Consider the following 57,671-nt stretch of genomic DNA (forward strand, 5'->3'; position numbering starts at 1 on the left):
CAATCAGCAAATGCCAATCTTTAGTGGTTTTCTTTAGAACGAGAAGCTTCGTCGCTAGCAGCGCCGCCGCCCTCGTCAGTGAGCGGGTTATAGTCGGAACACCTTTTTCAAGTCAACACGCCCAGTCGCAAAAACTTCAAAAAAATTACAAGATATTGATTTTAAATAGATTTATGCATTTTTGCGAGATCCTCCGGGATTCACCAGCCTTTAACCAGGAGGAATTCGACGATGGATCTCCCCGGGGCGGCAGCTGGACCATAAGGCCGCAATATCCTTGTGCCGAAAAGGCGAAACATGCGATAGCGAAAGCACCCTTTATAGAGACCCTGGCCCTCTTGGCCGTTTTCGGAGCGATCATCGTGCGCGTCTTGGAAGAAGCTTTTATTGCCGAATTGCCCAAATATTATCGCGGCAAGGTGCGGGAAAATTACGACCTGCCGAGCGGGGAACGTATCATCATTGCCACGGATCGCCTGAGCGCCTTCGATCGCATCATTACCTGCATTCCGGATAAGGGCCATGTCCTGACCCAGACCGCCCGCTACTGGTTCGAGGTGACCAAGGACATCTGCCCCAATCATGTTATCGCCTACCCGGATCCCAATGTCGTAGTCGGCAAGCGTCTCGATATTCTGCCGGTCGAGATCGTCGTGCGTGGTTATCTGGCCGGCACGACAGGCACCTCGCTTCTCACCCTTTATAAGAAAGGTGAGCGCAACATCTATGGACTGAACCTGCCCGATGGCCTGAAGGATAATCAGGTGCTTCCCGAACCGGTGATCACTCCGACCAGCAAGGCCTTCGATGGCGGCCATGACGAGCCGCTCTCACCCCGAGACATTATCGATCAGGGCCTGCTGACAGCAGAGCAATGGCAGACACTTTCGACCTATGCGCTCGCTCTTTTCGCGCGTGGCCAGGAGATTGCAGCAAAACGCGGCCTTATCCTCGTCGACACGAAATATGAATTCGGCACCGATGCCAACGGCACCATCATTCTGGCTGACGAAATCCATACGCCCGATAGCAGCCGTTACTGGATCGCCGACAGTTATGATGAGGCTTTTCGCACCGGCGGACGTCCGAAAAGCTTCGACAAGGACTTTGTTCGGGCCTGGGTCGTGGAGCGCTGTGACCCCTATAAGGATGAACTCCCACCCATTCCCTCGGACCTCATCGAGGAAACGTCGTCCGTCTACCGGCACGCCTTCGAAATGATCACCGGCACGCCCTTCGTTCCTGACCGGAATGGCGAAACGGTATTACAGCGTATCCGCACCAATCTTGCGCCCTATTTCGTGAAATAGGGCTCCGCCCGTTTATCGAGGTAAAACAACGAGGACTTAAGCGTGCGAAAACCGCGCCGCAAAGCTGAAGAAACACGCGAGGATATTTTGCGGACTGCCGATGCCCTTTTCCGCGAACGGGGCATCGGCAAGTCGTCCATCGCCGACATTGCCCATGAACTAGGCATGTCGCCGGCCAACGTGTTCAAGCACTTCAGTTCGAAGACGGCGCTGATAGACGCCATTTGTGATCGTCACATCACTCACATGATCGGCCGTTTCAACACGGTCGACACACCTGCTCCGCCGCCTGAAAAGCTCGGGCTCGTAGTCCGCCGGTTGATGCAGGCCCATATGGAAGATATTCGCGAGAACGCATTCTTCCTTGAAATGATCTTTCTCGTGACGCAGACCGAGCTGGAGAGCGGCTTTCATTACAAGCAGCTCATCGAGGATCTTTTCTTCAATCTTATTCAGGATGGCGTCAATGCCGGCGTTTATCATTGCGCCGATAGCCGCAAAACGAGCCGCTACGTCGCTGCGTCTTTTGCCAGTGTTCTTCATCCTATATTTCTTATTCACGAAACGCAGGCTGAGCTGGACGAGCGGCTGAGTGGTCTCGTTGACCTTGCCAATGCAGCCCTTCGAAACCCGCTTGCAAAGTGATGGAAATTAAATTACGTCACTTTTCGAGCGAGCGGACGTGACTCCTCATGTCTGCGCCCTAGTTCTGCCGGTATCCTGCCGGCTAATTGCCGCCTTCGTCCCCAAAGACGGCAATCGAGATATCCTTCACGCCTCAGCGTCTGGAAAAGAATCATGAACCTTCGCAAACTGGTGCTTCCACTCTTCCTTGCAACTGCGCTTTCTGCCTGCAGTGATCAGGGACAGCAATCAGCAGGCCAAAGCCCGCAGAAGCCGGCGTCACCCGTCAGCGTCGTCGTGATGAAGAAGACCGACCGTCCGATCACCAACGTGCTTCCGGGCCGGGCCGTCGCATTCCAGACCACGGAGATCCGTCCGCGCGTCACCGGCGCCATTAGCGAGATCACCTTCAAGGAAGGAAGCGAGGTCAAGGCCGGCGAGGTTCTTTATCAGATCGACGACGACACCTATGCCGCAGCAGTCGCCCAGGCGCAGGCTGCGCTGCAGAAGGCTCAGGTCAGCATTCCTGCAGCCCAGGCAAACATGACCCGTTACGAACGCCTGGTGAACAGCGGCGCGACCCAGATCGAGTATGAAAATGCCAAGGTGACGCTGCTGCAGGCCGAAGCCGATGTTGAATCTGCCAAGGCGGCCTTGAACTCGGCCCAGATCGATCTCGACTTCACCAAGATCCGTGCGCCGTTCGATGGCCTGACGACGATCTCGACCGTCAGCATCGGCAATATCGTCACGGCCAACCAGACCACCGCGCTGACCACTTTGCGCAATATCGACCCGATCTATATCGACCTTATCGATTCCAGCACCAATCTCCTGGAACTGCGCGCGGCTGTTGCTTCGGGCCGTCTTCACGGCGATCCTCGCACGGCAGATATCAGCCTGATGCTCGAAGATGGGACGAAATACGACCATAACGGCAAGCTGAACATGGCGGAACTTGCCGTCAGCGAGACCACAGGAACCTACCAGATCCGTGCCATATTCGACAATCCCGATCACATTATCCTGCCGGGCATGTATGTTCGTGCGACCGTTACCGTCGGCACCGAGAACGGGTATCTCATTCCACAGAGAGCCGCGACGCGTAATGCCCGTGGCGAACTTTCGGCAAAGTTCGTCACGGCTGACAACAAGGTCGAGACCCGCACCTTCACCACCAGCAAATCCTCTGGCAACAACTGGCTTGTGACCGACGGCATCGCCGATGGTGACCGCCTCATCGTCGACGGCTTCCAGTGGATCGCCGATGGCGCACCGGTTCAAGCAGTCGAGGCAACGGTCAACGACCAGGGTTTCGTGGTCGAAGAGCCGAAAGTCGATGAAGCAAAGCCCCAGAAGTAGGAACGGCTGACGCTCGCCCGTAAACGCGGCCCCAAAACGCGGCAAGGAATTTCGAAATGGCGCATTACTTCATTCGGCGGCCTGTCTTCGCCTGGGTCATCGCAATCGTCATCATGCTGGGTGGCGCACTTGCCATCACCACGCTGTCGATCTCGCAATATCCCGATATCGCCCCGACGACCGTGCGCATCAGCGCAACATATAATGGCGCTAGTGCCGAAACGGTCGAAAAGTCGGTGACCAGCATCATCGAGGACGGCATGACCGGCCTTGATGACCTGACCTACATGACCTCGTCATCCTCGACGGGCAGCGCCAGTGTCACGCTGACCTTCGGCAACAGCATCATGCCAGACATCGCCCAGGTCCAGGTACAGAACAAGCTTCAGCTGGTACAGTCGCAATTGCCGGATGTCGTCCAGAGCCAGGGCATCTCGGTCACCCGCTCGACATCGAGCATTCTCATGGTCGGCGCACTCGTTTCAGAAGACGGCAAGCGCAGCTCTGTCGATCTCGGCGATATTTTCGCGACCTCGATCGAAGATCAGGTCCAGCGGCTCGAAGGTGTCGGCAGCATCAATGTCTTCGGCTCCGGTTATGCCATGCGCGTCTGGCTCGATCCGTTCAAGCTGCAGAAATACCAGTTGACCGCGGCCGACGTGACCTCCGCCATCGAGGCACAGAACACCCAGGTTTCTGTTGGTTCGCTTGGCGCCCAGCCGGTGACGGAAGGCCAGCAGCTGACGGTCACCATGACAGCGCAGAGCCAGCTGACCACCGTCGACGAATTCGAACGCATCATTCTGAAAGTCGAGCAGGACGGCGCAACGGTTCGTCTAAGTGATGTGGCCCGCGTCGAGATCGGCCAGGAGTCCTATGGCGGCAGTTCGCGTTCCAACACCAAGCCGGCAGCCGGTTTTGCCGTTAACCTTGCAACCGGCGCCAATGCGCTCGATACGGCAGCCCGCGTGAAGGCCGAACTGGATCGAGTCGCAGGATCGCTGCCGGATGGCGTCGAGATCACCTACCCCTACGACACGACCCCCTTCGTCAAACTGTCGATCGAAAAGGTCGTTCACACGCTGATCGAAGCGATCGTTCTCGTCTTCGTCGTTCTTCTCGTCTTCCTTCAGAACCTGCGCGCCACCTTCATTCCGATGATTGCGGTACCCGTCGTGCTTCTCGGGACGTTCGGCATCCTTGCCCTGACGGGATATTCGATCAACACACTGACGATGTTCGCCATGGTTCTGGCGATCGGGCTTCTGGTCGACGACGCGATTGTTGTCGTCGAGAATGTCGAACGCATCATGGACGAGGAAGGTCTTTCGCCGCTCGAGGCGACCGAGAAGTCGATGCATGAAATCACCGGGGCGATCATCGGTATCGCACTGGTTCTGACCGCCGTGTTTATTCCCATGGCCTTCTTCGGTGGCTCGACGGGCATTATCTACCGACAGTTCTCGGTCACGATCGTTTCGGCCATGCTTCTGTCTGCTGTCGTCGCCATCGTGCTGACGCCAGCACTTTGCGCCACGATGCTGAAGCCGATCGACCACGCCAAAAAGAAAAGCGGCATCGGCGCGAAGTTCAACAATGGCTTCGACAAGACGACGAACGGTTATGTCGGTACGATCGGTTATCTTCTGAAGCGTCCGTTGCGCGTCATGCTGCTATTTGCGCTGATCGTCGGCGGCTGCGCCTTGCTGTTCACCAGACTGCCGAGCTCCTTCCTTCCCCAGGAAGACCAGGGTGTTCTGATGACGATCATCCAGACGCCGGTCGGCTCCACGACGGCGCGCACGGAAGAAGTCGTCAAGCAGGTGGAATCCTACTTCCTCGAAAAGGAGAAGGATAATGTCGATGCGGTCTTCGGCGCACTCGGTTTCAGCTTCAGCGGCACGGGCCAGAACAACGCCATCGTCTTCACCAAGCTTCGCGACTTCTCGGCGCGTGAAGGTGTGGGCCAGTCTGCGGCGGAAGTTCTGCAGCGCGCGCAGGGACATTTCTTCACCCTTCGCGATGCACAGGTATTTGCCCTGCTTCCTCCCGCAATCCAGGGGCTGGGCAATTCCAGCGGCTTCTCCGCCTATCTGGTAGACAGCGGCAATAACGGCAATGACGCGCTGACCCAGGTCTCGCAGCAATTGATCGGCGAAAGTGCGACAAACCCGATCATCAGTTCGCTCCGCAGCAACAACCAGCGCAGCGAGACCCAGCTGAAGATCCTGCTCGATCAGGAAAAGCTCGGCGCCATGGGCGTCGATCTCGCGGCTGTCAACTCGATGCTCGCGACGATCTTTGCCGGACGTGACGTCAATGACTTCACCCTCGATAACGAGCTGAAGCCGGTTTATGTTCAGGGTGATGCGCCTTACCGCATGCAGCCCGACGACCTCAAATACTGGTATGCCCGCAATACCGATGGCGAAATGGTGCCTTTCTCTTCGTTTAGCAAGCTGGACTGGGTTAACGGAACGCCGCAGCTTGCTCGTTACAACGGCACCAGCGCGATGTCGCTGGAAGGTTCGACCAAACCCGGCGTGAGCACCGGCGAGGCTATGAATGAGCTGGAACGCTTGGTAACCGAGTTGCCGGGTGGCTACACCGTCGCATGGCAGGGGATTTCCTACCAGGAACGTCTGTCTGGTTCACAGGCACCGATGCTCTACGCATTGTCGGTCCTGATCGTATTCCTCTGCCTCGCAGCGCTTTATGAAAGCTGGTCGATCCCGTTCTCGGTCATCCTTGCGGTACCGATCGGCGTGCTTGGTGCTCTCGCCGCAGCCTATCTGGCAAGCCAGTCGAACGACGTCTATTTCAAGGTCGGCCTGCTGACGACCATAGGTCTGGCGGCGAAGAACGCGATCCTGATCGTCGAATTCGCCAAGGACCGGCAGGCGACCGGCATGGGCCTGATCGAAGCGACGCTGGAAGCCGCAAGACTTCGGCTTCGCCCGATCATCATGACCTCGCTTGCCTTCATCCTGGGTGTCGTACCACTGGCGATTGCGACGGGTGCAGGCTCTGCCGCGCAGAATGCAATCGGTATTGGCGTGCTGGGTGGTATGCTTTCTGCAACACTCCTCGGAATTTTCTTCGTTCCGACGTTTTTTGTTGTCGTCAGGCAGTTATCAAAACGTGAAAAACAGGAGACAACTATCTAAATCCGTTTACCAGTTGGTGGCATTCTGTCACCGATTCGGATTACGGTCGCCAATTCAATGATGTCGGCCCCGACACACGCGGGCTTGTAAGTAAGGGCTTTGGGACAAAAATATGATTTCCACTCGCGCAGCCGCCCCCCTCGTATTGCTACTGCTGTCCAGCTGCACACTTGGTCCTGACCATACTGCACCGCAGATTTCGCTTCCGGCAAAGTTCGCCGAAGGATCTGCGACGAGCAATGGTGACGTTGCCAAGAATGCCTGGTGGACAGCATTCTCCGACACACGCCTGAATGGTTACGTCAACCAGGGTCTCTCGCAGAACCTCGACGTGCTCCAGGCTCTGGAACGTATCAATCAGGCACAGGCAGCCGTCATCAGCGCCGGCGCCGGCGGACTTCCGTCGCTCGACCTGAGCGCACAGGCCGGACGCAGCGGTGCCAGCAGGCTCGGCGGTAACCCAGGCGCCACCTCGCTCGCCGAGCAGAATTCTGCTTCCGGTGGCCCGACCGCCTCCTGGTTCCTCGATCTCTTCGGCCTCTACGCCCGCTCCAGGGAAGCAGCACTTGCGGATCTCGACGCCAGCTATGCAAGCGTCGACGTCGCGCGTTTGACGCTGCTTTCTGCTGTTGCAGGCGCTTATATCGACGTTCGTTATTATCAGGAACGCATCGCGCTGACCCGCGCAAACCTTGATTCACGCCGCGAGACGTTGAACCTCACCAAGCTTCAGCTCGAAGCCGGCGCTGCATCGCGATTGGATGTCGTTCAGGCCGAAGGTCTGGTCAACTCCACCCTGTCGACCTTGCCGGGTCTCGAGACCCAGTTCCGTCAGGCAGCACATCGCATTGCGACCCTGCTCGGCCTGCCGGCATCCTCGCTGATCGCAGACCTGCAGCGTGGCGCACGCCAGCCGGTTGCGCGCTTCAGCCCGAAGTCGGGTGTGCCGGCAGACCTGATCCGCAACCGTCCGGACGTTCGCGCCGCCGAACGCCAACTGGCAGCCGCAACCGCCCGCATCGGCGTTGCAGAAACCCAGCTTTACCCCTCGATCTCGCTTGGCGGTTCGATCACACCTTCCTATTCCAAGGTGTTGGGTAACGACTCGGGCATTCTGTCTTGGTCCTTCGGTCCTTCGCTTTCGCTGCCGATTTTCGATGGCGGTGCTTTGAAGGCAAACGTCAAGTCGAACGAATCGGCTGCACGCGAAGCCTATCTCTCCTGGAAGCAGACGGTTCTGGGCGCAGTTGAGGAAGTTGAAAACGCTCTGGCTGCGGTTTCCCGCGATGGCCGCACCGTTGCTGCCCTGCGCGCAACCGTGAAGTCCTATCAGGAAGCCCTTGAGCTTGCGACCGCCAGCTACCGCGACGGCGCCTCTTCACTGCTCGACGTTCTCGATGCGCAGCGCCAGGTCTCCGACTCGCAGGCAAACCTTGCTCAGGCCGTGCAGCAGATGGCGCAGAACTACGTCTCGCTCAACGTCGCGATCGGTGGCGGTTATGCAGTCGGCTCAACGGCCAAGACGGAAGTTGCTTCTGCCAAGGTCGTCAAGGACTGACGCCGGGATCGAGGTCGGTTCGCCGGCCTTGCTTCTTCTCTTTATCGGACACAACAAAAAACCTCCGGAGCACAAGCTTCGGAGGTTTTTTAATGCCGTTATGAAGGCCGGGGACGATGCCCCGGCAAATTTCTTAGTTCTTGGCGCGCTCGACGTAGGAATTGTCTTCCGTGGCGATAACGACGCGGGTGCCGGCATCGATATGCGGCGGAACAGCGGTGCGGATGCCGTTGGACAGCATGGCCGGCTTGTAGGACGACGAAGCCGTCTGGCCCTTGACGACCGGTTCGGTCTCGGTGATTTCGAGAATGACGTGACGCGGCAGCTGCAGGGCAAGCGCGACACCTTCGTGCATGGACAGGATGCAGACCATGCCTTCCTGCAGATAGGCCTTCTGATCGCCCATCGTGTCGGCGTCGACGACGATCTGGTCGTAGTTTTCCGGGTTCATGAAGTGGAAGCCTTCGCCATCTTCATAAAGGAACTGATGGTTGACGTCTTCGACAAAGGCGCGCTCGACCTGTTCCGTCGTACGCCAGCGCTCCGACACCTTCACGCCATCGACGATGCGGCGCATGTTGACCTGGGTAACAGGCGTGCCCTTGCCGGGATGGAAGTTTTCAGCGGTGAGAACGACATAGAGCTTGCCGTCGACATCGATGACGTTGCCCTTGCGGACGGAAGAGGCGATGACCTTGACCATAAGAGTTCCTTGTAACTCGACCGGCCACGTCGTAGATGACTGGCGAAACGGCCGTAGAGATGCTTTTCAGGTTTCCTTGCCGGCGCAACTAACGCAAAATCCGCCAAATAGCCAGCCCCGGCATTGGCTGACATTGCCCGACAAGGCGAGAAAGCTTCGTCCATGAACCATCCCGGCGTCTCCACATTCCCCTGGTGGACCAAGAACAGCCATGCCGACCGCCGGCCCTTCCTGATTGGCCGCAACCGGGTGCTGACGGCGCTGAGAGCTTTCTTCTCCTCGCGTGATTTCATCGAGGTCGATACGGCGACGCTGCAGGTATCGCCCGGCAACGAGACGCATCTCCATGCTTTTGCAACCGAAGCCCTGACAATCGACGGCGAGGCGGCCCCGCTTTACCTGCACACGTCGCCGGAATTTGCCGCCAAGAAGCTGCTCTCAGCCGGCGAGACCCATATCTTCACCTTCGCGCATGTCTATCGCAACCGTGAACGCGGACCGCTGCACCATCCCGAATTCACCATGCTCGAATGGTATCGCGTCGACGAGGCCTACGAGCAGCTGATGGCGGATTGCGCTGACATGCTGAAACTTGCCGCAGAAACGACCGGCACGAAGCGCTTCTCCTTCCGCGGCATGGAGATCGATCCGTTTGCCGAGCCGGAGCGACTGACGCTTGCCGAAGCTTTCGACCGCTTTGCCGGCATCGATCTCCTGGCCTCGGTTGCCGCATCCGGCGAGACAGATCGCGATCTGCTTGCCGCGCTCGTGCGCAACGCCGGAATGCGCGTTGCCGAAGACGACAGCTGGGCCGACCTTTTCAGCAAGGTTCTGGTCGACAAGATCGAGCCGCATCTGGGACAGGATCGTGCGACGATCCTCTGCGAATACCCGATCTGCGAGGCGGCGCTGGCCCGCCCGTCTGCCCGTGACCCACGCGTGGCGGAACGGTTCGAGCTTTATGCCTGCGGCGTAGAGCTGGCCAATGCCTTCGGCGAGCTGACCGATGCCGGCGAGCAGCGCCGCCGTTTCGAGCATGAGATGGCTGAGAAAGCCCGCATCTACGGCGAAGCCTATCCGATCGACGAGGATTTTCTGGCGGCTTTGGCTGTGATGCCCGAAGCGAGCGGTGCTGCTTTGGGCTTCGACCGGCTGGCCATGCTGGCGACGGGTGCGACGCGGATAGACCAGGTCATGTGGGCGCCGGTGGCGGAGGTGCATTCTTGAGCGCTGCCCGTTCATTAAAGACGCCGGACGAGCTGCAGGCTGCCGGGCTTGTTGCGCCCGAAGGGCTCGACGCGATCCGCTCTGTTGCCGAACATTATGCGATCGCGCTCACGCCGTCCGTGGTGTCGCTGATCGACCGCACGGACGCTACCGATCCGATCGCGCGGCAATTCGTGCCTGATGCGGCCGAACTGGTGACGACACCGGAAGAGCGCGAAGATCCGATCGGCGATGCCGCGCACAGCCCGGTCAAGGGCATCGTGCATCGTTATCCCGACCGCGTTCTGTTGAAGGCCGTGCATATCTGCCCGGTCTATTGCCGTTTCTGTTTTCGCCGCGAGATGGTGGGGCCGCAGGGAGACGGCACGCTGGCACCCGAGGAGCTGGCGGCAGCCCTTGCCTATATCGGCGATCATCCGGAAATCTGGGAGGTCATCCTGACCGGCGGTGACCCGCTGGTCCTGTCTCCGCGCCGGCTGGCCGAAATCATGCGCGGGCTTGCCGCCATCGAGCATGTGAAGATCGTCCGATTTCATACGCGCGTGCCCGTCGTCGAGCCTGACCGGATCAACGAGGCGCTGATTGCGGCGCTGAAGGAGAGCGGCAAGACCGTCTATGTGGCGCTTCACGCCAACCATCCGCGCGAGATGACGGTCGAAGCGCGTGCCGCCTCCGCAAGGCTTGTCGATGCCGGTTTTGCGATGGTGAGCCAGACCGTGCTTCTGAAGGGTATTAACGACGATCCGGCCGTGCTGGGAGACCTGATGAAGGCCTTTGTCGAGACGCGGATCAAGCCCTATTACCTGCATCACCCCGACCTTGCGCCCGGCACCGGCCATTTCCGTCTGGATATCGCGGAAGGCCAGAAGATCGTTTCCGCCCTGCGCGGCAACATTTCCGGCCTCTGCCAACCGACCTATGTGCTGGATATTCCAGGCGGCCACGGCAAGGCGATGATTGGGGAAAATGCCGTGCGTGGCGAGGGCGGCTGTTATTCGGTGAGCGATTTCCGCGGCGCAGAACATCGGTATCCGCCGCAATAGGATCAGGACGCAGTAAGCCCTTAGCGATTTCAGGAATTCGCAAATTCGGACGGGGCGCTGAAAGCTGCCTCGTAAGTTTAGTTTATAGGTGACACCTCTCAGCGCCCCGTTCGGCAGTTTTTATCCGCGACTCCGGTCTCTCTGCCGTCACTTTTCGGGATGATCCTTTTGCACCGGGTTTTCCGCTTTCGCGGACGGACTTGAGCGCCCTGCTAGACCATTCCTGAAGCCACCATGTGTGCCGCACAGGCACATCCGACGCGCCATTCGGGCATCAGAAGCGGCAGGTCTGTCCGAAACCTTACCGCTTCCCCCGTGTCGCCGGAGGGAGACCATTTTCCGCGGACCCCGGTGGTGGAGATTTACGTCCTCTCTCCACCACCAGTGCCGGTCCCGTCTCGCCGGCACGACTGCCGGTGTATCCGTGACGGAACGCGGTGATTGTAGGCACAGGTTGGGAGGGCGGGGATGAAGTTTTGTGCAAGGGATTGGTTTTGTTGAGGAGGAGGGCTGAAACGTCCCCCGGATGAAGCGAAACCCGCACCCAACCTTTCGCTGCGCTCACCCGCCACAAATCTTTCGATCAGCAAAATAGCCTTGCAGCGTCTGCATCTGCGGGCGGTCGCCGGTGTCGGTCGGCTGGATGTTGAGCGGTTCGGATGGTTTCCACCAGTCGCCGGCCGCCCAATAGGACCAGCCGAGCCAGACATCCGGCCGGCTTTCGACCACTGCCACCATATCCTTGAGCGACTGCTGGCAGGCCGGCATGGTCGGGACGGCGAATTCTCCGAGAAACCCGCGGCGACCCTGGGCGGCGAGCCAGTCGCCCATATCGGTGATGGCCTTCACGGCATCGGCCGCACGGCTGCATTCATCGTTCTTGCCGGAAAAGTCGACATCCAGATATTGGTGAACTTCGAAGGCATAGTTATTGGCAGGATCGGTCACGCCCGTCATCACGTTGGCATTCGGCGTGCCGTAATCGCCACCTGACCAGCTATGTGCACCGGTCCATGCGGTGCCGGGCACCAGGATCAGGTTATCGGCACCGGTCTGCCGGATAGCGGATATCGCGCTGTTGGCGGCCGAAAGCCAATCCTCTGCGGATATGCCGTAAGGCTCGTTCATCAAGCCGAACAGGACGCCGTCCTGGCTTGCAAATGTCGCGGCCAGCCGTCGCCAGAAATCCGCAAACGCGCTTTGCGGCACCCCGTCCGAGCCGATCAGCTGGTCTTCATAGCGTCCATAGTTATGCGGATCGAGAACCACCTGCATGCCGGCGGAGCGGATGGCCTTCACAGTCGCACGCAGCCGCTTCAATTCGGCGGTGTTGAATTTGTCGTAGAGCTTGGGCTGCAGGCGTTCCCAGAGAAAGGGCAATCGAACGCCGGTAAAGCCTTTGTTCTTGAAATAGGCGATCGTCTTGTCGGAAGGATAGATGTAGCCCGTGCCGTATTCCTGACCGAGACTGCCGAATTCGGCGCCTGCGAGATTGATGCCTCTCATGCACTCAGCCGATTGTGCCGAGCCGGCCGCAACAGCGACACAGGAAAGGGCAACCGCAAGCCGCCGCGCAAAAGCTCTGTATCCTACGCGTCTGTTCACACTTCATCTCCGGTATCGCGCGGTACCCTCGCACCTGCACATTATGAAATCGCTAATAGGCGGGCGAGAGCATTCACATGGTTTGACGGCGGTCCTGCGCCCGCGAAAGACGCAATAGGAACGGAATTTTGCACCGCCGCGCCTAATGTGACGCGATGAAGGACGATGGCAAGCGTCACAGGCGCAAGAAAAACGGCACCCGGACAACCCGCGCAGTTTCCATCGGCTGTCATCACGTATAGGGCATTTGCTGAAAGCGCAGTGCAGGGGAGACGACGAATGAAAAACTATGTCCTGACGGTATCGTGCCGATCCACACGCGGCATCGTTGCCGCGATATCCGGTTTCCTTGCCGAAAAGGGCTGCAACATCATCGATAGTTCGCAGTTCGACGATCTCGATACCGGCAAATTCTTCATGCGCGTGAGCTTCATTTCCGAACAGGGCGCCGAGCGCGACGCGCTGCTTTCCAGCTTCGCCCCTGTCGCCGAGAAATTCGGCATGGACTGGGACGTCTTCGACCAGGCAGACCGGATGAAGGTTCTGCTGATGGTATCCCGTTTCGGCCATTGCCTGAATGATCTCCTCTACCGCTGGAAGATCGGCGCGCTTCCGATCGATATCGTCGGCGTCGTTTCCAACCATTTCGACTACCAGAAACTGGTGGTGAACAACGACATTCCCTTCCACCACATCAAGGTGACGAAGGACAACAAGCCGCAGGCCGAAGCGCAACTGATGGAAGTTGTCGAGACGAGCGGCACCGAACTTGTCGTGCTGGCGCGTTACATGCAGGTTCTTTCCGACCAGCTCTGCAGCAAAATGTCCGGCAGGATCATCAACATCCACCACTCTTTCCTGCCCAGCTTCAAGGGCGCCAACCCTTATAAACAGGCCTATCAGCGCGGTGTGAAGCTGATCGGTGCCACGGCGCATTACGTCACCGCCGACCTCGACGAAGGCCCGATCATCGAGCAGGACACGGTGCGCGTTACCCACGCACAGTCGCCGGACGACTATGTTTCGCTTGGCCGCGACGTCGAGAGCCAGGTGCTGGCGCGCGCCATCCACGCGCATATCCACCACCGGACTTTCATCAACGGAAACCGCACCGTCGTCTTCCCGCCAAGCCCGGGTTCCTACGCATCCGAACGCATGGGATAAATCGCACAAGCAAAGGCTGAAAGTCCCTATGGACGCAGCGTTTACCTGCGCTATCCTCACGTCAAGGTTTTACCGGAGAGTGAGAATGCCAGGCGACGAAGCGTCCGAAGTACTCGATACCCCCGCCATTGACGACGACCGTGCCGATGACGTGTCCCTGGATACGATCGAGGCGCTGTTGCGCGACCATTGGGGTCTCTCCGGTCAGATCTTTCCGGTAGAGGAAAAATACGGGCTCGGATATCTCGTCGATAACGGCAACCTGCGTTATTTCCTCGAGATAAGGGATTTGGCGGACGAGCAGGCTTTGCGCGTCGAACACGAGGTGATGCGCCATATCACTCGCAGTCCGGATGGGCCGCAGGTGCCTGAACCGGTCGCCACCAAGGCCGGGGCGGAAGTGCTGACGGCCGAGATCGGCGGCATGACCCGTGTCTTACGCTTGCTGACGGCTCTTGATGGCGATCCGCCGCCAGAAGATCGCGATGTGACCGAGGAAACCGCAGCCGAGATCGGCGCATTGCTGGCAAGCCTGGTGAAAAGCCTCGAGGATTTCGATCCGCTGATCTGGAACGGCGAGCATGAGGACGACTTGCGCAAGGCAGGCCCGCGCACTGTCTCGCTTCTTTCCAAGGTAGCCGACCAGGAGGCGCGCGACATGATTGCCCGCGCCATGGTGTCCGCGCTGCGCCGCATTCATCCGCTGGCGGCGGAATTTCGCATCGGTCTGGTGATCCCGGATCTTGGCCCCGGCGATCTCACCGGCGAGACGGATGACGTCGACTGGCATCCAACAGGAATTACCAATCTTGGTGGCCTCTCACGAAGCTGGTACGTCTCGGCGTTGGCCAAGACCTGTGCCCGCATCCTCGCCAGCCAAGGGGGAGAACCGGCATCGATCCTGCCGGCCGTGACCGGTTATCATGCGATCGATCCGCTGAATGCAGCCGAACTGGAAGCGCTCTGGCCACTCGTTATCGCCGATATCGCGTTTTCGGCAGCACTTGCTGAAAACACCCACGCCGAGGCCCCGGATGACGAGTCGGCCGCCGAGGAAGCCAGGGGACGTCGCCAGATCCTCGCCAATGCTTCGACGGTTCCCGCCGAATATATGCATGCCTGCATCCTGGAGGCATGCAGGATCGAACCGGAACCTCTCGATCTGAACCTGCTTATGCCGGAACTGGAAGCGGAGAAGATAAGGCTCGTTGACCTGAGCTCGAAAAGCCCGCTGTTTCAGGGTGGTAACTGGACTGATCCCGATTGCGACTGGCGGCTTCTGGCCCGCACTGCCTGGGAGACGGGCATGGGCAGTACCCGTTACGGCGAATATCGACTGTCGAGAAGCAAGCCTGACGCGGCCGCGACCGAACCGCGGAATGTTGCCCTGCATGTCGACATCTGCCTGCCGACGGGAACGGCACTCATCGCCCCGTTCAAGGGCATTGTGGTGCAGGTGTCTCCGCAACTGTCGCTTCGCGGCGAAAGCGTGACGCTGCTTGTCGAAGGCATGGAAACTGCCTTGACAGAAGGAACCGAAATTGGCCCGGGAGATCAGCTCGGCACGGTGGCGGGTGCTTCCGGGGCAGTCGGCGGGCTGCGCCTGAGGCTTTCGCGGGATCACGAAAACCATCCACCCTTGTTCTGCCGGCCGTCCGAGGTCGCAGTGTGGCGGCGTCTCGCCCCATCGCCTTCGGCGCTTCTCGGGATCGATTGCGATGCACCGGCAGCAATATCCGGCCGGGAGGTGCGGGCATGGCATGAATTCATCTATGATGAGATCGGCCACACCGTTCTCGATTTCAGCGGCAAGGCACCTCTGATCGGCCACGGGCACCCATCGATCGCCGCTGCCAGCTATCAGCAGCATCTGCGCCTTACCGCATCCTTCGACGGAAGCGCCGAGGCGGAAGCGCTGAGGCAGACGCTGGCGGATATTGCGCCGCCAGGCTTTACAGATGTCGTGCTGTTTCAGGACCGGCATGCAGCGAGGGAAGCGATCACTGAGCTTGCCCGAACAAGGGAGACGACGGAGGAAAGGGCCGCGGTCGCGGCCTATCAGGAGAACAGCGCAGAGGACGAAATCGACGGATCATCGGAAGACGAGGCGGAGGTTTCCTATGCCGTGGCAAGCGAGCAAGCAGAACGGGAAGAGTATGCCACGCCTCTGATCATCGAACCGCACCCTGGCCTTGTCTATGCAGCAGAGCAGATAACATCAGCGCGGGAAAACGGCCGGCTGATCATTGTCGATGAAACGCGCACCGGCTACGCCCGCCTGGGCGAAAACCTCTGGAACACCCAGCAGGAAGACATGAAAGCGGATTTTCTGCTGGCCGGCAGCTGCGATGGAGGCAGGCTGTCTGTCGTGTTCTGCAATGAGGAACTTTCCGAAGCACTTGCGCCGCTCGCAGATCCGGTCTCTCCGGTCGATGCCGCCACCGCATTGGCGGCGCTGACAGTGTTGCGTGAGGAGAACCTGACGGCAAATGCGTCGGCCATGGGCCAGCTTCTGGAAAAGGGCCTGCGACAACTTGCCGAAGAAAGTGATCGCGTCGAAGCGGTCAAGGGCCGCGGATTATGGTGGTCAATACAACCCGTGAGCGAAGACATCGAAATCTGGGATGCTCTCGACGGACATCTCCTGCACGAGCTCGACCATTCCGGCAGGCTGATCCTCGCACCTCCGCTGTGCGTCAGCGAGGCCAGCATCAACCTGTGCCTCGATCATCTTCGCAATGTCCTGCGCCTTCCGCCGAAATAGAATTTAACTTGGGCCTGCCCTTGTCTGGACGTCATCGATACCTACCTTATGCTCGCTGGAGCACCCGGCGGCATTGCGAACGTAATTTCACAATATCGCCTTTCTCCTGTCATCATGCAGAAAAATATTCTGTTTAAATTGGATTTCGTTGATCATCCGGCGCGTTTCAGCTAGGGTGATTGGTGGTCAGAAAATCGATTCTGACGTTATCGCGCAACGCTTGAGAAAGGGAGTGACATGTCTGAGATTACACGCGTCATCGCCTTCGATCGGCATGCGCTCGATGTGAATAGCACGGATCGCTGCTCCCTTCCGTGCTGTCGAATGTAACGCTTCCGGTTCAATTCGTTCCTGAAATTATCATTCGTTTTGCGCTGCATGCTCTGCAGCCAATACGGGAGTCTACCCATGCAGAAGCAAGTCATCAAATTCGCCGGCGAGCCCGTCGGCATCGTGATCCCGGATGAAGACCGTTTGAAATTCATCGCGGTGAAGTTCCACGTCATCGACCTCGACGAACAGCGTTTCGATTCGGCTGACGACGTGCGCTTGGCGATCAGCAAACTGGTCGCATCGAGAAATTCGGCGCCGGTCGCACACGTATAAACCGTGCCCGGTCCTCAGATGCAGAAAAGCCGCCCTCGAGGCGGCTTTTGTTTTGGCGGTCTATCGATGAATTCCGGCTCAAAAGGCCGTAAACGTGATCGTCGTCAGCGACCGCTCGATGCCCGGAATGCAGGCGATCTTTTCGTTGACGAAACGGCCGATCTCGGCTTCGTCGCTGATATAGACTTTCAAGAGCAGATCCCACTCGCCGCTGGTGGAATAAAGCTCGGAGACGAGTTCCGTCTTGTAAATGGCGTCGGCAACCTCATAGGTCTTGCCGGGCTTGCAACGGAGCTGCACGAAGATTGGTTTCATGGGATCGCTTAGCCTTTATGGACTGACTGATGAAGCGGCTATCGACGCCGCGAAAATGCTGACCGACTATTGGCCGATGCTTGCCGCCGGTGCAAGCATATCAGAGCGGATCTCCCGAGCGATCCAGTCACGAAAAGCGGCGAGCGGCGGATAGCTCGCCCGATCCGGCATATAGGCGAGATAATATTGTCCCGTCGGCATCGGCTCCCCATCGGCGGCAAAAACCAGCTGCCCTTCCTGCAGCTCCCGCTCGATCAGGAAACGCGGCAAAAGCGCCGCCCCCAGCCCCGATCGTGCTGCCTCGACCATGGTGGTGAACTGGTCGAACAGCATGCCATGCACCGTATCGAACGGGACATTGTTTCGACCCAGCCACAGCTCCCAGGCATCCGGCCGCGTGCTTAGATGCAAAAGCGGTGCATGAAGCAGGTCTGCAGGCTCTGCCAACAGATATCGGTTTTTGAACTCGGGACTGCAGGCCGGCACCGTCTGTTCGTCCATCAGGAAACTCAGTGCTGCACCGGGCCAGCGCGCCTGCCCGAAATGGATCGCGGCATCGAGCGTGTCGAAGCGGAAATCGAACGGTTCCAGCCGAGTGATCAGGTTGACCACCATCCCGGGATGCTGGTCGAGGAATTTTCCGATCCGCGGGGTCAGCCATCGCGTGCCGAAAAACGGCAGGATGGCAAGGTTGAGCGTGCCGCCTGCCGGATTGGCCCTCAGATTGAGCGAGGCGTTAGAGATACGCCTGAGTGCTTCGCGAACTTCGCGCGCATAGGCATCTCCGGCAAGCGTCAGCCGGATCGTCTGCCTTTCACGCAGGAAAAGCGCGACGCCGAGCTGCTTTTCGAGCGCCGAGATCTGCCGGCTGACGGCGCTTTGCGTGAGGCCGAGTTCGTTGGCGGCGGCGGTGACGCTGCCGGTACGGGCGGCGGCTTCGAAGGCGGAAAGAAGCGAAAAGGACGGAAGGAAGCGTCTGGGCGGCAGCATGTCATTCCTCCAGTGAATGACCTGATGAATTTATGTCGATATTCACCGCGAAATCGCCTCTGTAAAGTCGTGCAAAACAAATAAAATTTGGGAACTTCTTGATGCTGAATGATCCGCGTTCGCACGGCCTCTGGGAGAGGACCGCGCCGCCTGCACCTGTGACGACACCCTTGAAGGAAAATATCACCGCCGACGTCGTGATTGTCGGCGGCGGCTATACCGGCCTGTCCGCAGCCCTTCATCTGGCCGAGCGCGGCACCAATGTCGTGCTTCTGGAGGCCGCCGAAATCGGCTTTGGCGGTGCCGGTCGCAATGTCGGCCTGATCAATGCCGGCATGTGGGTGATGCCTGACGATTTTCCGAAGGAACTCGGCGAGCATTATGGCGAGCGCGCACTCGAGCTTCTCGGTAATGGCCCTTACCTTGTTCGAGAGCTGATCGAAAAGCACGATATCGCCTGCGAACTCGAGACGAACGGCACGCTGCATTGCGCAGTCGGCGCGGAAGGCATGAAGGAACTGGAAGAGCGTGCTCGCCAATGGCAGAAACGCGGCGCGCCGCTGACCGTTCTTGACGCCGCAGAGACCGAACGCCGGATCGGCACCAAGGCCTATGCCGGATCGCTGCTCGATATGCGCGCCGGCACGCTGCAGCCGCTTGCCTATGCGCGCGGGCTGGCGCATGCCGCTATCAAGGCCGGCGCAAAGCTGCATACCGGCAGCCCGGTGATCTCGACCGGCGAGGTAGGCGGAAAACGGATCGTCAGCACAGCGCAGGGCGAGGTTTCTGCCGATTGGGTTATCGTTGCGACGGATGCCTATTCGACGGGGCCGTGGGCGCAAGTGAGGCGCGAACAGGTTCACCTCCCCTACTTCAACCTCGCGACCAAACCGCTTTCCGCCAATCTGCGCCGCTCTATCCTGCCCAATTGCGAAGGTTGCTGGGATACGAAGGAAGTGCTGTCATCATTCCGCATGGATCAGGCCGGCCGACTGGTGTTCGGTTCGGTCGGCGCATTGCGCGGCACCGGCACAGCGGTGCACAAGGCCTGGGCGCGCCGGTCGCTGAAACGGCTGTTCCCGCAGCTTGGCGAGGTGGAATTCGAGGCAGAATGGTATGGCAAGATCGGCATGACCGACAATGCGCTGCCGCGCTTCCACAGGTTCGGCACCAATGTCATCGGTTTCTCCGGTTACAATGGCCGCGGCATTTCGCCGGGTTCGACATTCGGCAAGGTTCTCGCCAACTACATTCTGGGCGATATCGCCGAAGCGGACCTGCCGCTGCCCCTAACCGAAGTGCAGGAAGCACGCTTTCGCCCGATGAAGGAAGCCTATTACGAGGCAGGCGCGCAGATCGCGCATTTTGCCACTGAACGGTTTTGAAACCTCCCTTGGTCGGCAGATGTTGCGAAAACGCCGCCGACTTGTAGATTGCCCTCCAAACAGACATCCGGAGACCGACATGACGCTCGCCAAACTCGACCTCGCCGCCGAAGTGGACAAGATCTTTGCCGATCTCGGCGTTGCTGCCGACAAGTACAAGGGTGGAACGCTTGCTGTTCGCTCGCCGATTTCAGGCACCGAGATCGGCCGACTGCCGGAAGTCACTGCCGCAGATGCCAAGAAGGCAATCGACGCGGCGCATGAAGCCTTCCTCGAATGGCGTCTTGTGCCGGCACCCAAGCGCGGCGAACTGATCCGCCTGCTCGGCGAGGAACTGCGCAGCGCCAAGGCGGCGCTCGGCCGTCTCGTTTCGATCGAGGTCGGCAAGGTAACCTCCGAAGGTCTCGGCGAAGTGCAGGAAATGATCGACATCTGCGATTTCGCGGTTGGTCTTTCCCGCCAGCTCTACGGACTGACGATCGCAACCGAACGGTCCGAACACCGGATGATGGAAACCTGGCATCCACTCGGCGTGATCGGCATCATTTCCGCCTTCAATTTCCCGGTCGCGGTCTGGTCGTGGAACTCGGCGCTCGCCATTGTTTGCGGCAATTCCACCGTCTGGAAGCCATCTGAAAAGACGCCGCTGACGGCGCTCGCCACCCAGGCGATCTTCGACAAGGCGCTGGCTCGCTATATCGCCAATGGAGGCTCGGCGCCGAAGAACCTTTCGACGCTTCTGATCGGTGGTCGTGACATTGGTGAAGCTCTGGTCGACCATGAAAAGGTGCCGCTCGTTTCCGCCACCGGCTCGACCCGCATGGGCCGCGAAGTCGGACCGAAGCTCGCTCAGCGTTTCGCCCGCTCGATCCTCGAACTCGGCGGCAACAATGCCGCGATCGTCACCCCGACGGCCGATCTCGATCTGACCCTGCGCGGTGTCGCTTTCGCCGCCATGGGCACCGCTGGCCAGCGCTGCACGACACTGCGCCGCCTCTTCGTGCATGACAGTGTCTATGATGCGCTCGTTCCGCGTCTCGCCAAAGCTTATCAGTCGGTCACCATCGGCTCGCCCCTCACAGAGGGCAATCTTGTTGGACCGCTGATCGACCGCCAAGCTTTCGACAAGATGCAGGCAGCGCTTCAGGCCTCGAAGGCAGCCGGCGGCAAGGTGGTCGGCGGCGAGCGTGTGCTGGATGCGGAGGCGACCGATGCCTATTACGTCCGCCCGGCAATCGTCGAGATGCCGCGCCAGACCGATACGGTGAAGGAAGAGACCTTCGCGCCGATCCTTTACGTGATGAAATATTCGACCTTCGATGAGGCGCTGGCGCTGCATAACGACGTGCCGCAGGGCCTGTCCTCATCGATCTTCACCAACGACATGCGCGAGGCAGAAACTTTCGTCTCCGCCCGTGGCTCGGATTGCGGCATCGCCAATGTCAATATCGGCCCCTCCGGTGCCGAGATCGGCGGCGCGTTCGGCGGCGAAAAGGAAACCGGTGGCGGCCGCGAATCCGGCTCGGACGCCTGGAGGGCCTATATGCGCCGCGCCACCAATACGCTGAACTACGGACGCACCCTGCCGCTGGCACAGGGCGTCAAGTTCGACATCGAATAAAGAGAATACCCGTGACGCTTCTCAACCTGCTCACCGATATAGAAGGCGTGGCCGTTGGCCATGCCACCGATCTCGTGCTTGGCTCAGGCGTCACGGCAATCATTTTCGACGAGCCGGCGATCGCCTCCGGCTCGGTTCTGGGCGGCGCGCCGGGCGGACGCGATACCGCCCTTCTCGACCCGTCGATGACGGTTCAGGCCGTCGATGCCTTCGTGCTGTCGGGCGGATCGGCATTCGGCCTCGATGCAGCCGGCGGCGTGCAGGCGGGACTGCGCCAGATCGGTCGCGGCCTTGAAGTCGGCACGACAAGAGTGCCGATTGTGCCGCAGGCCATCCTGATGGATCTGCTCAACGGCGGCAACAAGGACTGGGGCCTGCATTCACCCTATCGCGACATGGGCCATGATGCCTTTCAGACGGCACAAAGGGGCGCCTTTGCGCTTGGCACCGTGGGCGCTGGAACGGGTGCCACGACCGCCAATTTTAAGGGCGGCATCGGCTCGGCAAGCGCCGTCACCTCTTCCGGCCACCGGATTGCGGCGCTGTTGGCGGTCAACGCCATGGGATCGGCCACCGTCGGCGACGGCCCACATTTCTGGGCTTCTGCCTTCGAGAAGAATGGCGAATTCGGCGGCCTCGGCTTTCCGCAGCAGTTTACCGATGACGATACGGCTATGCGTATTAAGGGCGTAAAACTGAAGGCGACGACGATCGGGGTGGTCGTCACCGATGCGATGCTGACAAAAGCGCAGGCGCACCGCCTGTCGATCATGGCTCATGACGGGCTGGCGCGCGCCGTTCTGCCGGCACATCTGCCCGGCGATGGCGACACGATCTTTTCCGCCGCAACCGGCAGAAAACCTTTGGGTGATATGTCTGACTTCGCAGAACTCTGCCATCTGGCGACGGTGGTGACGGCACGCGCGGTGGCACGCGGTGTCTACGAGGCGACTTCTTTGCCAGTACCAAATGCGCAGGCCGCATGGCGGGATACATACAAATAACCAAAGGTTGCAATATATTTTAATTGCAACCAGGTGAAAATTACTTCACTCTTCTCTCACTGGAGATATCGACGGGAGACGCTGTCACGATGCGCCCGGTCTGCCAGATGGGGGACTTATGGATATCGCGGAAATCGGGAGCATCGACCTCGGTCAATTCGGCACCGCCATCTCGGCGGTTGCCGCTCTGGGAACGGCAGCATTCGGACTTGTGGATGTAACCAAGCCGTTTAACGGCGGCATTTCCAATGTCGGCTATCATTTTATCGAATCGGCATTTCAGCCGTTTGAAGCCGCTCTCAAGACGATTAATGCGGAAGAGCCTTATGCGGTCGTAAAGGCAAACTGGTTAAACGGAATGGACAAGGCCGAGCAGAAGGCGGCCGCCAGAAATCTGATAAGGCTGGGCTTCAATTCACAGACCGCCGCACCGATTGCCGGCTATGTGTTGCCGGGTGACGACGATCTTCTTGCCGCGATCGCCCGGAAGATAGAGATCGGCGAAACGCCAAACGAGGCGGAACTGGCCATTCTGGCCCGCTTCGACGCGATCATCGACGCACGGCTGAACGCAGCCTTCGAGCGCGCCGAACAGCAGTTCCGCAATACGTCACGCTTCGTCGCCGCTGCAATTGCAATCATGCTGGCTGAGGTGGGCATGGCGGTGGTCACCGAGGATTTCGGGTCTTCGCATTTCATTCTGGCCTTCCTGATCGGGCTCGTCGCCGTTCCTGTCGCTCCGATAGCCAAGGATCTGTCCTCGGCCATTTCCAAAGCCGCATGGGCGTTCAAGGCAGTAAGAGGATAGGGTTTCGCCGTGACGCTATTCCTCAATTTCAGGGTTTCACCAATTGGCGGCGCCATCGCAATGACGCCGGCAATGCAAAAGATTGATACGGACTTTGCCTTGTCTCCGGTAAGACCGGATATATTCAGGCAGCAGACAGCCGACCGTGATGTCCTTTTCGCCGTTCACGGCTACAATAACAGACAGAGCGATGGCGTGCATGCGCTCTCCCGGCTCGAGACACTTCTCAACCTGCCGCCCTCTGCTGTTTTCATCGGCATCTTATGGCCGGGTGATTCCCATGCGAGCTTCATCAGCTACCCGGTGGAGAAGCCGACGGCGAACCTTACCGGCCAGAAACTGGCGGCCTTCTGCAACCTTGAACTGCGGCAGGCGGCAAGCTTTTCCTTCGCTAGCCACAGCCTTGGTGCTCGGGTCGTTCTGGAGACGATCAGGCGGCTGAACCGCAAAACGCGATCCGCCTGCCTGATGGCAGCAGCCATAGAGCGGACCTGCCTGGAAAAGGAGTATGTCGATGCCTTCGAGAAGACCGGACATATCTATGTTCTGGCGTCGGAGAAGGATTTTGTGCTTCGCTTGGCTTTTCCATTCGGCAACTTCTTTGGGCATGTTCTCGACCCGACCAGCAATCCGCTTTCCGCTGCGCTCGGTTTCAGCGGGCCGCCTAGGGCGATCGGCAATACCGTAAAACCCTGGCAGATCGACAATAGGCTGGACTACGAGCACGGCGAGTACCTACCGCCTTCAGGCGCCGAACCACCATTTCCGGATCAGAAGGGCACATGGATGGAACCCGCTAACTTCGTCCGTCGTGCCTTCAACCTCGAGCGACAGACATGGCCGGCATAGGATCCGCCTAAACGAAGGATGCCAGCGCCTCTTCCAGTCGATGCCAGCCTTCTTCGCCCGGCAGGCCGATCCTGAGATCGTCCGGACGCTCATCGAAGCGACGGGTGATGATGCCGTGGGTGGCAAGATGCCGGTAAAGTGCCTGGGCGCGTGGATCCCGGATCAACCGGAACAGCGATGTGCCTCCATGCATGGAAATGCCGGCAGTCGTGAGCAGCGTCTCTAGGCGAGCCGTTTCGTCTTCCAGCCGTCGGCGCATCATCACCTGCCACCAGCCATCGGCCAGTGCCTCGCTTGCCACATGGAGTGCCGGACCGGATATCGCCCAGGGACCGAGCCTGTATTCAATCCGTCGCACCACATCGGGATGCGAGATCGCAAAACCGAGCCTGAGGCCGGCCATGCCGTAGAATTTTCCGAATGAACGCAAGACCAGAAGGCCACCGCTTTCGACCATTTCCGCAACGCTTTTGGCCTCCGACACGTCCGAAAAGGCTTCATCGACGACAAGCATTCCGCCTTTGGCCCTCATGGTGTCGGCAAGCGACAGGAGATCCGCCCTCGGCACGACGCGACCGGTCGGATTGTTGGGGTTGACGATGACCGCAAGATCGGCCGCTGCGAGCTGATTGATGTCATCGGTTTCGGTGACCTCGAATCCGGCCAGTTTTGCTGCGCGGGCATGTTCGGCATAGGTGGGAGACAGAATTGCTGCCTTGCGCCCATCGATCAGCGAGGCGACGATCGGCAGCAGGATCTGCGTGCCTGGCCCTGCCGCGACATGGGCCGCGGACAGCGCGCCATAGGTTTTAGCTGCGATCGCTTTCAACTCAACGAGCAATGCCGGTTCCGGCAGCCGTGCAAAAACATTGCTAGGAATTGCTGAATGCGGATAGGAATGCGGATTGATACCAGTCGAAAGATCGATCCATGGTTCCGGCGCCTGAGGAAACAGCGCACGTGCCCTGGCTAGATTGCCGCCGTGCTGGATCGGATCGCCAACGACATCTTTATCCTTTGGGTTTGCCACAGCAATGTTCCTTCTCGCATTCCTCGCGCTGATCGTGGAGCGCTTTACCGGCTACCCGGATTGGCTGTTCAGGCTGATCGGCCATCCCGTCACGTGGATCGGCCGGCTGATATCGCAACTCGACACCCGATGGAACCGCGAGGCGGATGACTTCGCCACGCGAAAACGCATGGGGATCCGGGCACTCGCCGTTCTGATGGCGATTGTCATTCTTGTCTCTGCGGTCCTGCAGGATGTGCTGCTTGTTATCCCGTTGGGTCCGATCCTGCTCATTCTTGTCGCTGCGAGCCTCCCGGCCCAGAAGAGCCTCGAGCGGCATGTGCGCGATGTCGCTTCCTCGCTTAAGCACCATGGCTTGCCGGCGGGACGGGCGGCCGTCTCCAGAATTGTCGGCCGCGATGTCGAACAATTGGACGAAGCGGCAGTTTGCCGGGCGGCGATCGAAAGCCTCGCCGAGAATTTTTCCGATGGCGTGGTCGCGCCGGCCTTCTGGATGGGGATCGGCGGCCTGCCTGCCGGTGCGGCATACAAGGCAGCCAATACCGCCGACAGCATGATCGGCCACCGCTCGCCGCGCCACGAAGCTTTCGGCTGGGCGGCCGCCCGTTTCGACGACCTCGTCAACCTGCCTGCCTCGCGCCTTACGGCAGCGCTTTTCGTGGTTGCCGCGCTTTTTGTTCGCGAGGCCTCGCCAAGCAATGCCATCAGGGCGATCCGCCGGGATGCCAAAAATCATCGTTCGCCGAATGCCGGTTGGCCTGAAGCCGCGATGGCGGGAGCGCTCGGCATAGCACTTGCGGGACCCCGCAGTTATGGCGGCGAGATGATCGAGGCGAGTTATATGGGCGAAGGCGGCCGCAGCGAACTGGTCTATGAGGATATCTACGAGGCGCTGAAGATCGCCCGCATTGCCGACATGCTGCTGATCGGCCTTTTCGGCGTCTTGGCGGTCCTCATGTGGCAAGTCTGAGCAACCCGCTGAGATCGAGATGCCGTTCCATATGGGCGGCGAGACGATCGAGAATGGCATCGACATTCGCCTCGTAATCGAGGCCTGAAGACGAACCGCCAAGACGGGTGAGCCAGGCTGACCGCTGCCTGTCGTCGGAAAACAACCCGTGGACGTAAGTGCCGACGACCCGGCCATCCGCGGAGGATGCCCCTTCCGCTTGACCACCGATCGTCGAGAACGGCCGGGCACAATCCGCGCCGGCTGTGCGGCCGATATGCATTTCGTAGCCGGCGAAGGAAATACCATCGAAACTAGAGCCCGAAACTGCTTCAAGCCGCTTGGCGCCGGAAAGAACGGTTTCGACATTGAGCAGGCCGAGTCCATCGACTGAGCCGGGTGGACCTTCAGTCCCTTCCGGATCGGAAAGCCGTTTGCCGAGCATCTGATAACCGCCGCACAAACCGAGCACCCGCCCGCCGCGGCGATGATGGGCGGCGATATCTACATCGAACCCGGCTTGGCGCAGCGCCGCAAGATCCGAGATCGTAGCCTTGGAGCCGACCAGCAGCACGAGATCGCAATCACCGGGAATGGCTTCGCCGCGACGGACGCGGATCAGTTCCACATCCTGCTCGGCTTCCAGCGGGTCGAGATCATCGAAATTGGAAATATGCGGCAGGATCGGCACCGCGATTCGAATTTTCGCTCCCGGCTTGCGGGCAAAGTACTGGGAAAGGCCCAGCGCATCTTCGGCCGGCAAAAGTGCCGCATCGGCAAAATGCGGCAGGAGCCCGATCGATTGCCAGCTCGTGAATCGGGCAATCAGATCCATGCCTACGGCAAACAGCGCCGGATCGCCACGAAACCGGTTGACGATGAAACCGCGGATCATCGCCGCATCATCGGCATCGATGACCAGCTTGGTGCCGGCAATACTGGCGATGACGCCGCCGCGATCGATATCGCCGATCAGCACGACCGGCACATCGGCCGCGCGGGCAAAACCCATATTGGCGATATCGTTCTGGCGCAGGTTGATTTCCGAAGCGCTGCCGGCTCCCTCGACCAGAACCAGATCGGCCTTGGCGCGCAGGATCTCGAAGCTTTCGAGCACGCGCGAAAGCAGTCGCGGCTTCAGATGCTGATATTCGGATGCCTTGGCATTACCCTCGACACGCCCCTGCACCACGACCTGGGAGCCGATCTCGCTCTGCGGTTTCAGAAGCACCGGGTTCATATGCACGCTGAGCGGCATGCCGGCCGCGCGCGCCTGCAGCGCCTGCGCCCGGCCGATCTCGCCGCCATCGGCGGTGACGGCCGCATTGTTCGACATGTTCTGCGGCTTGAACGGCGCGACGCTCAGGCCACGCAGCGTAAAGGCGCGGGCAAGGCCGGCCACGACCAGCGACTTGCCCACGTCGGAGCCCGTTCCCTGGAACATCAGCGAGCGAGCGACCATGATCTAGAACTCGATGCCGGCCTGGGCTTTGACACCCGCCTTGAAGTGATGCTTGACCAGAGACATCTCTGTCACCAGATCGGCCGCCTCTATCAAGGCCGGTTTCGCGTTGCGGCCGGTGACGACAACATGCAGGTCAGGGCGTCTGGCCTGGAAGGCGGCGACGACCTTTTCCAGATCAAGATAGTCGTAGCGAAGTGCGATATTGAGTTCATCGAGGATGACCAGCCCGATCGTCTCGTCCGCCATCAGCTCGAGTGCCTTCTCCCAGGCCTTGTTCGCGGCCGCGATGTCGCGTTTGAGGTCCTGGGTTTCCCAGGTGAACCCCTCGCCCATCGTATGCCAGACGACGCGATCGCCGAACACGGCAAGCGCCGGCTGTTCGCCGGTCGACCATGCGCCCTTGATGAACTGCACGATACCGACACGACGGTTGTTGCCGAGCATGCGTAGCGCAAGCCCGAAGGCCGCCGTCGACTTGCCCTTGCCGGGACCGGTATGGACGATGAGAAGACCCTTTTCCAGGGTCTTCTCGGCGACTTCTGCATCCTGAACCGCCTTGCGGTTCGCCATCTTGGCGCGATGACGCTCCTCGGCGGTTTCATCGATATTTTTCAACGCGCTGCAAGCTCCCTTTCGGTTACCGGAGAAACTTGTTCTCCGCTGCGGAACTTCTGCCTTAGCACAGCAGCGGCAACACCGAGAACCGCCCAGAAGATCAGATTTGTGGCATAAACGGCGTTGACGAACCGGCCATGGAGTTCAACAGGCACCGCCGTTTCATGGCTTGGCGGAAGCGGCGCGCCAACCAGATGCGGCGCAACGAGAAGCACGATCGCCAGAGCCGCCAGCAAGGCGGAACGGGTATAGGCAAGAAGACCGAGGCCGGCAGCGGTGCAGATAGCGGTCGAGACCCACCAGAGCTGACGCGGACCGAGTTCGGCGGCAGGCATGCCCGGAAGTTCCGGTGGCAGGCCGAGACCCGGCGCAAGGCTGACGGTGAGGAAGCCGGCAATGCCGAACATCAAACCACCTCGCCAGCCGCCAAAGCCGCCGAGCGCTTCGGCAAGTGCGATCGCGACGAGCGCAAAACCGATGGCGGCGAGCACATCGGCCGAAGCGGTATAGATGAAACGCTCGAAACCATCGGCAGGCGCCCAGGCTTCTTCGTCATAATGGTGATCGGCGGCAGCTGGTTGGGCCGCACCGATGGCAGGCGCTGCGTCATGCGAATGGCTGTGTCCGGCCTCTTCGCCGCCGGCATTTTCAAAAGTTTCCGCCTGCAGGATCAGCGGCACGGTGGAAAAACTCTGCATCACGGTCATCAGCAGGCCGGACAATAACCCGGCGACCACCGCCGCGAGGACGATGTTACGAAACAACGACATTTTGAAATTCCTCTTAGTGGCAGGGGAAGGCCAGCGAATGGCGCGTATCGTGAGCGGCGTTATGTACGACTTCCAGATGCGAGAAGCCGACGAAACCGACCATGAACAGGCCAAGAAGGGCCGACATGCTAAGAGGAATGATTTTTGATGCGGAAACGCTGGCTGCGGCTGCAGCAGAATTCGTAACCATGGACTTCGTCTTTCTGCCCTCCACCCGAGGGCTGTTACCATTGCCGAATGTCTCTGGCAGGTCTCCTGGCTCGCGGATCGGGCGCCTTCACCCGCCTTCCCAGTTCAATCCGTAAAGGGATTGCTCCAGTGGCTTGACGACCGGATGGCCGTTTTGGGCAAAGGCTTTCCGCTTACAGTTGCGGGGGCAGCCGCGGGTTTGACGAAAGATCGTCGCACCGCATTCCCTTGAGTAACCCTTCCGGGCACCAAAGACAGATCCACTATAGTCAATTCGGTTCTATCGGCAATCGCCTTTGCGACATTGACAGTTTGACCGCGGAACGCTTACTTGAGCGCCACGACGGTCCTTTGCCGGCAACGGCAGGGGCTAAGAGAGAATGCGGTGCGGACCGATAAAACGGTCCAATGCCGCGGCTGCCCCCGCAACTGTGTGCGGCGAGCCATCACGCCAGAGACGCCACTGGAGAGGTCCGGCCATGGACCCTTCTGGGAAGGCAGGCGGATGGTGACGACCCGCGAGCCAGGAGACCTGCCGTTTGAAAATCATGCTTTTCCGGGCGGGGTGCTCCGGCAAAGGCTTCAATCATCGCTGCAGGATGGCTTGGCTTTCCTGTTCCGCACCCCGACTTGAGTAACCCGGCGGTAGTGCGGCCTGATGACAGATGATGCGCGAAAAGACGAAACCGGAACGACCGTTGGCGGCAATGCCGGCAACGTCGACGTGACGATCTTCGTCTGCACCAATTGCCGCGAGGCGACGGACAGCGAGGCCCGCCCCGGTATCGACCTGATCGAAGCGCTGAAACTGGCAGCTAAGGGCAAGCCGCTTACCGTCAAGCCGGTCACCTGCCTTGCCAATTGCGATAAGAGCCCGAGTGCGGCCTTCAACCACCGTTCCGGCTGGTCCTATGTCTTTGGCCACCTCTCCACCGAAGATGCCGACGACATCGTCACCGGCGCGATGATGCTGGCCGAAGACGAGCGCGGTTTCCTGCCCCTTCGCGGCCGCCCGATGTGCCTTCGTGGAAAAGGCATGACGGCCCGTATCCCACCCTTTCATCACCACGAGGACATGCCTTCATGAGCGAAAACTTCGCCCCTAAGTTCGATAAGGTTCCCTGCACCGTCGTTACCGGCTTTCTCGGCGCCGGCAAGACCACGCTGATCCGCAACCTGATCGAAAAGCTGGACGGCAAGCGGCTGGCGATCATCGTCAACGAATTCGGCGATGTCGGCATCGATGGCGAGGTGCTGAAAGGCTGCGGCATCGAGAGCTGCCCGGACGACAACATCATCGAACTGGCCAATGGCTGTATCTGCTGCACGGTGGCAGACGATTTCGTGCCGGCGATCGACCAGATTCTCGCCCGCGAGCCGCGCGTTGACCATATCCTGATCGAGACTTCCGGTCTTGCTCTGCCGAAGCCGCTCGTACAGGCGTTTCAGTGGCCGGCCGTGAAGGCGCGTGTGACAGTAGATGCCGTGATTGCGGTCGTTGATGGTGTAGCACTGGCCGAAGGCCGCGTTGCCGATGACCACGATGCGCTCGAAGCCCAGCGCCAGACCGACAGCTCGATCGATCATGACGATCCGGTCGAAGAAGTGTTCGAGGACCAGGTCGCCTGTGCCGACATGATCGTGCTGACCAAGACCGACCTTCTCGATCAGGCTTCGCTTGCAGCCGCCAAGGGCCGAGTTCAGGCGCATCTGCCGCGTGCCGTGAGAATCGTACCAGCTGCAAATGGTGCGGTTGATCCCAGCGTTCTGATCGGCCTTGGCCTTGCCGTCGAGGACGATATCGAGAACCGCAAGACCCATCATGACGACGAACTCGACCACGACCACGACGATTTCGACAGTTTCGTTATCGATCTGGCCTCGGTAACCGACCCCGAAGCGCTGGCTGCCCGTATTTCGGCGACCGCGGAAGCGGAAAACGTGCTGCGCATAAAGGGCTTTGTCGACGTCGCGAACAAGCCGATGCGCCTGCAGGTTCAAGCGGTAGGATCGCGCGTGAACCACTATTTCGACCGCGCCTGGGCACCTGGCGAAAACCGCCAGAGCCGCCTCGTCGTGATCGGCGAAAAAGGCATCGACCGCGCCGCGATCGAAAAAATGCTGGCGGCATAAGAGCCACCGGCCGAGGAAAAGGATGCACATACTCGCCACCACATCGTCGTCGCTCGACGACCTTATCGAACCGGTAGACCTCAACCAGTCACCGGCCGATGTGGTGGTCCTGTCCTTTTCCGGCAGCGATCTGAACGGGATTGCGGCGGCTTGGGAGGCGGTTGACCGTGGCGCGTGGAATACGGCTGAGGCTCGTGGCCTTGATACCCCCCTCTGGCCTGCCAGCCATCTCCCCCACAACGGGGGAGATCAGCAAGACGTAGCAACACCGCTAAATCCTCAACAATTGAATAGAGCGGAACCTCGCCGCGAGTCGATCTCCCCCCTTGTGGGGGAGATGCCCGGCAGGCCAGAGGGGGGTAAAGCCTCGGGCAACACCAACAGCCCATCGCTCGCCCTCACCAACCTCTCCGACCTGCGCCACCCGATGTCCGCCGATCTGTGGCTGGAAAAGACGGCGGCCCATGCAAAGGTCATCCTCGTGCGCATTCTCGGCGGTTACGACCGCTGGGCATATGGCGTCGAGGAATTGTCGCGGCTGGCGAAACGCCGAAAGATCGCGCTCGCCATGCTGCCCGGCGAATGCAGCATGCGTGACGAACGGCTGGCCGCCGCCTCGACGGTTTCCGAGGCAAATCTTGCCGGCATTCTCGCCTGCTTTCGCGAGGGCGGACCGGACAATATGCGGGTTCTGGTGCAGCGACTGGGAGCATTGGCAAGCGGCGGGGCGGATGAGATTCCGCCTGCAATTGCGATGCCGAAGGCCGGTTTTTATCGCCCTGGAAAAGGGATCGTTGACCGACGAGACCTTATGGCCGGATTTTCACCGGATGCGCCGCGCCTGCCGATCCTGTTCTACCGGTCCATGCTGCTCGCCAATGACGCTGCACCGATCGATGCACTCTTTGAAGCGCTCGCCGCGCGCGGCTTCGCCCCCGTGCCGCTCTTTGTCAGCGGCCTGAAGGATGCCGAGGCGATAACCTTTATCGAACAGGCGATAACCGAGCTTCAGCCCGCCGCGATCCTGACGACCACCGCTTTTGCCAGCGGCACCGACGACAGCAACGAGACGATTTTCGATAAGTCAGGCATTCCGGTCTTCCAGATCGTTGTCGCGACCACCCGCCGCGAAGGCTGGATCGAGGGCAGGCGCGGCTTGAATCCCGCCGACCTTGCCATGCATGTCGTCCTGCCGGAACTCGATGGCCGCATTCTGGCCGGTGTGATCTCCTTCAAGCAGGGCAGCGGCTCGGCCGAACTCGTCAACAGCCCTGAAGCTGACCGCGTCGAACAGGTGACCGAGCGGATCGCAGCCTTCCTGCGGATGAAGATGACGAGCCGCTATGAGCGAAAAATCGTCATCCTGATGCCGGATTATCCGAGCGCGCCGGGCCGCACCGGTTACGCCGTCGGGCTGGATGTACCGCAAAGCGTGCTTGCCATGCTGCGCGAACTCTCGCTCGCCGGCTATTCGGTTGCCGATATTCCCGACACGCCCCGCGACCTCCTTGATCGTCTTAATCGGAAAACTGGCTCCTTGCCGCTTCGCGACTACGTCGCAGCACCAGGTGCCAGCGAAGCATGGGGCGATGCGAAAGACGACGCGGATCTGAAAAATGGCGCATACCGCTTCCGCGCCGCACAATTTGGCAATGTCACCGTGGCGCTGGCGCCGGATCGCGGTCGCAGCGCCGATCGCCGCGCCGACTATCACAGCCCTGACCTGCCGCCCCGCCATGCGCTGATCGCCTTCGGCCAATGGATGCGCCACGCCCTTGGCGCTCATGCGATCGTGCATGTCGGCGCACATGGCACGCTCGAATGGCTGCCGGGCAAGACGGTGGCGCTGTCGAAGGAGTGTTTCCCGGAACTGGTGACCGGCGCCCTGCCGGTGATCTATCCCTTTATCGTCTCCAATCCCGGCGAGGCAGCCGTTGCCAAAAGGCGGATTTCCGCTGTCACCATCGGCCACCTGCCCCCGGTTCTGACCGGCGCCGGTCTTTCGGACGACGAGAAGAAGCTTGAACTGCTGGTCGACGAATATGCCCAGGCCGATGGCCTCGACCGCCGCCGCCGTGACCGGCTGGCAAAACTGATCGTCGATGCGGCCCGCGACACGACGATTGCCACCGATGCCGGCGTTTCCCGCGACGACGACCCGGATACCGCGCTTGCCCGGATCGATGCGTTTCTTTGCGATCTCAAGGACTTTGCGATCAAGGACGGCCAGCATATTTTCGGCGAAGTGGCCAAGGGCGACGATGATCCGCTGCGGATTGCCAGTGCCGGGACGGAAAAGCAGGCTCTGCTGGATGCGCTGGATGGCAGGCATATCCGCCCCGGCCCTTCCGGTGCACCGGCGCGTGGCCGCCGCGATGTGATGCCGACCGGGCGCAATCTTTTTGCCAGCGATCCGCGCACCCTGCCGACGCCGACCGCCTTCGAGCTTGGCAAACGTGCCGCCGACGAAATCCTGCGCCGTTATCTTCAGGACCATGGCGACTGGCCGAAAAACCTCGTTTTCGATATCTGGGGCAGCGCCTCGCTTCGAAGCGGCGGTGAGGAAGTGGCGCAGGTTCTGGCACTGATGGGCGCAAGGCCGGTTCAGGACATGGTGACCGGCCGTGTCACCGGCATTGAGGTTCTGCCTCCGGCGCAACTCGGCCGCCCGCGCGTGGACGTGACGCTCAGGATTTCCGGCCTATTCCGCGACATGTTCCCGGCGCTGATTGCCCTGCTCGATGCCGCCATGCGGGCAATTGCTACGCGCGAGGAAGCACCGGGCGACAATCCGTTGGCTGAAGAGACGCAGAAGACAGGCTCGGTTCCGCCGCGTATTTTCGGCTCGGCACCCGGCACCTACGGCTCCGGCATCGAGGAAAAACTTGCCGATGGATCGTGGGGCGAGCGCGAAGAGCTGGGGCGCATCTATCTCGACGCCACCAGCCATGCTTTCGGCGGTGCGGACGGTATGGCGAGTCATGTGCCCGGCGAATTTGCTGGACGGATCGGCAATGCCGACCTGCTCGTCCATACCGGCGACGATCCCGGCCGCGATCTTCTGGACGGTTCGGCCGACGTTGCCTTTATCGGCGGTTTTTCCGCAGCGGTGGCAGCGCTTGGCGGCAAGGCGGACGTAATTGCGCTCGATACGACCGATCCCGCAAAACCGAAAGCACGCTCGATTTCCGAAGCCGTCACACGGGTTGTCCGTGCGCGGGCCATCAATCCGCGCTTCATCGCCGGCCAGATGCGCCACGGCCCACGCGGAGCCGCAGAACTGGTCGAAACCGTCGACAGGCTTATCGGCTTTGCCGAAACCACCCATGCCATCCCGCAATCGCTGATCGATGCGACCTACAACGCCTATCTTGGCGACGAGGTCGTGCGAGAATTTCTGCTGACGCAGAACCCGGAAGGTGCGCGCTATATGGGCGAGCGTTTCCGCTCGGCGCTGAACCGCGGGCTATGGCATCCGCGCCGAAATGCGGTCGATGCCGAGCTTGAGATGCTGACGGGAGAGGTCGCATGACGGCGCTCCCGCTCACTCTGCAACGCGGTGCCTGCCCTGCCCTTTCGGCCCCGATGATGACCGGCGACGGCCTGTTGGCGCGTATCTCGCTGATCGAAGCGATTTCGCCCGAACAACTGGCGGATATTTGCCTGCTGGCGCTGAAGCATGGCAACGGCATGGTCGACATTTCCGCCCGCGGCAATCTTCAGGTCCGTGGCTTGAGCGAGATATCCGCGCCGCGTCTGGATGCAGATGCGCGCGCGATGAACCTGCCGCTTCGCGAAGGTCTTACCGTCGAAGTTCCACCGCTTGCCGGTATGGATGATAGCGAAATTGCCGATCCCCGACCGCTGGCAGAGGCCATACGTGACGCCTCGCGCGGCATTACCGGACTGGCACCCAAAATGGCCGTTGTGGTCGATGGTGGAGGACTTCTGCGGCTCTCGGACCTGCTTGCCGATATCCGTCTTATCGCGGTCGGAAAACACGACTGGAAGTTGCTTTTAGGCGGCACCGAACAATCCACTCACGTTTTCAATGTTTTACGTGAAACACTTGTTGTCGACACGGTCATCGACCTGTTGAAGCGGCTGGCAAGCCTGGGAAACAAGGCTCGCGGACGAGATCTGGCTCATCGCTTGGCCGTGAACGAGGCAGCACCCCACACTCCGCCGTCATCCTCGGGCTTGTCCCGAGGATCTGCCAGCGTCGCGACAGTTGATCCGTCGCAGATGCTCGGGACAAGCCCGAGCATGACGGCTGGAAAAGTGGCTGCATCTCCTTTTGACTTGTTCAGCCTTTCAAATCACCTCCACGCCATCGGCATCGGCCCCGCCTTTGGACAGGCAAAGGCGGAACATCTGATCGCGCTTTGTAACGAAGCCGTCCGCTTGGGAATAAAATCGCTCAAACCAGCGCTTGATCACTCCCTGCTCTTCTTTGGCACCGAGATCGCCTGCCGGGAATTGCGGGACTTCGCCGACAGCAACGGGTTCATCATCTCTGCCAACGATCCGCGTGGCCATATCGCCGCCTGCTCAGGCAGCCCCGCCTGCAATTCGGCGACGATCGCCACTCACGAGATTGCCGCAGCAGCGGCCGCCGAATGCGCCGATCTGCTCGACGGTTCTTTCAAGCTGCATGTCACCGGTTGCCCGAAAGGCTGCGCCCATCCGCAACCGGCAGCGCTTACCCTTTGCGGCACCGCTAATCACGTTTCTCTGATTGCGCAGGGAAAAGCTGCAGACGAACCCTTTGCTTTCTCGAGCTTTGCCGATACCAACGCCACGCTTCGCCGCCTTGCCGATCTCGTCAGATCGGAAAGACGGCCAAGCGAAAACTCAGCCGCGTGCCTTGCCCGGATCGGTTCAGACCGGCTGGAAGCGGCAGCCACAGGACGACCATGACAAGTTACGACTATATCCGCGAAGGCGATGCGATCTACGAAAAGTCATTCGCGATCATTCGCGCGGAAGCCGATCTTTCCGCCTTCACCGAGGAACAGGCCGATATCGCCGTGCGCATGATCCATGCCTGCGGGCTGGTCGAGGCGGCAGAGCATTTCCGGTTCTCGAGCGATTTCGTCGAGGCGTCACGCGCTGCCCTTCGAGCTGGAAAGCCGATCTATTGCGACGCCGAAATGGTGGCGCATGGCGTGACCCGCGCAAGACTGCCGGCGGAAAACCAGGTGATCTGCACTCTGCGCGACAGTCGCACCGTAGAACTGGCAAAAACCATCGGAAACACCCGCTCGGCAGCCGCTCTCGACCTGTGGGACGAGCTGGAAGGCGCGGTCGTTGCCATCGGCAATGCGCCGACGGCACTGTTTCGATTGCTGGAAATGCTGGATGCCGGTGCACCGCGCCCGGCCGCGATCATCGGCATGCCGGTCGGTTTTGTCGGCGCGATGGAAAGCAAGGAAGCGCTGATGGAATCCACCCACGACATTCCTTATGCCGTGGTGCGCGGCCGCATGGGCGGCTCGGCCATGACCGCCGCCGCAGTTAACGCGCTTGCGAGGTCAGGACTGTGAACGCCGCCATCATCAAGGGCAAACTCACCGGCGTCGGCACGGGTCCGGGCGATCCGGAACTGATGACGCTGAAAGCGGTTCGCGCCATCAACGAGGCCGATGTCGTCGCCTTCTTCTGCAAGAAGGGCTCGACCGGCAATGGCCGCACCATCGTCGAGGCGCATATCCGCCCCGGCACGATCGAATTGCCGCTGGTCTATCCGGTAACAATCGAGACCCACAAGGACGAAGACGACTATAAGAACCCGATCAACGATTTCTTCGATCGCTCGGCCGAAGAGATCGCCGCCTATCTCGATGCCGGCAAGAATGTTGCCGTGCTGAGCGAGGGCGATCCGCTTTTCTACGGTTCCTACATGCACCTGCATCTGCGGCTGAAGGATCTTTATCAGGCGGACGTGATCGCAGGCGTTACCGCCATGTCCGGCTGCTGGTCGATGACCGGCCTGCCGCTGGTGCAGGGCGACGACATTTTAAGCGTGCTGCCCGGCACGCTGCCGGAAGAAAAGCTCGCGGAACGGCTCGCAGTTACGGATGGCGCCGTGATTATGAAGGTTGGCCGTAACTTGCCGAAAATCCGCCGCGCCCTAGCATCGGTCGGAAAGCTTTCCGGCGCACTTTATGTCGAGCGCGGCACGATGGCGAACGGAGCGGCCGAGCGACTGGAAACGCGCGACGAAAGCCCGGCGCCCTATTTCTCCATCGTACTCGTTCCCGGCTGGACCACGAGACCGCAAGGGGAAAAGAAATGACCGGGTCGCTGACCGTTGTCGGCCTCGGCCCCGGCAATCCCGACCAGATGACCCAGGAGGCTCTCGCGGCAGTTACGGCATCCACCGACTTTTTCGGCTATTTCCCGTATATAGACCGGCTGAACCTCAGAGCAGACCAACGCCGCCACGCCTCGGACAACCGCGAAGAACTGACGCGCGCCAAAGCAGCGCTGGAAATGGCGGCCAAGGGCGGTAAGGTCTGCGTTGTTTCCGGCGGTGATCCGGGCGTGTTTGCCATGGCGGCCGCAGTTTGCGAAGCGATCGACGACGGCCCGGCCGAATGGCGTGATATCGAGCTGTTCGTCGTGCCGGGTGTTACTGCGATGCTTGCGGTTGCCGCCAAGGCCGGTGCACCGCTGGGCCATGATTTCTGCGCCATATCACTGTCGAATAACCTGAAACCCTGGGCGATCATCGAGAAACGTCTCGTGGCGGCTGCGAAGGCGGGCTTCGTCATGGCCTTCTACAATCCGATCAGCAAGGCGCGTCCGCACCAGCTGGGCGAGGCTTTCGACATTTTGCGCGCCCATCTGCCCGGCTCAGTGCCGGTGATCTTCGGCCGTGCAGCAGGCCGCCCCGACGAGGCGATCCGCATCGTGCCGCTCGAAGAAGCTGAAGGCGATATGGCAGACATGGCGACCTGCGTGATCGTCGGCACGGCCGAGACGAGGCTTATCGAGCGGACTGGTCAGAGGCCGATTGTCTATTCGCCCCGTTTTCTGCGGGAGAGCTTCCAGTGACGCACCATGCCGGCAAGCTCTTCGACGCTTCTGGCCGATGGCACATCCGGCAGACGGGGGCGTTCGATCAGCACGACCTCGATGCCCAGCCGTCGGGCAGCGCTGATCTTGCCGACGCTGGAGACACCGCCACTATTCTTCGAGACGATAAGATCGATTGCATGCTGTTCAAGCAGCTGGGTCTCGTCCCATTCGGAGAACGGACCGCGCGCGGTGATATAAGACACGTTCGGCAGCTTCAGCGGCGGATCGACCGGATCGACGCTGCGCACCAGATAGGAATGCTGCGGCATCACTTCGAAAGGCAGCAGTTCCTGCCGGCCGAGCGTCAGGAAAACCCGGCGCGGAGCAATGTCGAGGGCTTGGACGGCGGCCGCAATATCGGTGACCTCCTGCCAGTGATCGCCCTTCTGTCGCGACCATACCGGACGGCGCAAAGCGAGAATATCGACACCCGCCAGCGCCGCCGCCTCGGCAGCGTTGCGGGAAATGTTTGCCGCAAACGGATGCGTCGCGTCGATCAGCAGGTCCACGTTCTTTTCGCGAAGAAATGCGGCAAGCCCTCCGGCACCGCCGAAGCCGCCGATACGAACCGGCACGGGCTGTTCGGCCGGGGCCTTGGTGCGGCCGGCAAGCGAGAGCAAAATATCGTAATCGGGGCTCGTCGAAAGCTGGGCGGCGAGCGCCTTGGCTTCCGCCGTGCCTCCCAGAATGAGGATGGAGTAGGTCAAATTGCCTCCTGAATCAGAGAAACAAGCTTTAAACCAAAGCCGCTGGCTGTCCATTGTCGGGATCGGCGAGGATGGCGTGAAAGGGCTGGGCGAAAACGCCAGGGATGCGATCGCCTGCGCTTCGGTCGTCTTCGGCGGCAAACGGCATCTGGAGCTTGCAGCGCCGCTGATAACCGGCGAGGCGCGTCCATGGCCCGTGCCGTTCGATGCAGCGATGCGCGATGTCCTGGCACTGAGAGGGCAAAAGGCTTGCGTGCTCGCCTCCGGCGATCCGTTCTTTTACGGCGTCGGCGTCACCCTGTCGCGTCACATCGGCTCCGATGAGTTTACCACCTACCCATCGCCTTCGGCATTCTCGCTGGCGGCTTCGCGGCTCGGCTGGCCGCTACAGGATATCGAGACCGTTTCCCTGCACGGCCGCCCGATCGACCTGATCCGCCCGCTATTGCATCCCGGCCGGCGGATCATCGCGTTGACCTCCGACGAAAAAGGCCCTCGGGAGCTGGCGGAACTGCTGACGGAAAGCGGGTTTGGTCGATCCGGAATGACAGTGCTTGAAGCGATGGGCGGTGAGGCCGAGACGATGCGCGCCGGCAAGGCCGCAGAATTCGCATTACAGGATATCAATGTCCTCAATGTCGTGGCCATCGAGGTGGTTGCAAGTGCCGATGCGCGCATCCTGCCGCGTGGCTTCGGACTCGACGACGCGCTGTTCGAACATGACGGTCAGATCACCAAGCGCGAAATTCGGGCGCTGACGATGTCGGCGCTCAGCCCTCGGCAAGGTGAACTGCTCTGGGACATCGGCGCTGGTTCCGGTTCGATCGGCATAGAATGGATGCTGGCCGACCCGTCGATGCGAGCGATTGCCATCGAAGCTCATCCGGAACGCGCCGCGCGGATCAGGCGCAATGCATCCCATTTCGGCGTTCCGGGATTGGTTCTGGTCGAAGGAGAGGCGCCGTCCGCGCTGAACGATCTCCCGCAACCCGATACGATCTTCATCGGCGGCGGAGGCAGCGAACCAGGCGTCTTCGACGCAGCCTTAGAGGCACTGAAGCCCGGCGGCAGGCTGGTTGCCAATGCCGTGACGCTGGAAATGGAAACAGTACTGCTGGCGGCACAAGCGAAACTCGGCGGCAACCTGATCCGAATGGAAGTTTCACGCGCAGCACCGGTCGGCGCGATGCAGGGCTGGAAGCCGGCAATGCCGGTGACCCAATGGACATGGACAAAAGGAATGCAATCATGATCGTTGCCGGTCTCGGCTGCCGCAAGGGCAGCACGCGCGATGAGCTTCTATCGGCACTCGATGCCGCCTGCATGGAAGCGAAAATTTCACGTGAATCCATCTCGGCGCTCGCAACCGGCGAGATCAAGCGGGAGGAAGCCGGCATTCTGCAATTGGCCGAGATGCTGGGCCTGCCGCTCCATATCGTGGCGGACGATGCCCTGATGGACGCAGAACCGCGAACGAAAACCGTGTCACGGCACAGCCTTGCGAAAACGCTGTCCTCCAGCCTTTCGGAGGGTGCCGCGCTGGCAGCTGCGGGCGAAAAATCAGAGATCATCGTGCCTAGGCTGATATCGCAGGGCGCCACCTGCGCGCTGGCAGAAATGAAAGAACAAGCATGACCGTCCATTTCATCGGTGCAGGTCCGGGTGCAGCAGACCTGATCACCGTGCGCGGTCGTGATATTCTCGCCCGCGCGCCGGTCTGCCTTTATGCCGGCTCGATCATGCCCAAGGAACTGCTCGACTGGTGCCCGAAAGATGCGCGCATCGTCGATACCGGTTCCTTGTCGTTGGACGAGATCGAAGCCGAATATGTTGCCGCCCACAAGGCGGGCAAGGACGTCGCGCGGCTGCATTCCGGCGATCTCTCCGTCTGGAGCGCGGTCGCCGAACAAATCCGTCGGCTGGAAAAACACGGTATCGATTATACGCTAACGCCGGGCGTGCCCTCCTTCGCCGCAGCAGCGGCAGCACTGAAGCGTGAACTCACCATCCCGGAAGTGGCCCAGAGCCTCGTACTCACCCGCGTTTCCGGCCGCGCGTCGAAAATGCCGGAAGGCGAAACACTGAAGGCCTTTGGAGCGACAGGCGCAACGCTGGCGATCCATCTCGCCATCCATGCACTGGAAAAAATCGTCGAGGAACTGACGCCGCTTTATGGCGCAGATTGCCCGGTGGCAATTGTCGTACGCGCCTCCTGGCCGGAAGAGCGGATCATCCGCGGAACGCTCGCCGATATCGAGGCGAAACTGGCGGAAGAGCCGGCCGAACGCACGGCACTGATCTTTATCGGCAAAGGCCTGGGCGCGTCCGATTTTGTCGAGAGCCAGCTATACAATGCCGACTATGTAAGGCGTTTTCGCCCCGGCTGGGATCAGTTCAGCAAGGATCACGCCGATAAGGGTTCGGAATGATCGGAGGGCGTGAACTCCGTCTTGCCGACAAGCTGGCCTTGTCGATCGAAGACCAGGATTTCCAGAGCAATATCTGGCGTATGCAGTGCCTTGGCCGCCGTTTTCCAGGCGAGTGCAGCGATGCGGTTGCCAAGCGGAAGCCCTATGTCATCGGCGAGCTGGAAGGCGTGCGACACGGTATTGGCCGCGGTAATTCGCGCCACGAAATCGGCCTCCGCGCCGGCTTCGGCCGCAACCTTGGCCAGAGCCTCGAGATCGGCAAGCCCGCGTTTGGAATGCACATCGAGCATGCCTTGAGAAAGCTTGGTCATCTTGGCGACGCCGCCGGCAATCGTCACCTTCGGCACCGGATGGCTGCGAAGATATTTCAGCATGCCGCCGACGAAATCGCCCATGTCGATCAGCGCGATCTCCGACAGGCCATGATGGGCCTGCGCCGCCTTTTCGGACACATTGCCGGTGGCGCCGGAAATGTGATCAAGCCCTGCGGCGCGCGCCACATCGATGCCACGCCAGATGGAATGAATCCAGGAAGCGCAGGAAAACGGGATGACGATGCCGGTTGTACCGAGAATCGATATGCCGCCAAGGATTCCAAGTCTACCGTTGAGGGTGCGCTCGGCGATCTTCTCGCCATCGGCAACGGAAATCTCGACCTCGAAATCCCGCTCGCCATGGCAAACCTCGGAAATAGCCTGGGCGATCATCTTGCGCGGAACCGGGTTGATAGATGGCTCACCGGGCGGCAGCGGCAGGCCAAGTCGTGTCACGGTGCCGACGCCCGGTCCCGCCTTGAAGGTAATGCCGGAGCCGGGCAATCCACGGCGCACGGTGCTCATGATCAGCGCGCCATGGGTGACATCGGGATCGTCGCCGGCATCCTTGACGATGCCAGCCTTGGCAAATCCGCTGCCCTTCTCTTCCATCGCAAGAGCGAAGGCCGGGCGTTGGCCGCCGGGCAGTGTCACTTCGACCAAGGCCGGAAATTCGCCGGTCATCAACGCAAGACAGGCGGCCTTACTGGCTGCCGCCGCACAGGTGCCCGTCGTCCATCCACGACGCAGGTTCTTGCTTTCTGTTTCAATGGCCGCTTCCATGGCCGTTTCTATAACCCGGCCGCCACCGGCCGGCAAAAGGTTTGAATATGTCCGTGAATGAGTTGTTGGAAACGATCGTCGATGCCCCCGAATTTGCCCCGGGCCACGTATGGCTGGGTGGTGCCGGACCGGGTCATCCACGTTATCTGACGCTGGAAGTAGCTGATGCGCTAAAAAAGGCGGATGTGATAGTGCATGATGCGCTGGTTTCTGACGGCGTGCTGGCGCTGGCGACGACAAAAGACCTGATCTTCGTCGGCAAGCGTGGCGGCAAGCCTTCCGTCGCGCAGGACGATATCACGGCCAAACTGATCGAACTGGCAAAGGCGGGAAAGCGCGTCTTGCGGCTGAAGGGCGGCGATCCCTTCATCTTCGGTCGTGGCGGCGAGGAAGCTGAAGCGCTGGTGAAGGAAAACATTCCCTTTCGCGTGCTGCCCGGCATGACATCCGCATTGGCGGCGCTCGCCTCCGCCAACATTCCGGCTACCATGCGCGGCATCAGCCGCTCGATCACGCTGGCAACCGGCCATGCCGCCGGAACACCCGGCGATCTCGACTGGAAGGCGCTTGCAAAAACCGGCGAGCCGATCGTCGTTTATATGGGCGTCAGCACGATCGGCACGATTGCCCGACTGCTGATGGAAGGCGGCCTTGCCGCCGACACGCCCGTTGCCGTGCTGATGGCCGCAACGACGCCGGACGAACGCTCGATGACGGCAACACTTGCCACTGTCGAGGAAGAAGTCCAGCGCCAGAATTTTGCCGCTCCAGCACTGATCGTCATCGGCAGGATCGTTTCCATGCAGGCTGTCCTATCCGGGCAGGCCGTTCTTTCGGGCAAGAATCCATGATCGCCCGCGCGCTCATCATCGGCGCACCCCGCTCCGGCTCCGGCAAGACAAGCGTCACGATCGGCCTGCTGAGGGCGTTCCAACGGCGCGGCGTGAAAGTTCGCGGCATCAAGACCGGGCCGGATTATATCGACCCCGGTTTTCACGAGGCGGCGACCCGACTGCCCGGCCTCAATCTCGACAGCTGGGCGATGGCACCCGATCTTTTGCGCCATCTGGCGCGTGAACAGGCGGATGATGCCGAGCTGATACTGATCGAAAGTGCCATGGGCCTGTTCGACGGCATCGTGACCGAACCCAATCGTTCCGGCGCCGCATCCGATCTGGCCCGGCTTTTCGGCCTGCCTGTGCTTCTGGTACTCGACGTTTCCGGCCAGAGCCAGACAGCGGCGGCAATCGCCTGCGGTTTCATGCATTACGACCCAAATGTGAAGATGGCCGCCTGCGTGTTGAACAGGGCCGGCAGCGAGCGACACAAGAAGCTTTCCGGCGATGCGATCGAGGCACTTGGCATGCCGGTTGTCGGCACGGTGCTGCGTGATCCGACGCTGACACTGCCGGAACGCCATCTCGGTCTCGTCCAGGCGAGCGAACACCCGGAAATGGATGCCCATATCGATCGTCTGGCCGATGCTATGGAGCGCTCGCTTGATCTCGATGCGATTTTTGCCGCCGCAAAACCATTCGATATACCGTCAGGTTCAACCGAAAAGGCGCTTCCACCACCGGGCCAGCGGATTGCGCTTGCCGAGGACGCGGCCTTCACCTTCCTCTACCCACATATCAAGCGGCAATGGCGCGCCATGGGGGCGGAGATCATCACCTTTTCGCCGCTCGCCGACGAAGCGCCGCCAGGCGATTGCGACATCTGCTGGCTGCCGGGCGGTTATCCCGAGCTGCATCCCCGCCGGCTGGCCACAGCCCACAATTTCAAGGCGGGTTTGAAAAGCTTCGCGGAAACAAAACCCGTACACGGCGAATGTGGTGGCTACATGGTTCTCGGCGAGGCGCTGGAGGATGCCGATGGCGTGACCCACACCATGACCGGACTTCTTTCCCATGCTACCAGCTTTGCCCAACGCAAGATGAATCTCGGCTACCGCCAGGCACGCCTGCTGGGCCACTCTGCGATCGGTTCGGCCAACGACCTGATCCGTGGCCATGAATTCCATTACGCACGCGTGATCGATGCTGGAAACGACCAACCTCTCGCCATGATTGCAGACGGCCGCGGCGTCGAAATAGGCCCATCGGGTGGAAAACGAGGTCGTGTGACCGGCGCATTTTTCCATGCAATAGCGCGCGATTGAGCCTATTGGGCACCTGCCTGACAGGTGTCGAATTTTCGCAACCCATGGGAGGTTGCCAAATGTGTCGCATCAAAGGCACTTAATGTCGTAGCGAAGGCTCACCCGCGCGACACCGCGCCCTTACCATTCATCAAGCCTCAACGGGCCTTCGATCACAGAGCAGATTTTCCCGAGGCAGATAAGCTCACGCAGATGAGCGGGAGACTGCAGAAGAAAGGAAGTTATGTCGGCGGCAACCGAACCATTTCCCACGATCGACAGCATGAAACACGCCCCTCCACGGAAGAGGAAACCGGACGAGCGGGTGTCGATGACAAGAACAGAAATCTGCATCGGATAAAGGGGAACAAGGGAAATGAACGACTTCACAAAGTATCTGGCCGGACGCGTTACGGCAGGCGGCATGAACCGCCGCGAATTCATGGGTCGCGCCATGGCCGCCGGCCTGACGCTGACCGCAGCTGGCAATCTTTTCGCCACCAGCGCCGCAGCCCAGACGCCCAAGAAGGGCGGCACATTGAAGCTCGGCCTAGAAGGCGGCGCAGCCACCGACTCAATCGACCCCGCCAAGGCAACCTCACAAGTCATGTTCGCTGCCGTACGCAGCTGGGGTGACACGCTGGTAGAGACACATCCGCAGACCCGGGCCCCGATCCCGTCGCTGGCCGAATCCTGGGTGCCTTCCGCCGACGCCAAGACCTGGACCTTCAAGATCCGCAAGGGCGTGCAGTTCCACGACGGCAAGGAAATGACCACCGACGACGTTGTGGCCACCCTGAAACGCCACAGCGACTCGAAGACCGAATCCGGTGCAGCCGGCGTGATGAAGTCGATCACCTCGATCGAAAACAAGGGCGGTGATCTGGTTGTCACACTCGACAGCGGCAATGCCGACCTGCCGGCAATCTTCACCGATTATCACCTCGTCATCCAGCCGAATGGCGGCATCGACAAGCCGACGGCTGGCGTCGGCACCGGCCCCTACAAGGTGAAGAGCTTCGAACCCGGCGTTCGCATGACCTTCGAGAAAAACCCGAATGACTGGCGCTCCGACCGTGGTTATGTAGATTCAGTCGAAATTATCACGATGAACGACGCGACGGCCCGTATTGCGGCACTTTCGTCCGGTCAGGTCCAGTTCATCAACCGCGTCGATCCGAAGACCGTACCGCTTCTGACACGCGCCCCGACGGTGCAGCTGCTGACGACATCAGGCGGCGGTCACTATGTCTTCATCATGCACTGTGACAAGGCGCCGTTCGACAACAACGACCTCAGGATGGCGCTGAAATACGCGATCGACCGCGAGGAAATGGTCAAGCGCATTCTCGGCGGTTACGGCAAGGTGGGCAACGACTTCCCGATCAACGACACCTACGCGCTCTTCCCCGAAGGCATCGAGCAGCGATCTTACGATCCCGACAAGGCGGCCTTCCATTACAAGAAGTCCGGCCATAGTGGATCCGTGCTCCTGCGCACCTCGGAAGTCGCCTTCCCGGGCGCCGTCGACGCCTCCGTGCTCTTCCAGCAGAGCGCCAAGAAAGCTGGCATCGACATCGAGATCAAGCGCGAGCCGGGTGACGGCTACTGGTCGAACGTCTGGAACGTGCAGCCTTTCTCCGCCTCCTATTGGGGCAGCCGCGCGACCCAGGACCAGTTCTATTCCGGCGCCTATCTTTCGACCGCCGACTGGAACGACACCCGCTTCAAGAACGAGACATTCGACAAGCTGCTGATCTCGGCCCGCGGCGAACTGGACGAGAAGAAGCGCAAGGACATGTATCGCGAAATGGCGATGCTGGTGCGTGACGAAGGCGGCACGATTCTGCCGATGTTCAACGACTTCGTGAATGCCGGCACCAAGAAGCTGATGGGCTATGTCAGCGATATCGGCAACGACATGTCCAACGGCTATGTCGCCAGCCGCGTCTGGTTCGACGCCTGACCCCTGAAAAAGGGCTCTTGCCCACCGATGAACATGGATCGCAGGTCAGCGCCTGCGATCCCATTCCTTCATTTCGGAAACGGGATCGCGCCAGATGTCAAATTCCACAGAGGCCGGCGGCACGCCTGCCCGCAGCCTTAGGGAGCGGTTTCCGCTATTGACCCTTATCTTCGAGCGCTTTCTTCTCTCGCTCGTTCTTCTCTTTGCCGTTTCCGTGCTGATCTTTGCCGGTGTGGAAGCTCTGCCCGGCGATTTCGCCTCCACCTATCTCGGCCAGTCGGCCACCCCGGAGACGATCGCCAACATCCGCTCCGAACTCGGCCTCGATCGCCCTGTCGTCACCCGCTATTTCGACTGGCTGGGCGGTGTGGTCCAAGGTGATTTCGGCACCTCCTGGGCAAGCCGCAATTCGGTCTCCGAACAGGTCGGCAAACGACTTGGCAACTCACTGTTCCTTGCCGGTTTTGCCGCCATCATCGCCGTGCCGCTTGCGATCTGTCTCGGCATGCTCTCGGTCCATTTCCGTGACCGGATGCCCGACAAGATCATCAATGTGATTTCGCTGGCGGCGATCTCGCTGCCGGAATTTTTCATCGGCTACCTGCTGATCCTCTATTTCGCCGTCAATTTCGGTATCGCCACCTTCCCGGCGACAGTCTACGAGGGCATGGGCTTCCTCGAACGTATCCAGACGATTGCGCTGCCGACGGCAACACTGGTTCTCGTCGTTCTCGCTCACATGATGCGGATGACGCGCGCGGCCATCCTCTCCGTCATGTCTTCCGCCTATATGGAAACGGCCGAGCTGAAGGGACTTTCCAGCTGGCGAGCGATCGTCAAGCACGCCGCCCCCAACGCGCTCGCCCCGATCATAAACGTCGTGGCGCTCAATCTCGCCTATCTGGTGGTCGGTGTCGTGGTCGTCGAGGTCGTCTTCGTTTATCCGGGCATGGGCCAGTACATGGTCGATGCGGTGACGGTGCGCGACATGCCGGTCGTGCAGGCCTGCGGCCTGATCTTTGCGGCCGTCTACATCCTCTTGAACATGCTGGCCGATATTCTTGCGATCGTCGCCAATCCGAGATTGAGGCATCCGCGATGAGAGTGAGAGAAATCCCCATCACCGCCTGGATCGGCCTTTTGGGCATTGCGCTCGCCATCTTCTGCGCCCTCTTCGCCCCGCTGATTGCCCCTTATGGCGAAACCGAAGTCGTCGGGGGCGTCTGGCAGGTGGCGGATGGCCAGTTCTTCTTCGGCCTAGACAATCTCGGCCGTGACATCCTCTCGCGGCTGATCTACGGCACCCGCACGACGCTTTTCGTGGCACTGGCGGCGACCGTGATCTCGTTTTCGCTCGGCATCATTTTAAGCTTCATCGCGGCGGTCTCCGGCGGGGTGATCGACACGGTCTTCTCCCGTTTCAACGACCTGATGATGTCGATCCCGACACTGATCTTCGCGCTCGTCGTACTGGCCGTCCTGCCGCAATACCTGTTCGTGCTGATCCTTGTCATGGCAGTACTTGATTCCACCCGCGTCTACCGTCTCGGCCGCGCCGTGGCGCTCGATGTCGCGGTGATGGAATTTGTCGAGGCGGCAAAACTGCGTGGTGAAGGCAAGATGTGGATCATTTTTCGAGAGATCCTGCCCAACACGCTCTCGCCGCTTCTGGCCGAATTCGGTCTGCGCTTCGCCTTTGCCATCCTGTTCCTTTCTACCCTTTCCTTCCTCGGCCTCGGCATACAGCCGCCGACAGCAGACTGGGGCGGCATGGTGAAGGACAACAAGGACGGCATCATCTTCGGCATCCCCGCAGCGCTCGTACCCGGCTCGGCGATCGCGGCACTTTGCATCTGCGTCAACCTCGTGGTCGACTGGCTCTTGAAGCGAACCTCCAGCCTGAAGGGAGGCCGTGGCGATGCCTGACACCCATCTTCTTTCCGTCCGCGACCTGAAGATCGAAGCAACCAGCTATCCGCCCGGCGAACAGCCGAAACGGATCACCATCGTCGACGGCGTTTCCTTCGATCTGAAAAAGGGTAAGGTTTTGGGCCTGATCGGCGAATCGGGAGCCGGCAAGTCGACGATCGGCCTCTCCGCCCTCGCCTATGGCCGCGGCGGCGCCGAAATCACCGGCGGCGAGGTGAAACTCGATGGCACGGACATCCTCAAACTCGGCAAGGGCGGCATCAGAAAACTGCGCGGCGCCCGTATCTGCTACGTAGCGCAGTCTGCAGCTGCCGCCTTCAACCCAGCCCACCGGCTCGGCGACCAGGTAATCGAGGCGACAGTCAAGCATGGCCTGATGACCAAGCCGGAGGCGCGCCAGCGGGCGCTCTATCTCTTCCAGGTACTGGGCCTCCCAAGTCCCGAGACCTTCGGCGATCGTTTCCCGCATCAGGTTTCGGGCGGGCAGTTGCAACGCGCCATGACCGCCATGGCGCTCTGCTCCAACCCTGACCTGATCGTCTTCGACGAACCGACAACGGCGCTCGACGTGACGACGCAGATCGATGTTCTGGCCGCGATCAAACATGCGATTGAGGAAACCGATACGGCTGCGCTCTACATCACCCACGATCTCGCGGTGGTCGCGCAGATTTCGGACGACATCATGGTTCTCCGCCATGGCAAGACGGTGGAATACGGCCCGGTGCAGCAGATCATCGAGGCACCGACGCAGGACTATACAAGAGCGCTGGTCAACGTGCGCCAGACAGCACGCGAGGAGGCTGCGGACCAGTCCAACCCGCTGCTGAAAGTGGATAAGGTCAGCGCGGAATATTCGAACGGCTTCAAGGTTCTGCACGGCGTCTCGCTGCATCTGTGCAAGGGACAGACACTGGCGATCGTTGGCGAATCAGGGTCGGGAAAGTCGACGCTGGCACGTGTCATCACCGGCCTTCTGAGGCCGAGCGAAGGCAAGATCACTTTCGACGGCAAGCCGCTGACACTGACACTGAAGAACCGCCCGAAAGACGATCTTCGCCGTATCCAGCTGATCTACCAGATGGCTGATACGGCAATGAACCCACGCCAGACGGTGCGCGACATCATCGGCCGGCCGTTGACCTTCTATTACGGCCTCAGAGGTGCTGCAAAGACCGCCCGCGTCAGGGAACTGCTCGAGCAGATCGAGATGGGCAACGGTTTCATCGATCGTTATCCGGCAGAGCTTTCCGGCGGGCAGAAGCAGCGTGTGGCGATTGCCCGTGCGCTTGCGGCGAAACCAGAGCTGATCCTTTGCGACGAGCCGACATCGGCGCTCGACCCGCTGGTCGCCGAAGGCATTTTGAAGCTGCTGATGAAACTGCAGGAAGAGCAGCAGCTCTCCTATGTTTTCATCACCCATGACATCGCCATCGTGAACGCAATAGCCGATTCGGTCGCCGTCATGCATCGCGGCAGGCTGGTCCGCTTCGGCCCGAAATCCCAGGCACTTTCGCCGCCCTTCGACGACTACACAGACCTTCTCCTCAAATCCGTGCCCGAAATGGAACTCGGCTGGCTGGAAAAGGTGCTTGCCACGCGGCGCATGGAAAGCGCCGGAAACTGAGAGCTGCCCCTCATCCTCCTGCCGGCCCCTTCTCCCCGTAAACGGGGCGAGGACGCAGGTACCAACGTCTCGTTTCCCTTTCCACCATCGAGAGGGGGAAGGTGAGGGGCAAATCCCGCACAGAGTTTGCTTTTAGGATCTGAACAGATGAACGACCGCCCCTTCACCGTTATCGAAAACCAGTGGATCAGGCTGAAGGACGGGACCCGGCTTGCCGCCCGCATCTGGATGCCGGATGGAACAGAAGCCGATCCGGTGCCTGCGGTCTTCGAATTCCTGCCCTATCGAAAACGCGACGGAACCAGCCCGCGCGACGAATCCACTTATCCGGTCTTTGCCGCGTCAGGTATTGCCGGATTGCGTGTCGATATCCGCGGCTCGGGCGAATCCGACGGGGTGATCGACGGCGAGTATACCGAGCTGGAACTGGCGAATGCCTGCGAGCTGATCGCCTGGATTGCCGAACAACCCTGGTCGAACGGTTCGGTCGGCATGATGGGTATCTCCTGGGGCGGCTTCAACAGCCTGCAAGTCGCAGCGCTTCGCCCGCCAGCCTTGAAGGCGGTGATCTCGATCGCCTCCACTACCGATCGCTACAATGACGATATCCATTACAAGAATGGCTGTCATCTCTCGGCCCAGCTCTCCTGGGCGGCAACCATGCTTGCCTACCAATCCCGCTCGCCCGATCCGGAAATCGTCGGTGACCGCTGGCTCGACATGTGGGTGGAGCGGCTGGAAAACGAACCCTTCTTCATGGAGGAATGGCTCTCTCACCAGCGCCGCGATGCATTCTGGAAACACGGTTCGATCTGCGAGGACTATTCCGCTTTCGAAATCCCGGCTCTGGTAATTGCCGGTTGGGCCGATGGTTATCGCAACACCCCGTTTCTGGCGGTTGAGGGACTGGGCGAAAAGGCCAAGGCGCTTGTCGGCCCATGGGTCCACAAATACCCGCATTTTGCCTGGCCGAAACCACGCGCCGATTTCCTTGGCGAGGCCATCGCCTTCTGGAACCGCTGGCTGCGCGGCGAGAACAACGGCATCGACCAGCTGCCGCAGATGCGTGCCTATATTCTCGACGGTCCGAAGCCTGCTGTCAGACGTGATGCCGATCCGGGTTTCTGGATCTCGAAAGACCGCTGGAGCGCACCGGAAGCCGAGTGTTTCTATATCGATCAGTTCGGAACACTGCTTGAAGGCATGCCTATCCGCCATGCGCCGAAGCATAACGTTTATCTGAAATCCCCACTCGACACCGGAACAGCCGCCGGTGAATGGTTCACACTGAAACCGGATGCGGAACTGGCCGGCGACCAGCGCAGCGATGACGCCGGATCGCTGACCTTTGAGACGGCACCGCTGGCGCAGTCGAAAACCTATCTCGGTCGCCCGGTCATCACGCTGACGCTCCGCGCCGATGCCGAGCTCGCCAATCTGTGTGCCCGCCTCGTCGATATCCATCCCGACGGCACCGCGACACGCATTTCGTTCGGCGTCATCAACCTTGCCCATCGTGACGGCAACGAAGAGCCGAAGCCGCTGACACCCGGCGAGCCGGTAACGATCCGGCTTGAACTCGATACCTGCGGTTATCGTTTTGGCGAAGGGCACAGAATCCGGCTATCGCTTTCGACGGCCTATTGGCCGATGGTTCTACCGCCGCCGGTCGATTCCGGCGTGACGATCGATATCGCTTCGCTTGGTCTCGCCATGCCGCTTCTTGGGCGCCATGAGACCTTCGAGATGAAGCAGCCTGACAATCCGGATCCGCTGCCGAAATATATCGAACATGCACCGGCTGAAACGCGCCGCAGCGTAACCCGCGACCTTGCTGCCAACGAGACGCGCTATCAGGTGACCGAGGATACCGGACTTTTCGAACATCCCGGCACCGGCCTTGCCACCTGCCAGCGCCGCGAGGAAACCTGGTCGATCAGCCCGGACGATCCACTGTCTATGACAGGAACCTGCGTCTGGACCTGCGACATGAGCCGCTCCAACTGGTCGATACGTACCGTGTCGACAGCCAACGTAGCCTGCACGGACAAGGATTGGCTGATCAGCGCTTCGGTTCTGGCCTATCACGGGGAAAAACAAATCTTCGAAAAGACATTCGAGAAAGCGATACCGCGTGACCTCATGTGACGGTCAGGTTCGCCACATCTATGTGAGTTGACCGGAAGCTTGGCGAGGAACACAGTCATGGCAACTGGAGAAGCTGCCATGACGATATTTGCGCGCAAAAACCTTGGAATGACATTCGCCTTGCTGCTGCTTGCCGCTCCAGCAACATCCGCGTTTGCTGCAGAAGCGGCGGTGGTTATCCCGGCTCCCGCCATTGATGAGGCAGCCAAGGGCAGCAGCGAGACCGCAGTTTTTGCCGGCGGCTGTTTCTGGGGCGTTCAGGCCGTGTTCCAGCATGTCAAGGGCGTGAAGAACGCGGTCTCGGGATATTCCGGCGGCGCGAAGGAAACGGCCAGTTACGAGACCGTCAGCCTGGGCGAGACGGGCCATGCGGAGGCGGTGGAAGTGACCTTCGATCCGCACGAGGTGAGCTACGGCACACTGCTGCAGGTGTTTTTCTCCGTCGCCCATAACCCGACCCAGTTGAATTATCAGGGGCCGGATCAGGGCACGCAGTACCGATCAGCGATTTTTACCGCCAGCGCTGAACAGCAGAAAGTTGCCGCAGCCTACATCGCCCAACTGGACAGAACCGGGCTGTTTCATGCGCCGATCGTGACCAAGCTTTCGAAGCTGGAAGGCTTTTATCCGGCAGAAAAATACCATCAGGATTTCCTGACGCTCAATCCGAACCACCCCTATATCGTTTATAACGACATGCCGAAGATCGATAATCTGAAGACCATCTTCCCGGCAGCCTTCAGGGCCAATCCGGTACTTGTCTCCAAGGCGAAGACCTAGGCGGCAAACGCTCGGATCGCTTCGCACAGCGTCTTGAAACCGTCTCGTGCGCCCTCGCTCATATGCCGGGCGCGAAGCCATCCGTGGACCATTTGCGGCTCGTCGCGAAAGCTTGCGGAGACACCCCATTGGTTCAGCCGCGCTGCATAGAGCCGGCCATCATCACGCAGCGGATCGAAATGCGCCACGGTGATATAGGCAGGCGGAAGCCCGGAAAGATCGCTTGATAGAAGCGGATGCGCCACCGGCTCAATTTCCGGCGCTTTTAGCACTGCGCGATAATAGGCGACATCGGCGGTCGTCAACCCCGGCGCATTCGCCATTTCTCGATACGAACCTGAAACAAGATCGCCGCCAAGCGCGGGGTAAATGAGCACCTGACCTATAATGCCGGGAAGGTTTTCGTCACGCGCCCGAATTGAGAGGCCGGCAGCAAGATTGCCGCCAGCACTGTCGCCGATCACCACGATCTTGCTACCCTGCCCGATAAGCTGCTTCAGCACGCCGTAACAATCATCCGTCTGAACAGGCCAGACGTGTTCCGGCGCGAGACGATAATCGACAGAAATGAGCTCCGCTTGGGCCAACTCGGCAACCTCGGCACAGATCGCATGATGGCTCTCCAGAGAGCCGACGACAAAGCCGCCGCCATGCAGATAGAGCAAAACGGTTTTCGTAGTGAGATGCGCAGGTCGGTAGCGCCGGATCGGCGCGAACAAAACCTCATCCTGAAAGATCATCCCCTTGGGCAGCGGCCGGTCGAAACGGGCACAGAGCGCATCATACCAGACGCGCTGCTGCGCAATCGGCGCATTCACGGCGTCGGGGGGATAAAAGCTGTTGCAGACATCGAGAAACTCAAGAATACCCGGCTCGCTCGGCATCGGCGAATGTGTCTCGCTGGTCTCCATGGCCTCATTCATCCTGTTTCTCCGAGGACCAAAGGCTAGGCAAGATGACGGTATGCTGCAAGAGTAAGAACGGCTCTCACTCTCCGTTGAAATCCTTGAGCAGCACCGACTGATCCGTCAGGTACCGGGCGAAGATGGGCAGGCTGGCGCCACCGATCGCGCGCGCCTGCGATCCGACCTTGCCCTGGATGATATCGGGAATGACGACACCGCGAAGGTCGAGCCGGGCAACCGCCTCGATCGTCGCATCGACGATGCGTTTCCTCACCCAGCCCGGAAAGCCACCATCGATGACCGCCGCACCGAAATCGATGATCGAAGCGGCCGCGACGATGGCCTGCGCCAATGCGGCAGCTGTCGCCTGGACCCAGAGCTCTAGCGGCTGGCCGAAATCGACCCAGTCATCGGCCGAATACCAGAGCGGCTGCGGATCGATGCCGCGATCTCTCAGCATGTTCTCCAGTACGAAGATCGAGGCGATATCGAGAAGCTGGCGATTTTCGCCATTCCTGCCCCGCACCGGCAGCGGCCCGACGGCCCCGGCAGTGCCCGTACGGCCCGAAAAAATGCTCGAATTCAACACGATGCCGCCGCCGATGAACGAGCCGATGAACAGATAGATGAAATCCGGATAGGTAGGCCCGACACCGAATACCAGCTCCGCACCACAAGCGCTGGTCGCGTCATTCTGCAGATAGACGGAGTGAGCGACGCGCGACGCAACTTCGGCCTGGAGATCGAAGCCGCGCCAAACCTCCATGGCGCCCGATGGCGCGCCAATCTCGTCGGCCCAATTCCACAACTCGAACGGCGCAGCGATGCCGATGCCGGCGATCCGCGCCTGCTCCTCGCCGCTCATCTGCGCTTCGATATCGGCAATGCCCGAGGTGATGATCCGCAGAATCTCCTGCGGCAGCGGATAGGCATAGGTCTCGTGATAGCGCTTGCGGATATTACCGACGAAATCCATCAGCACCAGATCGGCGCTGCGACGGCCTATCTTCACACCGAAGGACAGGACGGCATCCGGGTTGAGACGCATGGGTATAGAAGGTTGGCCGACACGCCCCCGCACCGGCTCGCCGCGAAGCAGCAGACCATCTTTCTCCAGCGCCCGCATGATGACCGAGGCCGTCTGTGCCGAAAGGCCGCTGAGCCGGGTAATATCTGCCTTCGACAGCGCACCATGCAGCCTGACCAACGACAGGACCAGCCGCTCGTTATAGGCGCGCACCCGCGTCTGGTTGGAACCACCGGAAAAACCGGCAGAAGAAACAGGCCCGGAAAGCGGGCCATCGGTGATCGACATCCAGCACCTCCCTTGCCTTCGCTCTCTCACGTTGGACATAGCATGACAAGACAGAATAAATAATTCAATCGGAATTAATTATTGACAGACGAATTTCTTTCGCGATTATTGACGATTGTAAGAACGCGGGAACACCCGGAGGAGGCACTGGGGCACGATCCGGACTGCATTCTAAAGCGAACCCGTCCGCAGCGAGCGGACTTCGTCTCTGGGAGGAGATCATGAAAAAATCTGTATTGTCCCTGTCATTCGGGGCGCTGGCGCTTGGCGTAGTATTTTCAGCACCGGCCCAGGCCGCAGACGTTTCGGCCTGCCTGATTACCAAGACAGATACCAACCCCTTCTTCGTCAAGATGAAGGAAGGTGCGACCGCCAAGGCAAAAGAACTCGGCGTCTCGCTGAAATCCTATGCCGGCAAGATCGATGGCGACAGTGAAAGCCAGGTGGCGGCGATCGAGACCTGCATCGCGGATGGCGCCAAGGGCATCCTGATCACCGCCTCCGACACCAAGGGCATCGTGCCGAATCTCAAGAAGGCACGTGACGCCGGCCTGCTGGTAATCGCGCTCGACACGCCTCTGGAGCCGATCGACGCCGCCGACATGACCTTCGCCACCGACAATCTGCTGGCCGGCAAGCTGATCGGTCAATGGGCCAAGGATACGCTGGGTGACGCCGCCAAGGAAGCCAAGGTGGCCTTCCTCGATCTTACCCCATCGCAGCCTTCCGTCGACATTCTTCGCGACCAGGGTTTCATGATCGGTTTCGGCATCGACCCGAAGGATCCGAACAAGATCGGTGACGAGGACGATCCACGCATCGTCGGACACGATATCACCAACGGCAATGAAGAAGGTGGCCGCACCGCGATGGAAAACCTTCTGCAGAAGGACCCGACCATCAACGTCGTCCACACGATCAACGAACCGGCTGCCGCCGGCGCCTATGAGGCGCTGAAATCGGTCGGCCGCGAGAAGGACGTGCTGATCGTCTCGGTCGACGGCGGTTGCCCGGGCGTCAAGAACGTCGCCGATGGCGCGATCGGCGCCACCTCGCAGCAATATCCGCTGCAGATGGCGGCACTCGGCATCGAGGCGATCAAGAAGTTTGCCGATAGCGGCGAAAAGCCGAAGCCGACCGAAGGCAAGAACTTCTTCGATACCGGCGTAACGCTGGTCACCGACAAGCCGGTGCCGTCGATCAAGTCGATCGACACCAAGGAAGGCCTGAACAAGTGCTGGGGCTAAGCCTTTAGCAAATCCTTGCGGGCCGGTGGACCTGTTCCACCGGCCTGCCACGGCAACCCGGCCTGAACCGGGCATCGACAAAAGCGGGAGGATTTCATGAGCGAGCCAGTGGCAAGCGCACCGCATCACGACTATGAAAAAGTGCTCAAGGACAGTTCGAAGGATGTAGCATCCTTCGAACAGGACAAGCCGTCCTTCCTTCACAAGTTCCGTCACTTTCTGCATTCCAACCCGTCCGCCGTATCGCTGATCGTGCTGGTCGTGTCGTTGATCGTGTTCGGCCTGACGCTTGGCGGCAAGTTTTTCTCCGCCTTCTCGCTGACGCTGATCCTGCAGCAGGTGGCGATCACCGGGATCGTCGGGGCAGCCCAGTCGCTGGTCATCATGACTGCCGGTATCGATCTTTCGGTCGGCGCCATCATGGTCCTGTCGTCGGTAGTGATGGGGCAATTCACCTTCCGCTACGGCCTGCCGCCAGAACTCGCGATCCTCTGTGGTTTTGCAACCGGTGCGCTTTGCGGTTTCATCAACGGCGTTTTGATCGCCAGGGTGAAACTGCCCCCCTTCATCGTCACGCTGGGCATGTGGCAGATCGTGCTTGCCAGCAACTTTCTCTATTCCGCCAACGAGACCATTCGCTCGCAAGAAATCGAAAGTACTGCCCCAATTCTCCAATTCTTTGGAGAAACCTTCAAGTTCGGCGGCGCGGTCTTCACCTACGGCGTGATCGCCATGATCCTTCTCGTCGCAGTGCTCTGGTACGTGCTCAACCACACCGCCTGGGGAAGGCATCTCTACGCAGTCGGCGACGATCCGGAAGCAGCCGATCTTTCCGGCGTCAACGTGCAGCGCATGCTGATTTCCGTCTATGTGCTATCGGGCGTCATCTGCGCGCTGGCAGGCTGGGCGCTGATCGGCCGCATCGGCTCCGTGTCGCCAACCGCCGGCCAGTTTGCCAATATCGAATCGATCACCGCCGTGGTGATCGGCGGCATCTCACTCTTCGGCGGCCGCGGCTCCATTCTCGGCATGATGTTCGGCG

General features: G+C 60.3%; 49 protein-coding genes and 2 riboswitches (1 of these 51 running past the window's edge). Of the genes, 36 read left to right on the forward strand and 13 right to left on the reverse strand.

What is annotated here, in order from left to right; genetic code table 11:
* The first annotated feature begins 362 nt into the window (after nucleotides 1-362).
* The 5 genes from GGE33_RS24700 to GGE33_RS24720 all read left to right on the forward strand — a co-directional run bounded on the left by GGE33_RS24700 (nucleotide 363) and on the right by GGE33_RS24720 (nucleotide 8,021).
* Nucleotides 363-1,310, forward strand: a complete 948-nt coding sequence (locus tag GGE33_RS24700; RefSeq protein ID WP_183829397.1) for a phosphoribosylaminoimidazolesuccinocarboxamide synthase — start codon at nucleotides 363-365, stop codon at nucleotides 1,308-1,310.
* A 42-nt stretch (nucleotides 1,311-1,352) separates the two neighbouring features.
* The gene (locus GGE33_RS24705; protein ID WP_183829400.1) at nucleotides 1,353-1,955 is read left to right on the forward strand and encodes a TetR/AcrR family transcriptional regulator; all 603 of its coding nucleotides are present in this window, start codon (nucleotides 1,353-1,355) and stop codon (nucleotides 1,953-1,955) included.
* Nucleotides 1,956-2,108: 153 nt separating this feature from the next.
* The gene (locus GGE33_RS24710; RefSeq protein WP_246436453.1) at nucleotides 2,109-3,296 is read left to right on the forward strand and encodes an efflux RND transporter periplasmic adaptor subunit; all 1,188 of its coding nucleotides are present in this window, start codon (nucleotides 2,109-2,111) and stop codon (nucleotides 3,294-3,296) included.
* A 56-nt stretch (nucleotides 3,297-3,352) separates the two neighbouring features.
* Nucleotides 3,353-6,463: an efflux RND transporter permease subunit gene (locus GGE33_RS24715; protein WP_183829403.1), complete on the forward strand. Its 3,111-nt coding sequence runs from the start codon at nucleotides 3,353-3,355 to the stop codon at nucleotides 6,461-6,463.
* Nucleotides 6,464-6,575: 112 nt separating this feature from the next.
* Nucleotides 6,576-8,021: an efflux transporter outer membrane subunit gene (locus GGE33_RS24720; protein ID WP_183829406.1), complete on the forward strand. Its 1,446-nt coding sequence runs from the start codon at nucleotides 6,576-6,578 to the stop codon at nucleotides 8,019-8,021.
* Nucleotides 8,022-8,154: 133 nt separating this feature from the next.
* Here the strand turns inward: GGE33_RS24720 and efp are convergent, their stop codons facing one another.
* On the reverse strand, nucleotides 8,155-8,724 hold the full coding sequence (gene efp, locus GGE33_RS24725) for an elongation factor P (protein ID WP_145643688.1): 570 nt from the start codon (nucleotides 8,722-8,724) through the stop codon (nucleotides 8,155-8,157).
* A 162-nt stretch (nucleotides 8,725-8,886) separates the two neighbouring features.
* On the opposite strand from efp, the gene epmA reads away from it, so the two are divergent.
* Both epmA and GGE33_RS24735 read left to right on the forward strand, forming a co-directional pair.
* A complete protein-coding gene (epmA, locus tag GGE33_RS24730; protein ID WP_183829410.1) occupies nucleotides 8,887-9,951 on the forward strand; it encodes an EF-P lysine aminoacylase EpmA in 1,065 nt (354 codons plus the stop codon).
* Nucleotides 9,948-10,994: a lysine-2,3-aminomutase-like protein gene (locus GGE33_RS24735; protein WP_183829413.1), complete on the forward strand. Its 1,047-nt coding sequence runs from the start codon at nucleotides 9,948-9,950 to the stop codon at nucleotides 10,992-10,994. Before epmA ends, GGE33_RS24735 begins: the two co-directional genes overlap by 4 nt.
* A 561-nt stretch (nucleotides 10,995-11,555) precedes the next feature.
* Here GGE33_RS24735 and GGE33_RS24740 read toward each other — a convergent pair.
* Nucleotides 11,556-12,599, reverse strand: a complete 1,044-nt coding sequence (locus GGE33_RS24740) for a glycoside hydrolase family 5 protein (protein ID WP_343062667.1) — start codon at nucleotides 12,597-12,599, stop codon at nucleotides 11,556-11,558.
* A gap of 279 nt (nucleotides 12,600-12,878) precedes the next feature.
* Here GGE33_RS24740 and purU point away from each other — a divergent pair, with 279 nt between their 5' ends.
* From purU to GGE33_RS24755, 3 genes are all read left to right on the forward strand, one after another.
* Entirely contained in the window at nucleotides 12,879-13,763 is an 885-nt protein-coding gene (gene purU / locus GGE33_RS24745; RefSeq protein WP_148143690.1) for a formyltetrahydrofolate deformylase, read from the forward strand.
* 85 nt (nucleotides 13,764-13,848) lie between these two features.
* Nucleotides 13,849-16,527 (forward strand): aminotransferase class III-fold pyridoxal phosphate-dependent enzyme, encoded by a 2,679-nt coding sequence (locus GGE33_RS24750; RefSeq protein ID WP_183829416.1) that lies wholly within the window; start codon nucleotides 13,849-13,851, stop codon nucleotides 16,525-16,527.
* Nucleotides 16,528-16,935: 408 nt separating this feature from the next.
* Entirely contained in the window at nucleotides 16,936-17,133 is a 198-nt protein-coding gene (locus tag GGE33_RS24755) for a hypothetical protein (protein WP_148143694.1), read from the forward strand.
* 78 nt (nucleotides 17,134-17,211) lie between these two features.
* On the opposite strand, the gene GGE33_RS24760 is transcribed toward GGE33_RS24755, so the two are convergent.
* A complete protein-coding gene (locus GGE33_RS24760) occupies nucleotides 17,212-17,448 on the reverse strand; it encodes an Lrp/AsnC ligand binding domain-containing protein (protein WP_112506623.1) in 237 nt (78 codons plus the stop codon).
* A gap of 66 nt (nucleotides 17,449-17,514) precedes the next feature.
* Complete coding sequence (locus GGE33_RS24765) at nucleotides 17,515-18,438, reverse strand: LysR family transcriptional regulator (protein ID WP_183829420.1); 924 nt, start codon at nucleotides 18,436-18,438, stop codon at nucleotides 17,515-17,517.
* A 101-nt stretch (nucleotides 18,439-18,539) separates the two neighbouring features.
* On the opposite strand from GGE33_RS24765, the gene GGE33_RS24770 reads away from it, so the two are divergent.
* The 5 genes from GGE33_RS24770 (at nucleotide 18,540) to GGE33_RS24790 (ending at nucleotide 24,105) form a co-directional block, all read left to right on the forward strand.
* Nucleotides 18,540-19,823, forward strand: a complete 1,284-nt coding sequence (locus tag GGE33_RS24770; protein ID WP_183829423.1) for an NAD(P)/FAD-dependent oxidoreductase — start codon at nucleotides 18,540-18,542, stop codon at nucleotides 19,821-19,823.
* A 79-nt stretch (nucleotides 19,824-19,902) separates the two neighbouring features.
* Nucleotides 19,903-21,444: an L-piperidine-6-carboxylate dehydrogenase gene (amaB, locus tag GGE33_RS24775; RefSeq protein ID WP_183829426.1), complete on the forward strand. Its 1,542-nt coding sequence runs from the start codon at nucleotides 19,903-19,905 to the stop codon at nucleotides 21,442-21,444.
* An 11-nt stretch (nucleotides 21,445-21,455) separates the two neighbouring features.
* Entirely contained in the window at nucleotides 21,456-22,448 is a 993-nt protein-coding gene (locus tag GGE33_RS24780) for a P1 family peptidase (protein ID WP_394353692.1), read from the forward strand.
* A gap of 118 nt (nucleotides 22,449-22,566) precedes the next feature.
* Nucleotides 22,567-23,256 carry a hypothetical protein gene (locus tag GGE33_RS24785; protein WP_183829428.1) on the forward strand — a complete coding sequence of 230 codons (690 nt, stop codon included), beginning with the start codon at nucleotides 22,567-22,569 and terminating at the stop codon, nucleotides 23,254-23,256.
* Between the two features lie 72 nt (nucleotides 23,257-23,328).
* The gene (locus GGE33_RS24790; RefSeq protein WP_183829431.1) at nucleotides 23,329-24,105 is read left to right on the forward strand and encodes an alpha/beta hydrolase; all 777 of its coding nucleotides are present in this window, start codon (nucleotides 23,329-23,331) and stop codon (nucleotides 24,103-24,105) included.
* A 7-nt stretch (nucleotides 24,106-24,112) separates the two neighbouring features.
* On the opposite strand, the gene cobD is transcribed toward GGE33_RS24790, so the two are convergent.
* Nucleotides 24,113-25,135, reverse strand: coding sequence for a threonine-phosphate decarboxylase CobD (gene cobD, locus GGE33_RS24795; protein WP_343062668.1), 1,023 nt, complete (start codon nucleotides 25,133-25,135; stop codon nucleotides 24,113-24,115).
* A gap of 4 nt (nucleotides 25,136-25,139) precedes the next feature.
* Between cobD and cbiB the strand changes: the two genes are divergently transcribed.
* Nucleotides 25,140-26,105, forward strand: coding sequence for an adenosylcobinamide-phosphate synthase CbiB (gene cbiB, locus GGE33_RS24800; protein ID WP_183829434.1), 966 nt, complete (start codon nucleotides 25,140-25,142; stop codon nucleotides 26,103-26,105).
* Here the strand turns inward: cbiB and GGE33_RS24805 are convergent.
* The 4 genes from GGE33_RS24805 to GGE33_RS24820 are packed head-to-tail and all read right to left on the reverse strand — an operon-like array spanning nucleotide 26,089 to nucleotide 29,124.
* Nucleotides 26,089-27,546: a cobyric acid synthase gene (locus GGE33_RS24805; protein WP_183829437.1), complete on the reverse strand. Its 1,458-nt coding sequence runs from the start codon at nucleotides 27,544-27,546 to the stop codon at nucleotides 26,089-26,091. The genes cbiB and GGE33_RS24805 overlap by 17 nt on opposite strands.
* A gap of 3 nt (nucleotides 27,547-27,549) precedes the next feature.
* A complete protein-coding gene (gene cobO, locus GGE33_RS24810) occupies nucleotides 27,550-28,164 on the reverse strand; it encodes a cob(I)yrinic acid a,c-diamide adenosyltransferase (protein ID WP_183829440.1) in 615 nt (204 codons plus the stop codon).
* A complete protein-coding gene (locus GGE33_RS24815; protein WP_183829443.1) occupies nucleotides 28,161-28,934 on the reverse strand; it encodes a CbtA family protein in 774 nt (257 codons plus the stop codon). The genes cobO and GGE33_RS24815 overlap by 4 nt, the downstream gene beginning before the upstream one ends.
* 13 nt (nucleotides 28,935-28,947) lie before the next feature.
* A complete protein-coding gene (locus tag GGE33_RS24820) occupies nucleotides 28,948-29,124 on the reverse strand; it encodes a CbtB domain-containing protein (protein ID WP_183829446.1) in 177 nt (58 codons plus the stop codon).
* A 38-nt stretch (nucleotides 29,125-29,162) separates the two neighbouring features.
* Nucleotides 29,163-29,391, reverse strand: a riboswitch (cobalamin riboswitch).
* 59 nt (nucleotides 29,392-29,450) lie between these two features.
* Nucleotides 29,451-29,677, forward strand: a riboswitch (cobalamin riboswitch).
* A gap of 104 nt (nucleotides 29,678-29,781) precedes the next feature.
* Here GGE33_RS24820 and GGE33_RS24825 point away from each other — a divergent pair.
* From GGE33_RS24825 to GGE33_RS24855, 7 genes are read left to right on the forward strand one after another with little or no spacing between them, the layout of a single operon-like run.
* Nucleotides 29,782-30,210: a DUF1636 family protein gene (locus tag GGE33_RS24825; protein ID WP_183829451.1), complete on the forward strand. Its 429-nt coding sequence runs from the start codon at nucleotides 29,782-29,784 to the stop codon at nucleotides 30,208-30,210.
* A complete protein-coding gene (gene cobW, locus GGE33_RS24830) occupies nucleotides 30,207-31,256 on the forward strand; it encodes a cobalamin biosynthesis protein CobW (protein WP_183829454.1) in 1,050 nt (349 codons plus the stop codon). The genes GGE33_RS24825 and cobW overlap by 4 nt, the downstream gene beginning before the upstream one ends.
* A gap of 22 nt (nucleotides 31,257-31,278) precedes the next feature.
* Nucleotides 31,279-34,788: a cobaltochelatase subunit CobN gene (gene cobN, locus GGE33_RS24835; protein ID WP_394353693.1), complete on the forward strand. Its 3,510-nt coding sequence runs from the start codon at nucleotides 31,279-31,281 to the stop codon at nucleotides 34,786-34,788.
* Nucleotides 34,785-36,176: a precorrin-3B synthase gene (gene cobG / locus GGE33_RS24840; RefSeq protein WP_183829457.1), complete on the forward strand. Its 1,392-nt coding sequence runs from the start codon at nucleotides 34,785-34,787 to the stop codon at nucleotides 36,174-36,176. Before cobN ends, cobG begins: the two co-directional genes overlap by 4 nt.
* Nucleotides 36,173-36,802 carry a precorrin-8X methylmutase gene (locus GGE33_RS24845; RefSeq protein ID WP_183829460.1) on the forward strand — a complete coding sequence of 210 codons (630 nt, stop codon included), beginning with the start codon at nucleotides 36,173-36,175 and terminating at the stop codon, nucleotides 36,800-36,802. The genes cobG and GGE33_RS24845 overlap by 4 nt, the downstream gene beginning before the upstream one ends.
* Nucleotides 36,799-37,554, forward strand: coding sequence for a precorrin-2 C(20)-methyltransferase (locus tag GGE33_RS24850; RefSeq protein ID WP_183829463.1), 756 nt, complete (start codon nucleotides 36,799-36,801; stop codon nucleotides 37,552-37,554). Before GGE33_RS24845 ends, GGE33_RS24850 begins: the two co-directional genes overlap by 4 nt.
* Nucleotides 37,551-38,315 (forward strand): precorrin-3B C(17)-methyltransferase, encoded by a 765-nt coding sequence (locus GGE33_RS24855; protein ID WP_183686877.1) that lies wholly within the window; start codon nucleotides 37,551-37,553, stop codon nucleotides 38,313-38,315. The genes GGE33_RS24850 and GGE33_RS24855 overlap by 4 nt, the downstream gene beginning before the upstream one ends.
* On the opposite strand, the gene GGE33_RS24860 is transcribed toward GGE33_RS24855, so the two are convergent.
* On the reverse strand, nucleotides 38,279-39,046 hold the full coding sequence (locus GGE33_RS24860; RefSeq protein ID WP_246436455.1) for a cobalt-precorrin-6A reductase: 768 nt from the start codon (nucleotides 39,044-39,046) through the stop codon (nucleotides 38,279-38,281). The genes GGE33_RS24855 and GGE33_RS24860 overlap by 37 nt on opposite strands.
* A gap of 1 nt (nucleotide 39,047) precedes the next feature.
* On the opposite strand from GGE33_RS24860, the gene cbiE reads away from it, so the two are divergent.
* Genes cbiE through cobM form a run of 3 tightly spaced genes read left to right on the forward strand, consistent with a single transcriptional unit; the run spans nucleotide 39,048 to nucleotide 41,475 of the window.
* Nucleotides 39,048-40,298, forward strand: a complete 1,251-nt coding sequence (gene cbiE / locus GGE33_RS24865) for a precorrin-6y C5,15-methyltransferase (decarboxylating) subunit CbiE (protein ID WP_183829470.1) — start codon at nucleotides 39,048-39,050, stop codon at nucleotides 40,296-40,298.
* Complete coding sequence (locus GGE33_RS24870) at nucleotides 40,295-40,681, forward strand: cobalamin biosynthesis protein (protein ID WP_183686874.1); 387 nt, start codon at nucleotides 40,295-40,297, stop codon at nucleotides 40,679-40,681. Before cbiE ends, GGE33_RS24870 begins: the two co-directional genes overlap by 4 nt.
* A complete protein-coding gene (gene cobM / locus GGE33_RS24875) occupies nucleotides 40,678-41,475 on the forward strand; it encodes a precorrin-4 C(11)-methyltransferase (RefSeq protein WP_148143740.1) in 798 nt (265 codons plus the stop codon). The genes GGE33_RS24870 and cobM overlap by 4 nt, the downstream gene beginning before the upstream one ends.
* Here cobM and GGE33_RS24880 read toward each other — a convergent pair.
* Nucleotides 41,451-42,560, reverse strand: a complete 1,110-nt coding sequence (locus tag GGE33_RS24880; protein WP_183829630.1) for a cobalt-precorrin-5B (C(1))-methyltransferase — start codon at nucleotides 42,558-42,560, stop codon at nucleotides 41,451-41,453. The two genes, cobM and GGE33_RS24880, sit on opposite strands and share 25 nt — an antisense overlap.
* A gap of 59 nt (nucleotides 42,561-42,619) precedes the next feature.
* On the opposite strand from GGE33_RS24880, the gene cobA reads away from it, so the two are divergent.
* The 8 genes from cobA (at nucleotide 42,620) to msrA (ending at nucleotide 53,162) form a co-directional block, all read left to right on the forward strand.
* Nucleotides 42,620-43,423, forward strand: a complete 804-nt coding sequence (gene cobA / locus GGE33_RS24885; protein WP_183829474.1) for a uroporphyrinogen-III C-methyltransferase — start codon at nucleotides 42,620-42,622, stop codon at nucleotides 43,421-43,423.
* Nucleotides 43,420-44,733, forward strand: coding sequence for a cobyrinic acid a,c-diamide synthase CobB (locus GGE33_RS24890; RefSeq protein WP_183829477.1), 1,314 nt, complete (start codon nucleotides 43,420-43,422; stop codon nucleotides 44,731-44,733). The genes cobA and GGE33_RS24890 overlap by 4 nt, the downstream gene beginning before the upstream one ends.
* 355 nt (nucleotides 44,734-45,088) lie before the next feature.
* Complete coding sequence (locus GGE33_RS24895) at nucleotides 45,089-46,678, forward strand: ABC transporter substrate-binding protein (RefSeq protein ID WP_183829479.1); 1,590 nt, start codon at nucleotides 45,089-45,091, stop codon at nucleotides 46,676-46,678.
* Nucleotides 46,679-46,772: 94 nt separating this feature from the next.
* A complete protein-coding gene (locus GGE33_RS24900; protein WP_183829482.1) occupies nucleotides 46,773-47,780 on the forward strand; it encodes an ABC transporter permease in 1,008 nt (335 codons plus the stop codon).
* Nucleotides 47,777-48,604 (forward strand): ABC transporter permease, encoded by an 828-nt coding sequence (locus GGE33_RS24905; protein WP_183829485.1) that lies wholly within the window; start codon nucleotides 47,777-47,779, stop codon nucleotides 48,602-48,604. The genes GGE33_RS24900 and GGE33_RS24905 overlap by 4 nt, the downstream gene beginning before the upstream one ends.
* On the forward strand, nucleotides 48,597-50,234 hold the full coding sequence (locus tag GGE33_RS24910) for an ABC transporter ATP-binding protein (protein ID WP_183829488.1): 1,638 nt from the start codon (nucleotides 48,597-48,599) through the stop codon (nucleotides 50,232-50,234). Before GGE33_RS24905 ends, GGE33_RS24910 begins: the two co-directional genes overlap by 8 nt.
* Nucleotides 50,235-50,381: 147 nt before the next feature.
* Nucleotides 50,382-52,382: a CocE/NonD family hydrolase gene (locus GGE33_RS24915; RefSeq protein ID WP_183829491.1), complete on the forward strand. Its 2,001-nt coding sequence runs from the start codon at nucleotides 50,382-50,384 to the stop codon at nucleotides 52,380-52,382.
* 108 nt (nucleotides 52,383-52,490) lie between these two features.
* Nucleotides 52,491-53,162, forward strand: coding sequence for a peptide-methionine (S)-S-oxide reductase MsrA (gene msrA / locus GGE33_RS24920; RefSeq protein WP_246436462.1), 672 nt, complete (start codon nucleotides 52,491-52,493; stop codon nucleotides 53,160-53,162).
* On the opposite strand, the gene GGE33_RS24925 is transcribed toward msrA, so the two are convergent.
* Nucleotides 53,159-54,085 carry an alpha/beta hydrolase gene (locus GGE33_RS24925; protein ID WP_246436457.1) on the reverse strand — a complete coding sequence of 309 codons (927 nt, stop codon included), beginning with the start codon at nucleotides 54,083-54,085 and terminating at the stop codon, nucleotides 53,159-53,161. The two genes, msrA and GGE33_RS24925, sit on opposite strands and share 4 nt — an antisense overlap.
* A 64-nt stretch (nucleotides 54,086-54,149) precedes the next feature.
* On the reverse strand, nucleotides 54,150-55,382 hold the full coding sequence (locus tag GGE33_RS24930; RefSeq protein WP_148143754.1) for an ROK family transcriptional regulator: 1,233 nt from the start codon (nucleotides 55,380-55,382) through the stop codon (nucleotides 54,150-54,152).
* Nucleotides 55,383-55,603: 221 nt separating this feature from the next.
* Here GGE33_RS24930 and GGE33_RS24935 point away from each other — a divergent pair, with 221 nt between their 5' ends.
* Entirely contained in the window at nucleotides 55,604-56,629 is a 1,026-nt protein-coding gene (locus GGE33_RS24935; RefSeq protein ID WP_183829494.1) for a sugar ABC transporter substrate-binding protein, read from the forward strand.
* Between the two features lie 96 nt (nucleotides 56,630-56,725).
* Nucleotides 56,726-57,671, forward strand: partial view of an ABC transporter permease gene (locus tag GGE33_RS24940; RefSeq protein WP_183829497.1) — the 5' portion only. 134 nt of this gene lie beyond the right edge of the window; 946 of the gene's 1,080 nt are visible here — the first part of the coding sequence; it begins with the start codon at nucleotides 56,726-56,728; its stop codon lies off the right edge, out of view.

Origin of the sequence: Aliirhizobium cellulosilyticum (genome assembly GCF_014198105.1) — a bacterium.
GTDB classification, from domain to species: Bacteria; Pseudomonadota; Alphaproteobacteria; order Rhizobiales; family Rhizobiaceae; genus Neorhizobium; species Neorhizobium cellulosilyticum.

Excerpts from the sequence above, each read along its gene's own strand:
- GGE33_RS24785 (WP_183829428.1), top strand. The coding sequence starts at position 22,567 with ATGGATATCGCGGAAATCGGGAGCATCGACCTCGGTCAATTCGGCACC.
- GGE33_RS24915 (WP_183829491.1), top strand. The coding sequence starts at position 50,382 with ATGAACGACCGCCCCTTCACCGTTATCGAAAACCAGTGGATCAGGCTG.
- GGE33_RS24815 (WP_183829443.1), bottom strand. The coding sequence starts at position 28,934 with ATGTCGTTGTTTCGTAACATCGTCCTCGCGGCGGTGGTCGCCGGGTTA.
- efp (WP_145643688.1), bottom strand. The coding sequence starts at position 8,724 with ATGGTCAAGGTCATCGCCTCTTCCGTCCGCAAGGGCAACGTCATCGAT.
- GGE33_RS24930 (WP_148143754.1), bottom strand. The coding sequence starts at position 55,382 with ATGTCGATCACCGATGGCCCGCTTTCCGGGCCTGTTTCTTCTGCCGGT.
- GGE33_RS24790 (WP_183829431.1), top strand. The coding sequence starts at position 23,329 with ATGCAAAAGATTGATACGGACTTTGCCTTGTCTCCGGTAAGACCGGAT.
- GGE33_RS24900 (WP_183829482.1), top strand. The coding sequence starts at position 46,773 with ATGTCAAATTCCACAGAGGCCGGCGGCACGCCTGCCCGCAGCCTTAGG.
- GGE33_RS24715 (WP_183829403.1), top strand. The coding sequence starts at position 3,353 with ATGGCGCATTACTTCATTCGGCGGCCTGTCTTCGCCTGGGTCATCGCA.
- GGE33_RS24765 (WP_183829420.1), bottom strand. The coding sequence starts at position 18,438 with ATGCTGCCGCCCAGACGCTTCCTTCCGTCCTTTTCGCTTCTTTCCGCC.
- cobW (WP_183829454.1), top strand. The coding sequence starts at position 30,207 with ATGAGCGAAAACTTCGCCCCTAAGTTCGATAAGGTTCCCTGCACCGTC.
- GGE33_RS24710 (WP_246436453.1), top strand. The coding sequence starts at position 2,109 with ATGAACCTTCGCAAACTGGTGCTTCCACTCTTCCTTGCAACTGCGCTT.
- GGE33_RS24825 (WP_183829451.1), top strand. The coding sequence starts at position 29,782 with ATGACAGATGATGCGCGAAAAGACGAAACCGGAACGACCGTTGGCGGC.
- purU (WP_148143690.1), top strand. The coding sequence starts at position 12,879 with ATGAAAAACTATGTCCTGACGGTATCGTGCCGATCCACACGCGGCATC.
- cobM (WP_148143740.1), top strand. The coding sequence starts at position 40,678 with ATGACCGTCCATTTCATCGGTGCAGGTCCGGGTGCAGCAGACCTGATC.
- GGE33_RS24895 (WP_183829479.1), top strand. The coding sequence starts at position 45,089 with ATGAACGACTTCACAAAGTATCTGGCCGGACGCGTTACGGCAGGCGGC.
- GGE33_RS24760 (WP_112506623.1), bottom strand. The coding sequence starts at position 17,448 with ATGAAACCAATCTTCGTGCAGCTCCGTTGCAAGCCCGGCAAGACCTAT.
- GGE33_RS24845 (WP_183829460.1), top strand. The coding sequence starts at position 36,173 with ATGACAAGTTACGACTATATCCGCGAAGGCGATGCGATCTACGAAAAG.
- cbiB (WP_183829434.1), top strand. The coding sequence starts at position 25,140 with ATGTTCCTTCTCGCATTCCTCGCGCTGATCGTGGAGCGCTTTACCGGC.
- GGE33_RS24770 (WP_183829423.1), top strand. The coding sequence starts at position 18,540 with ATGCTGAATGATCCGCGTTCGCACGGCCTCTGGGAGAGGACCGCGCCG.
- cobG (WP_183829457.1), top strand. The coding sequence starts at position 34,785 with ATGACGGCGCTCCCGCTCACTCTGCAACGCGGTGCCTGCCCTGCCCTT.
- cobA (WP_183829474.1), top strand. The coding sequence starts at position 42,620 with ATGTCCGTGAATGAGTTGTTGGAAACGATCGTCGATGCCCCCGAATTT.
- GGE33_RS24755 (WP_148143694.1), top strand. The coding sequence starts at position 16,936 with ATGCAGAAGCAAGTCATCAAATTCGCCGGCGAGCCCGTCGGCATCGTG.
- GGE33_RS24720 (WP_183829406.1), top strand. The coding sequence starts at position 6,576 with ATGATTTCCACTCGCGCAGCCGCCCCCCTCGTATTGCTACTGCTGTCC.
- amaB (WP_183829426.1), top strand. The coding sequence starts at position 19,903 with ATGACGCTCGCCAAACTCGACCTCGCCGCCGAAGTGGACAAGATCTTT.
- epmA (WP_183829410.1), top strand. The coding sequence starts at position 8,887 with ATGAACCATCCCGGCGTCTCCACATTCCCCTGGTGGACCAAGAACAGC.
- cobN (WP_394353693.1), top strand. The coding sequence starts at position 31,279 with ATGCACATACTCGCCACCACATCGTCGTCGCTCGACGACCTTATCGAA.
- GGE33_RS24890 (WP_183829477.1), top strand. The coding sequence starts at position 43,420 with ATGATCGCCCGCGCGCTCATCATCGGCGCACCCCGCTCCGGCTCCGGC.
- GGE33_RS24750 (WP_183829416.1), top strand. The coding sequence starts at position 13,849 with ATGCCAGGCGACGAAGCGTCCGAAGTACTCGATACCCCCGCCATTGAC.
- GGE33_RS24820 (WP_183829446.1), bottom strand. The coding sequence starts at position 29,124 with ATGGTTACGAATTCTGCTGCAGCCGCAGCCAGCGTTTCCGCATCAAAA.
- GGE33_RS24870 (WP_183686874.1), top strand. The coding sequence starts at position 40,295 with ATGATCGTTGCCGGTCTCGGCTGCCGCAAGGGCAGCACGCGCGATGAG.
- GGE33_RS24935 (WP_183829494.1), top strand. The coding sequence starts at position 55,604 with ATGAAAAAATCTGTATTGTCCCTGTCATTCGGGGCGCTGGCGCTTGGC.
- GGE33_RS24910 (WP_183829488.1), top strand. The coding sequence starts at position 48,597 with ATGCCTGACACCCATCTTCTTTCCGTCCGCGACCTGAAGATCGAAGCA.
- GGE33_RS24925 (WP_246436457.1), bottom strand. The coding sequence starts at position 54,085 with ATGAATGAGGCCATGGAGACCAGCGAGACACATTCGCCGATGCCGAGC.
- GGE33_RS24905 (WP_183829485.1), top strand. The coding sequence starts at position 47,777 with ATGAGAGTGAGAGAAATCCCCATCACCGCCTGGATCGGCCTTTTGGGC.
- GGE33_RS24805 (WP_183829437.1), bottom strand. The coding sequence starts at position 27,546 with ATGGTCGCTCGCTCGCTGATGTTCCAGGGAACGGGCTCCGACGTGGGC.
- msrA (WP_246436462.1), top strand. The coding sequence starts at position 52,491 with ATGACATTCGCCTTGCTGCTGCTTGCCGCTCCAGCAACATCCGCGTTT.
- GGE33_RS24855 (WP_183686877.1), top strand. The coding sequence starts at position 37,551 with ATGACCGGGTCGCTGACCGTTGTCGGCCTCGGCCCCGGCAATCCCGAC.